This window comes from Mucilaginibacter sp. P2_A5, assembly GCF_056404995.1.
Window position 1 is genome coordinate 1 of record NZ_JBFUCY010000038.1, and the last position, 57,671, is coordinate 57,671.

49 protein-coding genes are annotated in these 57,671 nt (G+C 43.6%); 19 read left to right on the forward strand and 30 right to left on the reverse strand.

Annotation, left to right across the window (positions count from 1 at the left end; all coding sequences use genetic code 11):
• Nucleotides 1–489: 489 nt before the first annotated feature.
• From AC1DXF_RS25280 to AC1DXF_RS25380, 21 genes are all read right to left on the reverse strand, one after another.
• On the reverse strand, nt 490–1,557 hold the full coding sequence (locus AC1DXF_RS25280) for an IS110 family RNA-guided transposase (protein WP_477451483.1): 1,068 nt from the start codon (nt 1,555–1,557) through the stop codon (nt 490–492).
• A gap of 81 nt (nt 1,558–1,638) precedes the next feature.
• Nucleotides 1,639–2,424 carry an ABC transporter ATP-binding protein gene (locus AC1DXF_RS25285; protein WP_477451484.1) on the reverse strand — a complete coding sequence of 262 codons (786 nt, stop codon included), beginning with the start codon at nt 2,422–2,424 and terminating at the stop codon, nt 1,639–1,641.
• A gap of 2 nt (nt 2,425–2,426) precedes the next feature.
• The gene (locus AC1DXF_RS25290) at nt 2,427–3,902 is read right to left on the reverse strand and encodes a DUF5687 family protein (protein WP_477451485.1); all 1,476 of its coding nucleotides are present in this window, start codon (nt 3,900–3,902) and stop codon (nt 2,427–2,429) included.
• A 184-nt stretch (nt 3,903–4,086) separates the two neighbouring features.
• On the reverse strand, nt 4,087–5,367 hold the full coding sequence (locus tag AC1DXF_RS25295; RefSeq protein WP_477451486.1) for a replication-associated recombination protein A: 1,281 nt from the start codon (nt 5,365–5,367) through the stop codon (nt 4,087–4,089).
• 312 nt (nt 5,368–5,679) lie between these two features.
• Nucleotides 5,680–6,546, reverse strand: coding sequence for a twin-arginine translocase subunit TatC (tatC, locus tag AC1DXF_RS25300; RefSeq protein ID WP_477451487.1), 867 nt, complete (start codon nt 6,544–6,546; stop codon nt 5,680–5,682).
• Nucleotides 6,547–6,621: 75 nt separating this feature from the next.
• Nucleotides 6,622–7,956 (reverse strand): acetyl-CoA carboxylase biotin carboxylase subunit, encoded by a 1,335-nt coding sequence (gene accC, locus AC1DXF_RS25305; RefSeq protein WP_477451488.1) that lies wholly within the window; start codon nt 7,954–7,956, stop codon nt 6,622–6,624.
• Nucleotides 7,957–8,112: 156 nt separating this feature from the next.
• Complete coding sequence (accB, locus tag AC1DXF_RS25310) at nt 8,113–8,586, reverse strand: acetyl-CoA carboxylase biotin carboxyl carrier protein (protein ID WP_477451489.1); 474 nt, start codon at nt 8,584–8,586, stop codon at nt 8,113–8,115.
• A 290-nt stretch (nt 8,587–8,876) separates the two neighbouring features.
• Complete coding sequence (locus tag AC1DXF_RS25315; RefSeq protein WP_477451490.1) at nt 8,877–9,866, reverse strand: beta-ketoacyl-ACP synthase III; 990 nt, start codon at nt 9,864–9,866, stop codon at nt 8,877–8,879.
• A 10-nt stretch (nt 9,867–9,876) separates the two neighbouring features.
• The gene (gene plsX, locus AC1DXF_RS25320) at nt 9,877–10,815 is read right to left on the reverse strand and encodes a phosphate acyltransferase PlsX (RefSeq protein ID WP_477451491.1); all 939 of its coding nucleotides are present in this window, start codon (nt 10,813–10,815) and stop codon (nt 9,877–9,879) included.
• A 15-nt stretch (nt 10,816–10,830) separates the two neighbouring features.
• Nucleotides 10,831–11,022: a 50S ribosomal protein L32 gene (gene rpmF, locus AC1DXF_RS25325; protein ID WP_090652090.1), complete on the reverse strand. Its 192-nt coding sequence runs from the start codon at nt 11,020–11,022 to the stop codon at nt 10,831–10,833.
• Nucleotides 11,023–11,037: 15 nt separating this feature from the next.
• On the reverse strand, nt 11,038–11,562 hold the full coding sequence (locus AC1DXF_RS25330) for a YceD family protein (protein ID WP_477451492.1): 525 nt from the start codon (nt 11,560–11,562) through the stop codon (nt 11,038–11,040).
• Nucleotides 11,563–11,805: 243 nt separating this feature from the next.
• The gene (locus AC1DXF_RS25335) at nt 11,806–12,192 is read right to left on the reverse strand and encodes a VOC family protein (RefSeq protein WP_477451493.1); all 387 of its coding nucleotides are present in this window, start codon (nt 12,190–12,192) and stop codon (nt 11,806–11,808) included.
• Nucleotides 12,193–12,297: 105 nt separating this feature from the next.
• On the reverse strand, nt 12,298–12,882 hold the full coding sequence (locus tag AC1DXF_RS25340; protein ID WP_477451494.1) for a Crp/Fnr family transcriptional regulator: 585 nt from the start codon (nt 12,880–12,882) through the stop codon (nt 12,298–12,300).
• A 338-nt stretch (nt 12,883–13,220) separates the two neighbouring features.
• The gene (locus tag AC1DXF_RS25345) at nt 13,221–14,579 is read right to left on the reverse strand and encodes a glucoamylase family protein (protein WP_477451495.1); all 1,359 of its coding nucleotides are present in this window, start codon (nt 14,577–14,579) and stop codon (nt 13,221–13,223) included.
• A gap of 21 nt (nt 14,580–14,600) precedes the next feature.
• Nucleotides 14,601–16,274: a glucoamylase family protein gene (locus tag AC1DXF_RS25350; RefSeq protein ID WP_477451496.1), complete on the reverse strand. Its 1,674-nt coding sequence runs from the start codon at nt 16,272–16,274 to the stop codon at nt 14,601–14,603.
• Nucleotides 16,275–16,345: 71 nt separating this feature from the next.
• Nucleotides 16,346–17,221, reverse strand: coding sequence for a LamG-like jellyroll fold domain-containing protein (locus tag AC1DXF_RS25355; RefSeq protein ID WP_477451497.1), 876 nt, complete (start codon nt 17,219–17,221; stop codon nt 16,346–16,348).
• Nucleotides 17,222–17,239: 18 nt separating this feature from the next.
• Nucleotides 17,240–18,724 (reverse strand): RagB/SusD family nutrient uptake outer membrane protein, encoded by a 1,485-nt coding sequence (locus AC1DXF_RS25360; protein ID WP_477451498.1) that lies wholly within the window; start codon nt 18,722–18,724, stop codon nt 17,240–17,242.
• 11 nt (nt 18,725–18,735) lie between these two features.
• Entirely contained in the window at nt 18,736–21,762 is a 3,027-nt protein-coding gene (locus AC1DXF_RS25365) for a SusC/RagA family TonB-linked outer membrane protein (protein ID WP_477451499.1), read from the reverse strand.
• A gap of 259 nt (nt 21,763–22,021) precedes the next feature.
• Nucleotides 22,022–24,916 (reverse strand): ligand-binding sensor domain-containing protein, encoded by a 2,895-nt coding sequence (locus AC1DXF_RS25370; protein WP_477451500.1) that lies wholly within the window; start codon nt 24,914–24,916, stop codon nt 22,022–22,024.
• Nucleotides 24,917–25,019: 103 nt separating this feature from the next.
• A complete protein-coding gene (gene trhO, locus AC1DXF_RS25375) occupies nt 25,020–25,982 on the reverse strand; it encodes an oxygen-dependent tRNA uridine(34) hydroxylase TrhO (protein WP_477451501.1) in 963 nt (320 codons plus the stop codon).
• A 165-nt stretch (nt 25,983–26,147) separates the two neighbouring features.
• Nucleotides 26,148–28,628 (reverse strand): DUF5686 family protein, encoded by a 2,481-nt coding sequence (locus tag AC1DXF_RS25380; protein WP_477451502.1) that lies wholly within the window; start codon nt 28,626–28,628, stop codon nt 26,148–26,150.
• Between the two features lie 132 nt (nt 28,629–28,760).
• On the opposite strand from AC1DXF_RS25380, the gene kbl reads away from it, so the two are divergent.
• From kbl to AC1DXF_RS25405, 5 genes are read left to right on the forward strand one after another with little or no spacing between them, the layout of a single operon-like run.
• Nucleotides 28,761–29,951 carry a glycine C-acetyltransferase gene (kbl, locus tag AC1DXF_RS25385; protein ID WP_477451503.1) on the forward strand — a complete coding sequence of 397 codons (1,191 nt, stop codon included), beginning with the start codon at nt 28,761–28,763 and terminating at the stop codon, nt 29,949–29,951.
• Nucleotides 29,952–29,984: 33 nt separating this feature from the next.
• A complete protein-coding gene (locus AC1DXF_RS25390) occupies nt 29,985–30,149 on the forward strand; it encodes a hypothetical protein (protein ID WP_477451504.1) in 165 nt (54 codons plus the stop codon).
• Nucleotides 30,149–31,183 carry a phenylalanine--tRNA ligase subunit alpha gene (pheS, locus tag AC1DXF_RS25395; protein ID WP_477451505.1) on the forward strand — a complete coding sequence of 345 codons (1,035 nt, stop codon included), beginning with the start codon at nt 30,149–30,151 and terminating at the stop codon, nt 31,181–31,183. The genes AC1DXF_RS25390 and pheS overlap by 1 nt, the downstream gene beginning before the upstream one ends.
• Complete coding sequence (locus AC1DXF_RS25400) at nt 31,180–31,593, forward strand: Rieske (2Fe-2S) protein (protein ID WP_477451506.1); 414 nt, start codon at nt 31,180–31,182, stop codon at nt 31,591–31,593. The genes pheS and AC1DXF_RS25400 overlap by 4 nt, the downstream gene beginning before the upstream one ends.
• A gap of 3 nt (nt 31,594–31,596) precedes the next feature.
• On the forward strand, nt 31,597–32,178 hold the full coding sequence (locus tag AC1DXF_RS25405) for a TetR/AcrR family transcriptional regulator (RefSeq protein WP_090652075.1): 582 nt from the start codon (nt 31,597–31,599) through the stop codon (nt 32,176–32,178).
• Between the two features lie 6 nt (nt 32,179–32,184).
• Here AC1DXF_RS25405 and AC1DXF_RS25410 read toward each other — a convergent pair whose 3' ends face one another.
• Entirely contained in the window at nt 32,185–32,571 is a 387-nt protein-coding gene (locus tag AC1DXF_RS25410) for a hypothetical protein (RefSeq protein ID WP_477451507.1), read from the reverse strand.
• Between the two features lie 158 nt (nt 32,572–32,729).
• Between AC1DXF_RS25410 and creD the strand changes: the two genes are divergently transcribed.
• From creD to AC1DXF_RS25435, 5 genes are all read left to right on the forward strand, one after another.
• Nucleotides 32,730–34,079 carry a cell envelope integrity protein CreD gene (creD, locus tag AC1DXF_RS25415; protein ID WP_477451508.1) on the forward strand — a complete coding sequence of 450 codons (1,350 nt, stop codon included), beginning with the start codon at nt 32,730–32,732 and terminating at the stop codon, nt 34,077–34,079.
• A gap of 69 nt (nt 34,080–34,148) precedes the next feature.
• Nucleotides 34,149–34,595, forward strand: coding sequence for a hypothetical protein (locus tag AC1DXF_RS25420; protein ID WP_477451509.1), 447 nt, complete (start codon nt 34,149–34,151; stop codon nt 34,593–34,595).
• A 251-nt stretch (nt 34,596–34,846) separates the two neighbouring features.
• Entirely contained in the window at nt 34,847–36,253 is a 1,407-nt protein-coding gene (rlmD, locus tag AC1DXF_RS25425) for a 23S rRNA (uracil(1939)-C(5))-methyltransferase RlmD (protein ID WP_477451510.1), read from the forward strand.
• A 150-nt stretch (nt 36,254–36,403) separates the two neighbouring features.
• Nucleotides 36,404–36,802, forward strand: a complete 399-nt coding sequence (locus tag AC1DXF_RS25430) for a hypothetical protein (RefSeq protein ID WP_477451511.1) — start codon at nt 36,404–36,406, stop codon at nt 36,800–36,802.
• Nucleotides 36,803–37,092: 290 nt separating this feature from the next.
• On the forward strand, nt 37,093–37,602 hold the full coding sequence (locus AC1DXF_RS25435) for a phosphoribosyltransferase family protein (protein WP_477451512.1): 510 nt from the start codon (nt 37,093–37,095) through the stop codon (nt 37,600–37,602).
• Between the two features lie 42 nt (nt 37,603–37,644).
• Here the strand turns inward: AC1DXF_RS25435 and AC1DXF_RS25440 are convergent, their stop codons facing one another.
• Both AC1DXF_RS25440 and AC1DXF_RS25445 read right to left on the reverse strand, forming a co-directional pair.
• Nucleotides 37,645–38,811, reverse strand: a complete 1,167-nt coding sequence (locus AC1DXF_RS25440) for a CapA family protein (protein ID WP_477451513.1) — start codon at nt 38,809–38,811, stop codon at nt 37,645–37,647.
• Nucleotides 38,812–38,851: 40 nt separating this feature from the next.
• Nucleotides 38,852–39,442 carry a C40 family peptidase gene (locus tag AC1DXF_RS25445; RefSeq protein WP_477451514.1) on the reverse strand — a complete coding sequence of 197 codons (591 nt, stop codon included), beginning with the start codon at nt 39,440–39,442 and terminating at the stop codon, nt 38,852–38,854.
• 505 nt (nt 39,443–39,947) lie between these two features.
• Between AC1DXF_RS25445 and pdhA the strand changes: the two genes are divergently transcribed.
• On the forward strand, nt 39,948–40,943 hold the full coding sequence (gene pdhA / locus AC1DXF_RS25450; protein ID WP_477451515.1) for a pyruvate dehydrogenase (acetyl-transferring) E1 component subunit alpha: 996 nt from the start codon (nt 39,948–39,950) through the stop codon (nt 40,941–40,943).
• 183 nt (nt 40,944–41,126) lie between these two features.
• The gene (locus AC1DXF_RS25455; RefSeq protein WP_477451516.1) at nt 41,127–42,779 is read left to right on the forward strand and encodes a 2-oxo acid dehydrogenase subunit E2; all 1,653 of its coding nucleotides are present in this window, start codon (nt 41,127–41,129) and stop codon (nt 42,777–42,779) included.
• 119 nt (nt 42,780–42,898) lie between these two features.
• On the opposite strand, the gene AC1DXF_RS25460 is transcribed toward AC1DXF_RS25455, so the two are convergent.
• The 3 genes from AC1DXF_RS25460 to pepT all read right to left on the reverse strand — a co-directional run bounded on the left by AC1DXF_RS25460 (nt 42,899) and on the right by pepT (nt 45,396).
• A complete protein-coding gene (locus AC1DXF_RS25460; protein WP_477451517.1) occupies nt 42,899–43,453 on the reverse strand; it encodes a DinB family protein in 555 nt (184 codons plus the stop codon).
• Between the two features lie 127 nt (nt 43,454–43,580).
• Entirely contained in the window at nt 43,581–44,075 is a 495-nt protein-coding gene (locus AC1DXF_RS25465; RefSeq protein ID WP_477451518.1) for an N-acetyltransferase family protein, read from the reverse strand.
• Between the two features lie 70 nt (nt 44,076–44,145).
• On the reverse strand, nt 44,146–45,396 hold the full coding sequence (gene pepT / locus AC1DXF_RS25470; RefSeq protein ID WP_477451519.1) for a peptidase T: 1,251 nt from the start codon (nt 45,394–45,396) through the stop codon (nt 44,146–44,148).
• A gap of 74 nt (nt 45,397–45,470) precedes the next feature.
• Here pepT and AC1DXF_RS25475 point away from each other — a divergent pair, with 74 nt between their 5' ends.
• The 4 genes from AC1DXF_RS25475 (at nt 45,471) to AC1DXF_RS25490 (ending at nt 49,049) form a co-directional block, all read left to right on the forward strand.
• Nucleotides 45,471–46,232, forward strand: a complete 762-nt coding sequence (locus AC1DXF_RS25475) for a hypothetical protein (RefSeq protein WP_477451520.1) — start codon at nt 45,471–45,473, stop codon at nt 46,230–46,232.
• Nucleotides 46,229–46,585, forward strand: a complete 357-nt coding sequence (locus AC1DXF_RS25480; protein ID WP_477451521.1) for an MmcQ/YjbR family DNA-binding protein — start codon at nt 46,229–46,231, stop codon at nt 46,583–46,585. Before AC1DXF_RS25475 ends, AC1DXF_RS25480 begins: the two co-directional genes overlap by 4 nt.
• An 88-nt stretch (nt 46,586–46,673) precedes the next feature.
• A complete protein-coding gene (locus AC1DXF_RS25485) occupies nt 46,674–48,419 on the forward strand; it encodes a M14 family zinc carboxypeptidase (protein ID WP_477451522.1) in 1,746 nt (581 codons plus the stop codon).
• On the forward strand, nt 48,420–49,049 hold the full coding sequence (locus tag AC1DXF_RS25490) for a rhomboid family intramembrane serine protease (protein WP_477451523.1): 630 nt from the start codon (nt 48,420–48,422) through the stop codon (nt 49,047–49,049). It begins immediately after the preceding gene.
• On the opposite strand, the gene AC1DXF_RS25495 is transcribed toward AC1DXF_RS25490, so the two are convergent.
• A complete protein-coding gene (locus AC1DXF_RS25495) occupies nt 49,018–50,034 on the reverse strand; it encodes a hypothetical protein (RefSeq protein WP_477451524.1) in 1,017 nt (338 codons plus the stop codon). The two genes, AC1DXF_RS25490 and AC1DXF_RS25495, sit on opposite strands and share 32 nt — an antisense overlap.
• A 27-nt stretch (nt 50,035–50,061) precedes the next feature.
• Here AC1DXF_RS25495 and AC1DXF_RS25500 point away from each other — a divergent pair, with 27 nt between their 5' ends.
• The 3 genes from AC1DXF_RS25500 to AC1DXF_RS25510 all read left to right on the forward strand — a co-directional run bounded on the left by AC1DXF_RS25500 (nt 50,062) and on the right by AC1DXF_RS25510 (nt 54,492).
• The gene (locus AC1DXF_RS25500) at nt 50,062–51,069 is read left to right on the forward strand and encodes a dipeptide epimerase (RefSeq protein WP_477451525.1); all 1,008 of its coding nucleotides are present in this window, start codon (nt 50,062–50,064) and stop codon (nt 51,067–51,069) included.
• 189 nt (nt 51,070–51,258) lie between these two features.
• Complete coding sequence (crtD, locus tag AC1DXF_RS25505) at nt 51,259–52,743, forward strand: 1-hydroxycarotenoid 3,4-desaturase CrtD (protein WP_477451526.1); 1,485 nt, start codon at nt 51,259–51,261, stop codon at nt 52,741–52,743.
• Nucleotides 52,744–53,091: 348 nt separating this feature from the next.
• Complete coding sequence (locus AC1DXF_RS25510) at nt 53,092–54,492, forward strand: aminopeptidase P family protein (protein WP_477451527.1); 1,401 nt, start codon at nt 53,092–53,094, stop codon at nt 54,490–54,492.
• A gap of 453 nt (nt 54,493–54,945) precedes the next feature.
• Here AC1DXF_RS25510 and AC1DXF_RS25515 read toward each other — a convergent pair whose 3' ends face one another.
• Nucleotides 54,946–55,632, reverse strand: coding sequence for a LytR/AlgR family response regulator transcription factor (locus tag AC1DXF_RS25515; RefSeq protein WP_477451528.1), 687 nt, complete (start codon nt 55,630–55,632; stop codon nt 54,946–54,948).
• Between the two features lie 224 nt (nt 55,633–55,856).
• Nucleotides 55,857–57,362 (reverse strand): sensor histidine kinase, encoded by a 1,506-nt coding sequence (locus tag AC1DXF_RS25520; RefSeq protein ID WP_477451529.1) that lies wholly within the window; start codon nt 57,360–57,362, stop codon nt 55,857–55,859.
• Between the last annotated feature and the right edge of the window lie 309 nt (nt 57,363–57,671).

A 57,671-nucleotide genomic window follows, 5' to 3' on the forward strand; every position in this document is an offset into this window, starting at 1 on the left:
GAAGGATCTCCGAAGGATCTCCTATGATGAAATTTGTCAGCAAGTAAGGCAATTACTCTTGAAAAGCGATAATAGATTACATAAAGTTATATTTTTCTAATAAAAAAACCAAAGCATGGCCAAGTTTTTTTATTTTCATATGCAGATCAAAAGAGGAAACAGGCGCTGCTGAGGAGCAACCTGCCAGCAATATGATCTGCTGAACCAAGGATAAAGGGTCTCTCACAAGGAGGCCTTTTTATTTATCCTGGTCATGAATGGCTAAAAAAACCTTCACCAGCTTTTATGATGTAGATACCTTGATAAATCTTCAATCAATCTCCTATAAGCAGATACCGGTAGCCGGACTGCAAGATCGCGTTTATATTATTTGATAAAAAGGGCAACCGGAATCTATTCAATGCAGACACCTTGCGGGCTGCGGATCCTTCTGTTCGGTTTACCGTTTTATAAAAAAACAGATCGATTATTTATTTGGTATCAGTCTGTTTATTTAACTACTGCTGTAACATATTTTACCTGGTTTTTCATAACAAAGCGAATCCTGTTAAGCAACTTTYTGGCTATTTTAATAATAGCCTTATTCTTTTTCATCCTTTTACAATAATCATTAAAAGCCATCGTCATAGCCGGATCCAATCGTATAGCTACCCAACTTGCTTCAATAAGTTTTTCTCTCAGCTGATGATGGCCACGATGGGTAAGGCCCATAACGGTTTCTTTTTCCCCGCTTCCACTTACCTTGGGCACCAGGCCTACATAATCACACAAATCGTCTAATTCTTTAAAACGACTCATATCACCAATCTCAGTTGAAAATAACAAAGCTGTGATCTCGCCTACTCCRGGAATGCTTCTAAGTAAAGTTATTCCCTCTTTATGCCGGTCCTGGCGCGATAAGATCCGCACCTGTTTGGTTGCTGCCAATACCATACTTCGGCTTTGCTCATATCCAAGAAGCAATATATCTAAACCTACTTTTGCGGCTGGGGCTAAAGGCAGCGCTTTAAGCCACTTAATAAAGTTGGCCGACCAGTATTTATGATCATCTCCTGCTGGAATAGCTATCCCCTGAAAATGCAGTTGGCTTTTAATCCTGTTCTTAAACCGGGTCTGATCCTTTATCATTTGCTGATAAACACGGATAACCCCGCGATCGTCCTGCTGTTCAATGCCTGGAATAAAGATACCCTCAAGCCCGTTTTCGCTCAGTGATTTACTAAGCTTACGGCAATCTACAGTATCCGACTTCCGTTGCTTTTCTTTGTCTGTTGTAGGGACATCCGCCGGATGTACAACAATGCAGTTGATTCCCCGGTCACTAAAATCACGCTGATAGCTAAATCCGCAAAAGCCTGCTTCATAAACAACGTGATAGCTGGCCGATGGATAGTGCTCCTTTAAGTGCTTGCTTAAGTCTGCTACAGAGGGGTTTTGCGAAAATGTTTTAAGTTCCATTTGCGTTGTCCGAAGACAAACCTTCCACGATTTTTTGTGAACATCTATGCCTACAAAAATCTTTTGACCGCTAAAATCTAATTGTGTACCTTGTTTCATGAGTTCTTGTTTTAAAGTGTTTGTAACTGTTTTTCACAATTAATCTACAACCTTTTTTTCAAGAACTCTTTTTACTTACACTCAACCAATTTCATACATACAATCTATTCGCGAACTTTTCTCCTCCTCGTCAATCTTATCAATAACGGAAATTGCCGCATCTTCAGGCACTCCAACTCCAAAATAGTCTTCCAGTTCTTTTAACGTTGATGAGTTGGTGGCAATATCTTTAATAATCACCCCTTTTTCCATCAGCAGGATGCGGTCGCAAACATCGGTGATGTGGTTAAGGTCATGGCTGGATACTATATTGGTTATGCCCTGCGCTTTATTCAACTCCTTCAGCATGTTTTTTAGCCTGAACTGGGTACTGGGGTCGATGTTGGCAAAGGGTTCGTCCAGCATGAGCAATTGCGGGTTTTGCAGCACACAGGATGCAACACCTACTTTACATTGATTACCTTTGGATAAATCGCGGATGTACTTGCCTTTTTTCAGGATCTCGCCATTAAAAAAATCGGACAGCTTTACCAAGGCTTCATCAACAGTGGCTTTACTTTGCTGGTGCAGGCCGCCTATAAAATACAGGTACTCCTCGGGGGTAAGGTAATCTATCAGGAAGCCTTCATCAAGATATGACGCGGTATAATTTTTCCAGCTTTCATGGCCGGCCACAACTTCGCCGTTGGATAAAACTTCGCCGGTTTCGGGCCGGATAAGGTCAAGTATCATCCGGAACAATGTAGTTTTACCGGCGCCGTTATTACCTACCAGGCCAACACTTTCGCCCTTGTTAATTACCAGGTGCGGTATATCAACTACAGTTACACCGTTATATATCTTTTTAATGTCTTTTATTTCAATCATAACTATTTATTTCTGAAGCCTTCGGCTATGGTATACCTTTTTTGTACAAAATCCTCTTCCAGTTTTTTGATCCAGAAGTTGCGGGTTAAAATGAATATCGCGCCTATGGCGCCCAGTACAAACAGGCCCACATAGGCGTGTTTAAACAGTGCGAAGGGCAGGTAAATAATGTATGGCGTTAAAATAAGCGGGAACGAAAGCAGCAACTGAGTGGCGCCAACCCCTTCCCAGTTAAACGATGCCCCTTTCGACAGATCGATCCGTTTGGCATTACGGTTGGCAAAAAACAAAACTATGGTTGTATTAACGCCGATGTTCCACAGGTACATTACAAAATGAGCCAATAGTATCGTCCATCCAAAGTAAACATATGGCGTTGTAAGAAAAAAAGCTGCGGTTGATACCAGCGTAAAAAGTAAATACTTGGCTTTTAAAAAATCGGTAAAGTTAATTTTGCTCACCAGAATACCATCAAAATGCGATGCCTGCCAGCTAAACATAAACTGGCCATAATTAATGATAAAAATGCCCGTCATAAACATGCCAACAAACAGGTACCAGCTTTCGCTGTAATGTTTATTGGTATAAAAAATAAGTCCGTAAAACATAAAAAACAAACCCATGATCAGGGCCGACCGTGGCCGCTTGTTGCGAAGGATGAGCTTAATTTCGTTTGCGACCAGGTCACCAACGTGGCCAAAGCGCGAAAGGAACGGTATATCGGTGCTGCTTTTGTAGGATACTTTTTTGTGAGCGGTAAGCTCTTCCAGGTAAAGGTTTTGTTTAAGATAGTAGAAGTTTAAATAATACATCACCACGGCCAGTACAAACGGCAGCAAAGCAAGTATCGGCATGGTAATCAGGTGTCCGAAAAAGGCGTAAGAGATATCCCTGGTAGAGAACAGATGCCACCTGAAATCGCAGGTAATGATCAATATTAAAACGGCAGCGGCAATCAAAAACACCCAGCCGTTAAGGTTCGATTTCCGCTTAATATACAGCGCCAGGTAATTGTTGAACACTGTAAGCCCCGCAATAGCAACAACAAAGGCAAAGCTTACCATAGCGCCCGAATCGGGGCCTACTACTTTGAATACAAAGGGCAAAAACAGCACAAAAGGCCATAAATTAAAAATTGACAGAGCCGCGGTTAAGGCCAGGTAACGCACCAGCGCGTTTCTTTTTACCGGCAGGTGTAAATAGGGCTGCACCCGTAAAGTGGGCAACTCCTGCAGCTGTAGTCTCATCAGTAAGTCAAACAAGAAATAAATAAGAATGATTCCGCAGAATGCCTTAACAAGATCTTCATCCGGGAACATGCCCTCCAGCATCTTATCTAAAAATATGCCCACTACAAGCACGTTCAAAAACAGGTAAAGGATTAAAAGTGCCATCACCACGCGAATGGCAATACTTTTCCCTGTATTTTTTGATCGCCAGAAAGCTTTTAATTCATGACTGATAAAGGATGTAACCATAGAAGTAGAATCAAGAGTTAAGAATCAAGAATTAAGACAAAAATCTAAGAGTAACCGTAAAAAGAATGTAAGGCAAGATAAAATTTAAAGTACTTAAACCGGGAATTTTGTTTCAAGAAAGTTAATCGATTATTCGAAATCAAAAATCCGCCTTGACTCTTGATTCTTAACTCTTGATTCTTCTTCAGTACTTATACCTATCGCCCCAAAGCTTCTTCAACTTCTCTTTTGATTCATTTTCGCGGGCGTTGTTACCGGGTTCATAAATTTTTGTACCGCGGATGGCATCGGGTAAAAAGTCAAGGTCGGTAAAATTGCCTTCGTAGCTGTGGGCGTATTTATAATCTTTACCGTAGCCAATGTTTTTCATGAATTTGGTGGGCGCGTTACGCAGGTGCAGGGGTACGGGCAAATCGCCGGTTTGCTTTACCAACGCCATAGCCGCACCAATAGCCGTTGTGGCCGAATTGCTTTTGGGTGATGTGGCCAGGTAAATAGCTGTTTGTGATAATATCAGCTGCGATTCGGGCATGCCTATCTTGTTTACCGCCTCAAAACAGCTTTGGGCTAATAGCAGGGCATTGGGATTGGCGTTGCCGATATCTTCAGATGAGAGGATAAGCATACGCCGGGCGATAAACAAGGGATCTTCGCCGCCTGCTATCATCCGGGCCAGCCAGTACACTGCTCCGTTCGGGTCGCTGCCGCGCATGGATTTGATGAAGGCCGAAATGATGTCATAATGCTGCTCGCCGGTTTTATCATACAGGGCCATGTTTTGCTGCACATGTTCCAAAACAACTTCGTCGGTTAAAACGATATCAGGGCTGTCAAAGGCGTTCACCAACAGCTCGAAAATATTGAGCAGCTTGCGCGCATCACCGCCCGACAGGCGCATGATCGCTTCATGATCTTTTATGGTGATGTGTTTTTCCTTCAGCACCACATCTTCTTGCATAGATTTTTCAAGTAGGTTCAACAAATCATCCTCGGCAAGAGGCTGTAAAATATAAACCTGGCATCGCGACAGCAAAGCCGAGATGACTTCGAAGGATGGATTCTCAGTGGTGGCGCCTATCAGCGTAACAATACCCCGCTCAACTGCCCCCAGCAACGAGTCCTGCTGCGATTTAGAGAAGCGGTGGATCTCGTCAATAAACAATATGGGCAGCGTTTGGCCGCCTTGCTTTAGCAGGGACGCTTTTTCAATAACCTCCCGTACATCCTTCACCCCCGAGTTGATGGCGCTAAGCGCAAAAAACGGGCGATTTAGCGATTGCGAAATGATATAAGCCAATGTAGTTTTACCTACCCCTGGCGGCCCCCAAAACAGCATAGAGGGCAAGGCGCCCGATTCGATGGCTTTGCGTAAAACTGCCCCCGGCCCAACCAGGTGCTTTTGTCCCACATAATCATCAAGCGATTTTGGGCGCATGCGTTCGGCTAATGGAGGGAGGTTGGTCATTTAGATGTGCAAATTTCAGATTTCAGATGTGCAGATGATGGGCTGCAAATGTTTTGAGGATGATTATTCAAATGTGCAAAATGCTCCTGAATAAACAAAGCCCCGCCGTTTATAAACGACAAGGCTTTCATAAAGTTTTTATCCGAACCTGGATTCGTCAGATTAATGGATTGCCCCGATTAGAGAAACTTGCATGTCCGGTCTTGCAAATCAAATCCAAAAAATCTGATAAATCCGTTTAATCCGAGTTCAGACAAAAGTTCATCTGAGTCTATTTTTCATCTGCACATTTGAAATCTGGAATCTGCACATCTATGCTAATCCCTCGTCCTGAGCCCTTTTCAATTTCCGTTTTTCAACTACTGCCGCTACCAGGATGCCTACTTCGTATAGCCCGAATAACGGGATGCTTACTACGGTCATGGTCATCATATCGGGTGTTGGGGTAACTATGGCTGCAACAATCAGGATAATCACTATCGCGTAGCGCCTGGTTTCGCGCATAAATTTCGCGGTGAGAATGCCTAGGTTTGATAATATGTAAACCAAAATCGGCAGTTCAAATACGATGCCTGTTGCCAGGGTTAGGGTAGATACCGACGACAGGTAAGAATCGATATCAAACATGTTGTGTATGGTATCACTCACCGTAAAACCCGAAAGGAAATTGATCGACTCGGGGGTTATCACATAATAGCCAAATAAAACGCCTAAAATAAATAAGGCAGTGGCGTAAAATACAAACCCTGATGCCGCCTTGCGTTCCTTTTCATGCAGGGCCGGGCGTATGAAACGCCATAGCTCAAATAGCAAATAAGGGAAACCTAAGGTAAGGCCAATCAGCAACGACGAGTTAATGACCAGCGTAAACTGTCCGGCCATTTCGGTATTGATGAGCTGGATATTAATTTTATCAATACAAAAACCAGGGCGGTGTAGTAAACGGCCAAGGGCGCAAAGCATCCGGTAGGTCCAGAAATCTGGTCTGCTGGGACCCAGGATAACGTTATTAAAAATCCAGGTGTAATAATAAAACACTGCACTGGTAATTATTACAATGGCTATGGCCGATCGTATCAAATGCCATCTTAAGGCTTCGAGGTGATCGAAAAAAGACATTTCGGCCTCCATCGTTTTACCTTTATCTTTTATGGCCTTAATTAATTTATTGTCGCTCATTGTAAGTTAAATACCGCTGTATAAACATTATAGTGCTAAGTACGTTTTATTGTATGAAGATAGTTTGAATTTATATTACATTTCAAAGGTATCCATAAACTTGGTGGTAAAGTTACCTGCCCTGAAGTTTGGATCTTTTAACAATTTTAAATGGAATGGGATGGTTGTTTTTACGCCCTCAATAACAAACTCGCTTAAGGCGCGCTCCATGGTGCTCAAAGCCTCATCGCGCGTTTGGGCGCAGCAAATAACCTTAGCAATCATCGAATCGTAGTTTGGCGGTATTACATAGCCTGTGTACACATGGGTATCTATACGCACACCATGGCCACCTGGCGAGTGGAAGTTGGTTATTTTACCCGGAGACGGGCGGAAATTGTTGTAAGGGTCTTCGGCATTAATACGGCATTCAATGGCGTGCATGGTTGGCTCGTAATTTTTGCCCGATATCGGGATGCCTGCAGCAACTTTGATTTGTTCTTTAATCAAATCAAAGTTAATCACCTCTTCGGTAACCGGGTGCTCAACCTGTATGCGGGTATTCATCTCCATAAAGTAAAAGTTGCGGTCTTTATCAACCAAAAACTCTACAGTACCGGCACCTTCATATTTAACCGCTTTGGCGCCTTTTATAGCGGCATCGCCCATTTTTTTACGCAGTTTTTCGGTCATGAAAGGGGAGGGCGATTCCTCAACCAGTTTCTGGTGACGGCGCTGGATAGAGCAATCACGTTCAGACAGGTGGCAAACTTTGCCATACTGGTCGCCTACTACCTGTATTTCGATGTGGCGTGGGTCCTGAACATATTTTTCAAGGTACAAGCCATCGTTGCCAAAAGCGGCACCAGATTCGGCACGGGCCGAATCCCAGGCGTTTTCAAATTCTTCGTCCTTCCAAACAATACGCATACCACGGCCACCACCACCGGCGGTTGCTTTTAATATTACAGGGTACCCTATTTTATTAGCTATCGCGATGCCCGATTTAATATCAGTTAACAAACCATCAGAGCCAGGCACAATAGGTACGCCGGCTTTTTTCATGGTTTCTTTAGCCGAAGCTTTATCGCCCATGGAGTTGATCTGATCGGCTGTGGCGCCAATAAATTTGATGCCATATTCGGCGCAAATGGCCGAGAATTTGGCATTTTCCGACAGGAAGCCATAACCAGGATGGATAGCATCGGCATTGGTTAGTTCGGCTGCCGAAATTATGTTGGGGATATTTAAGTACGAATCGCGGCTTGGTGGTGGGCCTATGCAAACAGCTTCATCAGCAAAACGTACGTGAAGGCTATCGCGGTCGGCAGTTGAATATACAGCTATGGTTTTAATACCCATCTCTTTGCAGGTACGGATAATTCGCAGAGCGATCTCGCCCCGGTTAGCTATTAATATTTTTTTAAACATGGTTTTTGTTAGTTAGTGGTTGATTAAGTTAAGTGGTTGATTAAGTTAAAAACCACGAAAGCTTAAGCAACTTTAGATTAGTTATAAGCTGATTGGTTGATCAATTGAGCTATAACCACCCACCTAATCAACCAATCAACCTAATCAACTTAACAATTATATAGGTTCTACTAAAAATAAAGGCTGGTCGTACTCTACGGGTGATGCGTTATCAACCAGTACTTTTACAATACGGCCGGATATTTCTGATTCGATCTCATTGAAAAGCTTCATAGCTTCAATGATACAAACCACGCTGCCGGTTTTAATTTCGTCGCCAACGTTTACAAATAAAGGCTTATCAGGACTTGCCGAGCGGTAAAAAGTACCAATCATCGGCGATTTGATTGTCAGATACTTTGATGTATCCGGACCGGCAGGGGCCGAAGGGGCTACCGGCTCAATTGCGGCAACCGGTGCCGGTGGCAATGCAGCAGGCGCGGTTTGTGCCGGTATGCTGGCATGGATAACCTGCGGCTGTGTCTCGTTGGTTTTTATCGTGATCTTAAAATCCTTTTGCTCAATTGACACTTCGTTTACGCCAGATTTCGACACAAAGCGAATAAGGTCCTGAATTTGTTTAATATCCATAGTTGGGGATTAATTGGTTGGGGACAAAGTTTATATCTAAAGTTATGTTCAAATGTGCAGATTTCAGATGTGCAAATATGCAGATGTTTTTTTATGTGCAGATAAGCAATACGAAGATATGCAAAAGTGTTTTTAGTTATTATACATTAGTTATTACTGCAACGATTTACAGTATATCAAGACATCCTGTTAGATAAATAGTTAACATTGGCGACTTACAGATGTTTTTATTTTTTTCATCTGCACATCTGAAATCTGCATATCTGCACATTCCTTTTCATCTGCATATCCTAATATGCCCATTTTAAATAGATGCTACCCCAGGTAAAGCCGCCGCCAAAAGCTGCCAGTATCAGGGTATCTCCTTTTTTAAATTTACTTTCCCATTCCCATAAACACAATGGGATGGTGCCGTTTGTTGTATTGCCGTAACGTTCAATGTTAATAATCACCTTATCATCGCTTAAGCCGGTGCGCCTTGCAGTGGCATCGATAATGCGTTTGTTGGCCTGGTGTGGTACCAGCCATGCAACGTCTTCGCCGGTAAGGCCATTGCGCTCCATCACCTCATGGGCTACATCGGCCATATTGGTAACAGCAAATTTAAAAACAGCCTGGCCTTCCTGGTAAGCAAAGTGCTCACGGGCGTCAACTGTTTCGTGCGATGCCGGCTTTACTGATCCGCCTGCTTTTTGATGCAGATAGGTAACACCCGAACCATCGCTTTTTAATATAGAATCAATGATGCCATTGCCTTCATCATTTGGCTCAAGCAATACGGCACCGCAGCCATCACCAAAAATAATGCAGGTGGCGCGGTCCTGGTAATTGGTTATCGACGACATTTTATCGCCGCCTACTACCAATACTTTTTTGTGTTTACCACTCTCGATAAACTGTGAGCCCGTAGCCAGGCCAAAAATAAAGCCCGAGCATGCGGCCGAAAGATCATATCCCCAGGCATTTTTTGCGCCTATTTTATTGGCTAAAATATTGGCTGTTGCCGGGAAAACATAATCGGGTGTAGTAGTACAAAAAATGATCAGGTCGAGTTCATCGGCACCTATGCCACGTTTTTTTAGCAAGGCCTGTACCGCCGGAACGGCCAGGTCAGATGTGCCCAAACCTTCGCCTTTTAATATACGGCGCTCCTTAATGCCGGTACGGCTTACTATCCACTCGTCATTTGTATCTACCAATGTTTCCAGTTCCTGGTTGGTTAATACATAGTCGGGCACGTAACCATGTACAGCAGTAATAGCGGCATGAATTTTACTCATCTTTATATTTTTACTGAAAAGCTTGTTTAATTTTATCAACCAGACCGCTCTCCACCATGTTTTTTGATAAAAGGACCATGTTTTTTATAGCCTCGGGACTTGAAATCCCATGGCCAACAATAACAGGGGCATTTACACCCAGGATGGGGCTGCCGCCATATTGCTCATAGTTAAACCTATCAAAAAACTCGTCTTTAAACTGTTTTTTGCGGGTAATAACATAAAACGTTTCGGCGAGCTTTAATATTACATTACCTGTAAAACCATCGCACACAAAAACGTCGGCCCCTTCGCTAAACAGGTCGCGGCCTTCTACGTTACCAACAAAATTAAATAGTTTGGTTTCTTTCATTAAGGGATAGGTAGCCTGGCAAAGGATATTGCCTTTCTCTTCCTCCTCGCCTATATTCATGAGGGCTACCCTTGGGTTTTCGATAGCATATACCGATTGGGCAAATAAGCTGCCCAGTATGCCAAATTGCAGCAATACCTCGGGTTTGCAATCGGCATTGGCGCCTACATCCAACAAAATACCCAAACCTCCTTTAAGTTTGGGTACAATGGTAGTCATGGCGGGACGCACAACGCCCGGAATAGTTTTTACGCTAAACATAGAACCAACCAGCATGGCGCCGGTGTTCCCTGCCGATGAGAATGCCTGAATTTTGCCTTCCTTAAGCAACTGAAAACCAACTGAAATGCTCGAGTTTGGTTTTTGTACAATTGCCTTTGTAGGGTGTTCGCCCATGCCAATCACTTCGGTTGTATGCACAAACTCGAAATGATCGGGGCTAACATTATTTTCCTGAAGAATAGTAACCGCAGTATCTTTATCTCCTATAAGCACCAGTTTTTGGTCGGCAGATAAAGCCTTATAAGCTTCGATTGCTCCTAAAACAGTTGCTTTGGGAGCATAATCACCGCCCATAATATCTAAGCCAATCTTCATTTTCAGAAAATAAACTTAGGCTACTGCTGCTTTCTCAATAAGTACTTTACCGTTATAGTAAACGTTACCATCAACAGTATAAGCTCTGTGCGGCAAATGAATAGCGCCGGTAGTTTGGCAAGTGGTTAAAGTTGGAGCTTCAGCTTTGTAATGAGTTCTGCGCTTATCTCTTCTTGATTTGGATATTTTACGTTTTGGATGTGGCATGATCCTGCTATTTTATTATTTATTTATTTTTTTGAGTACATCCCACCGTGGGTCTGTATCCTCAGTTTGTTCTTCGTTTCCGGCCAGGCTGTTAAGCCTGTCAAGCATTTCATTATCACAATATGAAGTGTTACCCTCATCGCTGCACACCGATATAAATGGCATAGCAACGTTTATGTATTCATATATCAACCCGGCAATATTGATCTCGTGATCATTTTTGCTCAGGGTGATGATCTCGTCATCTTCATCAACCGGCTCCTCGCTAAACTTGGCAATTTGCTGTTCGGTTATATCCAGCGTTTGCGGATATTGAGCCAAACACCTGTCGCAGCTTGCATCAACGGTGCCTTTAATGTCAAAGTTCAGGATAATCATCGTCTCCTGCTTATCCAGCTCAACAACGCACTGCAAGTTAGCCTTTTTAACCAGCGAATATTCAAATTCGTCAAAAAAAGCATCATCAACAGTAAAATCAAACCGGTGTTTCCCCAGTTTTAATCCCGTAAAAGGAATCGAATATGTTCTAAGCGATTTCAATGAGCAACAATTAGCCCGCAAATGTATGGAAAAATACCATAACTGGAAAGTGTTTTTTGAAAAAGGCTAAAGGTGAATGGTGAAAGGCAAAAGGATGGCAACGCGATTCAGGGCGCCGGGTGTTAACGAGGAGCGATGCATAGAGAATGACATGGTAAAAAGAGTTAATCAAGTGGGCCCTGTCAAAATACCTTTGGCTGCTAATCCATCCTTACAATTACGATATTTCAACCCATTAAAAGGTCACTTTTTGTTATACCATTGAATATATTCAAGTACATTATGATCGGGATCTGAAAAATATACCCAGGTTTCTTCATTTTCGATAGTTAACGGGCCCCTTAAAATTTGAATGTTCATTAATTCAAGGCTTGTAAGGGCCGCTTTCATATCGTCGACCTCCATACACAGGTGGGGGCAGTATGGTTTTTGCAAAGGTCCGGGTTTATAATCGTTAGTTAAATCCTCTATCAGTTCAATCCTAACGTCGCCTGCCGAAATAAAGGCATATTCTTCCTGTTCTTCTTCGTTTATGGCTCTATGATTTAAGCTAAAACCTAATTTTTCTGTATAAAAAGCTATCGCTTTATCCATATTTTTTACCTGTAAGGCGGCATGATCAAGTTTCATGGTGTTGGTATTATGTTTAATTGATTTTACAGGTCAAATATGGAAACGGAAAAATTATCCGGTGTTCAATTATTTTAATATTTAACGTTAAAATAATTAAACGTATTAACCGTTTCTCCTGATTATGCTTAAAAATACAGGTGTAATACCCAAGTAGGATGCTATATGTTTTTGAGGCATGCGGTTTTCAATAGCAGGGTATTTTTTGCACATTGCCCGGTACCGTTGAGCACCGTCCAATGAAATGGCACTCAACAGCCGTTCGTTTTGTGCTATATTAAAGTTCTGGTTCAAAATTCTCCAGAATCTTTCAAAAACAGGAAAATCCCGATATAGCTGATCGATACTTTTTTTGTCTATCTGCAATACGATAGATAGTTCCTGCGCGATAATATTTATAGAGGAGGGGGTTTCCCGAAGAAAGCTTTTGGTATCCGAAATCCACCAATCTTCCATAGCAAAATTGAGCGTATGCTGGTTTCCCCTGTCGTCCATAAAAAAGGATCTGAGGAACCCCTTCACTACAAAAAATTCATACTTACATACATCTCCTTCCTGCAATAAATACTGCCTCGGCAAAACTTTCCGAACGGTTAAAAGTGAGCAAAAATGCTCCTGTTCAACCGCCGAAATTGGTATTCTTTTCAGGAGGTGAGCTATTATAAACGCATCAATTTCTTTCCTGTTCAAAATATCGAATATTAATATACTGGTTTGTTATTGGTAAATCTAACTGTTATGAAGGAGAAAGGATGTTTTTAAAAATATGTCAGCCCTGGAGCTAAATCAGGGGATTCTGAAAGAGGAATGATAAATCGGTGAAAGACTTACGAAGTTTTTAAAACTTCGTAAGTCTGGGATTCTACAACATGTCATAGGTAGCCTGTCGAAGCATTGCGGGCAAAGGCCTCTCCGCGCGAGTCTTCGACAGGCTCAAACTGAGAAGCTCGCCCCCTTGAAAATGTAAGAGGTTATAGGTAATTTATGAGTGTACCACGTTCGAAATCCTGTCAATCCTGCAAAATCCCTTAATCGTGTTTTGTTATTGCCGGGCTTTCAAAACCAAGTTTAGTTAAGCCGTGCTGTACATCGGGGCTGCTCATGAATAGTTTCCAAAGCAGGCCGGTGCGATAGTTTTCAATCATCACCACGATGGGGCCCTGGTCAATAGCCAGGTATGATTTGCCGTACCAGTTATGCTGTTCGCTGAAGGCATCGGTAAAGCCGTATTCGCCCCAGATCTTATCGCCCAGGTCGTAGTAAAAATGGCGTAGGGCCTTCATAGATTGCTCCGGGGTGTATGGAAACGCCGATAATGCAGCTGTTGGGGTTATCACCCCCAGGTCGTTTGTTGGCGAGTGGGCGTTATAGCCTTCAAAATTATCGCTGGCGGTAAGTCCCCAGCAGTCGGGACCGTAGCCTTTGAATTTTTTTGGGTTATCTACACAGTAGGCATAATTTATCAGCGTATGGTTTTTATTTTGCTCCCAATAATCGGCATACTGATCTTTTAAGCCTTTAGGATTTAAACCCATGAAGGAGTATTGCGAAAAGAAAAGCGGGCCGCCATAATCAAAACCCAAAGGCAACTTATAACCATAAAAAGTTTTTCCGTTTTTAAAAAAATCGCTTTGCGCCCAGCCTTGGGTGTATACGTTTGCACCAACAGGGTAGCGTTGTGCTGATGCCGCCAATACGTACGTTATAAGGCACTCATTAAAGCCATGGATGGCAAAGTTCATGGCCCAGCCATTATTGGGGCTCCAGTGCCAGTATAGGGCGTCGCGGCCATCGCGGGTATACCAGTCCCATTCCATTTCGCCCCACATCCAGCTAATCACATCGCGGATGCGCTGCTCTTTTGGGGTATTGGCCGTAAAGTATTGTTTGGCGCAGATCAGCCCCTGGAAAAGATAAGCCGATTCCACAATGTCGCCGCCATCATCCTTACGGCCAAAGGGGATCACCTTGCCGGTTTCGCCGTTCATCCAATGCGGGAACGCGCCATGAAAGGAGTTGGCCTTAAACAGGAAGTTGACGATTTTTACCATCCTATCAACAGCCTGGTCGTGGCTTATCCACTTGCGGCTGTCGGCCACAATAAGCGCCATTACGCCAAAACCCGAGCCGCCGGTGGTTACCACTTCATCGCCGTAATCAAATGATTTGTTGCTGCGCTCGCGGGCAAGGCCGCTTACCGGATGTCCAAAATCCCAAAAGTAACGGAAGGTTTGGCGCTGCACCACATCAAGCAAAGCGCTATCGCTGAGGTTTTTGATGATGCCTACAGGTTTAATGCCGTCTTCACCGGTTTTTTTTGCCTGTTTTTGGGCAGAGGAGCTCAGTGTAAACAGTAATAACAGAGGGGTTAATATAAATTTATTCATGTAAAATGGTATTAATCAGGGTTAAAGGTTAGGGCTGCTGAACCCTAAGTTTTTCATGCCCGCTTTTATTTCGGGCGCACTCATAAACAAATTCCAGAGCAGGCCGGTGCGGTAATTTTCGGTCATTACCACAATAGGCCCCTGGTCAATGGCCAGGTACGAGCTGGCAAACCATGGATTAGTTAAATTAAAGGCATCGTAAAAGCCATACTGGCCCCATAGTTTATCGCCCAGGGTATAATAAAAAAATCTTAGTGCTGCCATGGATTGCGTTGGTGTATAAGGTAGCGATGCGATGGCCGCGGTGGGCGCAATAACGCCAACATCATTTGTAGGCGAACTCGCGGTATAGCCGTTTTCAATATCGCTTGCGGTTAGTCCCCAGCAATCGGCACTGTAGCCGTTGTTGCCCAGCGGGTTTGCCACACAGTATTTGTAATTGATGGTGGCATGTGCTTCATTCTGCGTTTCGTAATTGGCATAAGCATCGCTTAAGCCTTTGGGGTTGATGCCCATGAACGAATAGTGTGCAAAAAACAGCGGGCCGCCCCTGTCGGGACCAAGCGGCAGGGTAACGCCGTAAAAGGTACTACCGTTTTTAATAGCACCGTTTTTTGCCCAGCCCTGGTCATAAACAGTTTTGGGGATAGGATGCGTTGTGGACGATGCACCTAAAACATAAACTATTAAAGCCTCGTTCCAGCCGGTAATTTTCATATTGATGGCCCAGCCCAAATCGGGGCTCCAGTGCCAGTACAACACGTTTTGCGCGCCCTGCCTGAACCAGTCCCATTCCACACCATTCCATAAAGTATTGATATCTGCGCGCAGCTGGGTTTCGTTGGTATTGGATGCATTGAAATATTGACGGGCGGTAATGAGGCCCTGCATCAGGTACGATGTCTCCACCAGGTCGGCCCCGTTATCCTGTGCGCTGAAGGGTACAACAGCGCCGGTGGCGCCATTCATCCAGTGGGGGAAAGCGCCGTGAAACTTTTGGGCTTTGATATTTAAAAAGCCCACGATTTTTTGCATCCGGGCCAATCCATCGGCATGGCTTATGAAGCCGCGGCTAACACCGGCTATAATGGCCATAATGCCAAAGCCCGAGCCGCCGGTGGTCACCACGTCGCCGGATGTATTACGCTCGCGTGCCAGCCCGCTGGTTGGGTGGCCAAAATCATAAAAATATTTTAAGGTTTGCCGCTCAACAAGGTCAAGCAGTTGATCGTCAGATATGGTGCTGAATTTTTTGGTGCTATCGATAGCCGTGATCAGTTGTACAGATAAAGGCGATTGCAAACTTCCGTTTTTAGCAGATTTTAGCCCGGTTGTAACGTTAAGGGTATATTGGGTAATGGGCAATAAGCCCGTTGGGGTAATCACTACAGTACTATCGCCATTTTGATAGGCGGTGCTGAAAGCTGCCACGGTTCCGGATTTGCTGTTCAGGCTGATGTTTGTTGCTATTGAGGTGCGGCTAAGCGGGGTTGAAAACGTAATAGTGATAACCGGTTTGCTATTTATATTGCTATAGCTAAAACCGCTGGTTTTACCATTAACCTTAAGCGCACTAAAAGTAAACGACGAAGGAGTTGGCGTAACAGGTGTAGACGTATTATTTGGACTTTTACCACAGGAAAAAAACAGTACTACAAATCCCAGCGCCAAACAATAATCTTTGATATTCCTCATGCCCGCCTTTTTAAAAAAGGTTGCCCGCCTTAAGCGGCAAGGCAACCCCCAAATCAATCAACCCCCAATTATTATCTTTTAGCTTTTTCAAGGTTATATAATGCCAGCACCTGCGTGGCTGTCAGGGCTTTACTATAAAACCTGATGTTATCCATGGTTCCTGTAACATAGCCGGCCCAATCCTGCGCGCCGGTATTGGCCGTAAGCGATGGTGTGGTTTGAAACTGCAGTGTACCAAATACCATTTTACCGGCTTTGCTCCAATCCATCGGTGCGAAACCGGCAGCTGCGTTTTTACCTACCTGTGTTCCGTTGTAGTATACGTAGATGGTTGATACTGACTCATCAAAGGTTACCGTAACGTTTATCCATGTGTTCCACGGATTGGCCACGGCATAGCCACCTTCCCAGCCATCTACCCCGGTTGACATGCCGGCCTTGTTAAACGCATGTACTTTAAGTACACCTGATGATGCAGAACCGCCATTATCAAAAAATATGGCCAGGCTGCCCCAGAAACCGGCGCCGCCTGTTTGGTTGTTCTGGATATCCATTAATCCTACCGCCGAAGTGTTTTGAGGCATTTTTACCCAAATGCTGGTAGTAAAACTGGTTAATGCCTTAATGCCGGCAGGTGTATCATATAGTACGTATGATTTATCGGCGCCCTGTAACCCTTTGCCGTTTAACCCGGTGGCAAAGCTGGTTCCTGTTGCTACCCCGGCTGCTCCTGATACACTATCGGCCAGGCCGCTGGTGAACGGAAAATAGGCAACCAGGCTGGCCGGTTCAATATCCTTGCTGCTGCTGTAGCCACCGTATGAAGGCAGGGGTTTAGCAGGGGCATAGGATTTAGGATCAAAGCCTTTATGGCAGGCTGTTATGGTTAAGCTTACAGCTACGCCCATTAGCAGCGCAACTGTAAGTGTATTTTTAAATGTTTTCATCGTTGCTGAATTGATAAATTAATAACCTGGATTTTGTGTTAAAGCACCACCGCTTATATCGATCTCGTTTTGCGGTACAGGCCACACTTCGTTTTTGCCTGCTTTCCAGCCGCGCGAACCAAATACGGTGGCACCACGCCCCTGGCGGATAACATCAAAATAACGGTCAAACTCCATCGCAAATTCAACCCTGCGTTCGTTGTAAATAGCAGTACGCAAGTCCGCCTGGATTTTAGTAGTAACTTCTGGCAAAATGGCCGCGTTGCCGCCTCTTGCACGGGCACGGACCTTCTCCAACTGAAGTAATGCAGCGTCTGCATTACCAAGTTCATTATTAGCTTCGGCATTCATCAGCAATACATCGGCATAGCGTATTACAATTTTATTTTGCTGGCAACCCTCATTAAATCCAGATACATATAGGCTGAATGGCACATATGATTTTTGATTGTACATAGGGTTATCGCCATCGGCGGGTATCACATCGCCTTCGGGCGTTGTTTCGCCCCTGAAAATAATTGTGGCATTGCGTCGTGGGTCGCCTGTTTCAAAGGCTGCCGCCAGGTTGGCAGTTGGCACATTAAAGCCCCAGCCGCCACCAGTTGAACCGCGTACGCCCTGCACCTGCGAGTACTGCGAGTTTGATGCATCGGGGTTATTCGGGATAAGGTTACACTGGATCTCGAAGATAGATTCCTGGTTGTTTTTGTGCGTAGTCCTGAACATTTGTTCATAGTCGGGATATAAGGAATAGCCCATGCCCATTACCTGTGTGGTATAGGTTACCACATCGGTCCATTTTTTAAGGTACAAGGCTACTTTAGCATGTAAAGATAATGCAGCACCTTTGGTAATACGACCAACGTCTGCCGAGCCGTAAGTTTGCGGTAAAACTGTAGCAGCATCAGTCAAATCAGTTTCGATAGCCGCCCAAACCTGTGCTTTTGGTGCACGCGGCAGGTTATACTCGGTAGCGTTTTTTGGCAGGGTTAAACGCAATGGCACATCGCCGTAAGCCCTTACCAGCCTGAAATAGCAATACGCCCTGATGAATTTTGCTTCGGCCAGGTACCTGGTTTTTAACGCATTATCCATGGTGATGGCCGGTACATTGGTTAGTATCTGGTTTGCAAGATTGATGGTTTGATATTGTCCTTTCCAAAACCCTTGCAGCTGGCCTTCGCCCGCGGTAACGGTAAAGTTATGATAGCTGTTCATGAAGGTAGCATCGGTGGCGCTACTGCCTTTTTCGGCATCGTCAGATCCCATGCTTTCGATAGCGATTGGCGGGAACGCGATGTTATTATACTCATGCATGTTTGCATACATAGCGCTTACTGCCTTTGTAGCATCGTCCTGTGTTTTAAAAAACTGTGTCGCCGCGGTATTTTGGGCCGGATCGACATTCAGGAAGCTTTTTTTACAGCCTTGGAATGCTATAGCAAGTGCAATAAAGCCTAATATAAAGGCTTTTTGCAATAAAGTTTTTTTACTGTTCTTCATCTTTATATTGATTAAAAAGTAACGTTAACACCAAAATTATAAGTTGCATATAAAGGATATACGCTGGCATCAATGCCCATGTTGCCTACGCCGCCGCCAACTTCGGGTGTAAAGCCTTTATAGCCGAAGAAGTTGAGCGCGTTTTGCGCGTTGGCATACAGACGTACTTTGGAAAGCCCCCATTTTTTTGACAATACAGAGGGTAACGTATAGCCCAGCTGCGCGTTTCTCATCCTGAAATATGCGCCGCTTTCAACATAAAAAGAGTTTGGTGCAGCGTTGGCCGTTGAGCCCACGTTTACCGATGGATAGGTATTTGAAGTACCCGGCCCATGCCAGCGATGGTCATAAAAATCTTTGGTGAAGTTTTCGTTACCAAAACGGTATGCAATGTTGGCATTGTACACACTTACATCGGCCACGCCCTGGAAATCTAAAGCCAGGTCGAAACTTTTGTAGGTGAATGAGGTGTTAATACCATAGTTGTATTTAGGCAGCGGGCTTCCTAATACTACACGGTCGCGGCTGTCAAGTATGCCGTCTTTATTAGTATCCTGGTAAATAAAGTCGCCTGGCTGCGCACTGGTTTGCTTTGATGCAGCTACTTCGGCGGCTGTCTGGAAAATGCCGGTAACCTTGTACCCGTAAAACTCGCCAATAGGCTGGCCTACCACGGTACGGGTTGCCAGGGCGCCGTTAGCTATGCCGGCACCGCCATCATAAATAGGGTTGGCACCGCTTAGTACTTTTGTTACAACATTGTTATTGATGCCAACGTTGGCACTTACACTGTATGAGAAATCTTGGGTAGCCTTGTCTTTCCAGGTCAGGATGACTTCGACACCGCGGTTGCGGATAGTTGCCTGGTTGCCAATAAGGCTGCTGTTGTTTGTTCCTAAAGAACCGGCAATTGGTATGGCAAATATGGCATCCAGGGTATTGCGGTTGTAATAGTCGGCCTCAAATGATAGTTTGTTATCCAGGAAACCACCTTCGATACCAAAATCAGTTGATTCTGATACTTCCCATCGTATAGTTGGCGGCACCAGTGTATTGATACTTGCGCCAGGATATGCCACCTGTGGATTACCAAACAAAGCGGTTAAATATGGGTCTGATGAAACAACCAGTTGAGACGGATTGCTTGGGACACCTGAGTTACCGTTACGGCCCCAGCTGCCGCGCAGTTTTAAATTACTGAACACCTTTTGGTCTTTCATGAATTCTTCGTTGGTGATAACCCAACCGGCACCTATCGAAGGATAATATCCGTAGGTATGATCGCCATAAAACTGAGAAGCGCCATCACGACGAATTGATGCGTTCAATAAGTACTTATCTTTAAACGAGTAATTGATACGCGCAAACTGCGAAAGCGTGCGGTTGTGTATCTGTGAACCTGGCGTAGGGAAATAAGTTACCGCTGCAGTATCAGGAAATGATGTATGCAGGTTACCGCTGCTTGCATATGGCACATTTTGAGCATGTGCATCCATTTGCCTTTGGCGGTTGTTTTGAGCGCTATAACCCAATAACGCGGTTAACTTATGATCTTTTATTTTAACATCATAGGTCAATGTATTTTCCCAAATCCAGTTACGGGTTTCGGTATGGTTTACATCAAGATTTGATACCGTACTTTTTTGCGCAAAAGTAGCCTGGTAAATGGGGGTGTACCCTCTCGCTTCGGCCTGCCCTATATCGCCGCCAAAACTTGTCCGGAATTTAAGGTTTTTAACGATATTTGCCTCACCAAATACGTTGTATGTAAAGCGTAGGTTTTTCGATTTTTGATTGAAGTAGTCAAGCGTAACCTGTGGGTTATAGTTGTTGCCATCACCGGTATGGTAGTCGTTAGGGTCGCCATAGTTACCATCGCTGTATCGAACAGGCAAAGTAGGCGCGGCCCCAAATAGCTGATGAAAAATACCGCCGTTAACATCTTTTGATTTGCCAACCAAACCATTTGCTGTAAACCCTATTTTCAGGGCTTTGGTAAGCTTAAAATCATTTGACAAATGCACGGTAATACGCTGATAATTGTTGGTTTTAGCAATACCATCCTGGTCAAGGTAGCCAAATGAATAGTTGTAAGTATACTTGTCTGTACCACCGCTTAAAGAAACTTCGTGGTTGGTTACAAAAGCATCGCGTAATACCTGGCCATACCAGTCTGTACCTTTTCCGTAGCTTGCCGGATTGCTGAAGATAAGCGGTGTGATATTGTTGGATGTATAAAGCTCATTAATAGCCGTGGCATATTCAGTAGCGTTGGCCATTTTTACCTGGTTGGTAACAGATTGCCAGCCTGCATAACCATTATAGTTAATAACCGGTTTGCCTTTTGCACCTCTTTTGGTACTTATCAATACTACACCGTTGGCAGCACGCACACCAAAAATTGAGGTGCTTGATGCATCCTTAAGTATGCTAAAGCTCTCAATATCCTGCGGATTTAAAAAGCTGATATCGCTGTACCAAACTCCATCTACAACAAATAACGGGCTTACATTGCCATATACAGTACCTAAACCGCGGATAGTGATGGATGGCGAAGCGCCAGGCGAGCCGCCGTTTGTAACCTGTACACCGGCGACTTTACCTTGCAGGCCGCTAAGCGCGTTGGTTGATGCCTGCTTGGCAATTTCTGATCCTTTAACTGTAGCAACAGAACCTGTTACATCCAATTTGCGCTGGGTGCCGTAACCAATTACAACCACTTGTTGTAAATCATTGGCTTTGGCCTGTAAGCGAACATCTATTGTGGTTTGTGTGCCTATGGTGACAGCTGCTGTTGCATATCCTATATAAGTGAATGTTAAAGCAGCAGTTGAGGCCGCGCTAATAGTGTAAGTGCCATTAACGTCGGTTTGGGTGCCTGTGGTTGTTCCCTTTACCTGCACCGATACACCTATCAGGCTTTCGCCGGTGGTGGCATCGGTAACTTTTCCTTTAACTGTAACGTTTTGTGCAAACGCGGCGTCTATGGAAAAAAGGAACAATAGCATCAACCCTGAAATAGTAAAAATTCTTTTCATAGTGGTTAATAAATAAAAACGGATTAGAAATAATTGGTTTATTAGTTTACAAAGCTGTGCAGATAATACAGTTTAATCAAAAAAATTAACTCTACATTAATACATCAACCTCAACATACTTTCTCAAAGTTTGTGTGGTATTATTTTATTTATTTGATATTCAGTATAATACGGGTGATGGGGGCATAGCCAACATACTACAATTGACTCGCGTGGCTAATAGGTTTTATAAGTACCTATGAGAGGTAATGATGTAGTATTATAGCTCGATGAGAAACTCCACCAGGTTTTTATCATGCTCCAGGTTGAGCTTTTTACGCAGGCGGTAGCGCCTTATTTCCACGCCGCGTAGGGAGATATTTAAAAGCGACGCCATCTCTTTACTGCTCATGTTCATGCGCAGATAAGCGCAAAGTTTAAGGTCGTTTGGAACCAGATCGGGGTGGTCTGATTTTAATTTTTTGAAAAAGTTTTCATGTGCTTCATTAAAACTTTTTTCAAATATGTTCCAGTCGCGCTCATCATTCATGCCTTCGTCTATAACTTTTTGGATACGCCGCAACTGGTCGTCGGCCAGTTTTTTGCCCGAACTATCTTTAAGGTGCAGTATTTCTTCGCTGATTTTTTGCAGCAATTCGTTTTTGTAAACCAGGTTCATGGCCGAGTTGGCCAGCTCGCGGCTTTTGCCGGCAAGGTCGGCTTGCAGTTGCTCATTTTTTATGCTGATGATATGCTGCTCGTTCGCAATGGCCTCCTGTTTTAAAAACTCTTCCTTTTCCCGCTGTAGTTTATCGTGAAGGTGTAACTGGTGGCGTTTTAGTTTCAGGCGGTAATAGTACCTCACCAGGTAATAAAACAGTACCAGCAACAGGGCATAAAACAGCATAGCCGGTTTGCCGGCATACCATGGCGGCAGAATAATGAAAGTTAATGAAGTAATTGACGATACATTTTGATCGTTTATTTTAGCGCGTACCTTAAAATGGTAGGCGCCCTGGTCGAGGTTGGTAAACTCCTTTTGGCTTTGTTGCGTCCAATCGCTCCATTGGCGCGAGTACCCTTCCAGGTAATACTGGAATTTTATTTTGGCTTGTTTATAATAAGGCAGCGAATAGGAAATACGAATGTTGTTTTGAGCATAAGGTATTTCAATATCATTAATCCCGGTGCCGTCTTCGCTTATGGCATAAACTTTATCGGTAATATTCTCAACCTGGCGAATGAGCACTTGCGGGATGCTGATCTTGTTGGGGAGTAAGGCATCCTCATCATTGAGGATCACAAAACCATCATCAATACTGATAAGGTAGGTAGAGTTGTTTATACGGTTAATAGTTTCATAATGCTGCACCATTTGCCCGTTAAGGACGCTAAACCGGTTGGTGTCGATACTGAGCTTGCCCGGCACCGAAAAATCGGCTAGTGCTACACGCCCCTGGTTTATAAACCAATATTTTTTGCCAATGGCCTTAATAATTTTGCTTGATGTGGCGAAGGTGCCCAGTTTTTTATTGAGCTGGGCATATTTAAAAAATCGGTCGGTAATATCGTCATAAACATAGAAGCCCGAATCGGAAGTAAACACCACCCGGTTATCAAGGTCAAATACGTTTACGTTATAACTTCCGGGTAAGCCATACCTGTTATCATAGTAAATTTTGGAGGTAACCTTTTTCAAATCGGGGCTGAGTGTTACCTTATAAATGCCCTTATAGGCATGGCTAATCCAGATTTGGCCCTTGCTGTCCTGCTCTACAAAGCGCGAGGGTTCGCCAAAACCTTCAACCTTATGGTCAAACATCCAATTGCCGGCAACATCTTTTTTAAAAAGTACCAGCCCCGTATAGTTCCCCTGGATAAGTTTATCCGCTCCAAATTTTTTGGTCGTCCAGCCACCGGTAATAGTGGATATTTTGGTTATGGTGCTGCCGTTTACCTGGTAAGTACCATCATTATGGCCGCAAAGCAGCCGGCCATCCTGCAGTGTAAGTTCCCAAACCTGGCCCTGCGAGCCGGGGATGAGTTTAAAATCAAACGACTGGAAAAGTTTGTTGTTGTTTTCGGGAATCCAATCGCTATAAAAAAGGCCCTGGTTGGTGCCAAGGTAAATCTTATTATCAAAAATAATACTTGAGTAAACTGTGCCAAACCTGCCCGTTTTGTCAAAGTAAAAGTATAGCGGAGAGTTTACCTCAATCCGGTCGATGCCGTTATCTAAACCTGCCCACAGGTTTTGCTCAGTATCGGTATATAAACTTAAAACGGTATTGTTTTGCAGGCCGCTTGCTTTGTTAATGTGTTGAATGAGGTTGCCGGCGGTATCAATAACCACTATGCCATTTAGTATGGTGCCATAAGCCACATATTTGCCGGCTATCAGTGCGCCGTTGTTAAGCTGGTAAGTTTTTAAAAAGTCGTTGGCCTGGTTTGCCCAGGGTTTTATGGTTTGCCCATCATAAATAAACAAACCATTTTGGGCTGTGCCAATGATGTATTTGTTGTTTTGGAAGGGCAGAATAGACAGCACGCCGCTCGGTCCTAATATATTGCTGCCGGGTACATAAGTCAGCTTTTTATTCCTAAGCTCGAACAGCCCAACAGATACCTGTTCGATAAAAAAGCGTTTACCCGCCTTAAACATAAACAGGTAAGGATTTGGCGTTTTTATTACATCAATTGTCCCTTTGGAATAAATGTATATCGACCCAAACGATTGGAAAATGACGCGCTCTCCATCTATATAGATTTTCCAGATCTCTTCATTTATGGGTTTATACTTTGCCGGAACAAGGCTTACCAGCGAATTGTATTTTAACACCCCTTTATTGTCGTCGGCCCAGTAGCCAAATTCGCCATAGGCGCCCACATAAATTTTGCCTTTACCATCGGCCGATACCGAACGAACAATCAGGCCGTTGGGCATGTGGTGCTGCTGCCAGTATTTTCCATCAAAAGCAAGCAGGCCTTCGGCATTGCCAAAGTACATAATGCCATGCTCATCGCGCGTAACGCTCCAGTTTTGGTTACCCGACTGGTACATGGCTTTGGTGTAATTTTGTACATAAGGAACACCTATGCTTTTGATATCCACCGCATGTACATGCAGAGGAGTAGTACAAAACAACAGGAAAACAATCAGTAACGATTTACGCATGGGTTATTAAAAATGGCATCGGTATGCAAAACAAACCAATTTTACGAAATTAAGGGTTGAGTTGCAGAAATAAAAAAGCCTACCGGTTGGGGTAGGCTTTTTATTATTGATCTGCCAGTTGCAGATTATTTCTTTTATTGGTATTTACCGGCTGCGGTACTTTTACATAATAGCCTGTACCGTCATAAACCCTTTTGCGTGGATGGCTTTGACAGGCTTCGCTGCAGCAGCCTTCCATTTTGGTGCCGCACTCGTCGCACTGGGTAAAATGCTCGTTGCACTCGGGGTTGGCGCAGTTAATCATTTTTGGGGTGGTTTTGCCACAGTTACGGCAGGTTGATATTACCACCGGGTTTACACTGTTTACATCAACAGAAAGGCGGTTGTCAAATACATAACATTTACCCTCAAAATCCTGGCCGCCGGCTTCTTTGCCATATTTAATAATGCCGCCGTGCAGCTGGTATACTTCAGGAAAACCTTCATGCAGTAACAGGGCCGACGCTTTTTCGCATTTGATGCCGCCGGTGCAATAAGTCAGGATCTTTTTATCTTTGTATTTGGCCAGTTCGTTAATCATGGCCGGGAAATCCCTGAAATTTTCGATATCAAGCGTCACCGCGTTTTTGAATTTGCCTAACGAATGTTCGTAATTTGACCGTACATCCAAAACAACCACGTCATCACGATCTTTCATTGCCATAAATTCTTTTGGCTCCAGGTGCTTGCCCGTTTTTTGCTGCGGGTTGATGACGTTAGGATCGCGCAGGCCCGAGTAAACAATTTCGGCTTTGTAGCGGCAATGCATTTTTACAAATGACGGCTCGGTAACTTCATCAACCTTAAAATCGATACCAGCAAAACGCTCATCGGCATGTAGAGTATCCATATAGGTTTTACAAGCTTCGGCGGTGCCCGATACGGTGCCATTAAGCCCTTCCTCGGCCACAATAATACGGCCGGTTAACCCCAGGCTTTTGCAAAATTTTAAATGATCGGCAGCAAATTGCTCCGCATCGGCTATTGTTGAATAACAATAGTACAGTAGTGTATTATATATTGCCATAATCCATTGATACTGCTGTAAACAGTGTTAAATGAGGTGCAAAGATAAGGTTTTTGGTGAATAGTTGATTGGGTGAGTGGTTGATTGAGTTGGAATAGGCTGATTGGTGAGTTATAAATAATTTTTAACCACTCTCTTAATCAACTCAATCAACCACTCACCAACTTATCTTATCCCATAAAAGATCCTGAAACCCTGGATGTATTTTTTGTTGCCCATGTAGGATATACCATAATCAACCCTGAAAATGAGCCGCTGTACGCCAAAATAAAATTCAGTGTAATCGCGATTGGCTTTGGTAGTAAGGTAGTTGGCGCCGATGATCTCTTCCAGCTTGGCTTTCCTGAGCAAGGGGATCTTATCGAAAATTGAACCGGCAAAATTGTGCTGGAAGTGGGCTTCAAGGAAAGCGCCGTTGGTACTGTAGGTATAAAAAGGCAAAAAGTGAAAGCTACCTACATAAGTAGGATCGAAGGTAGTTCCCTGGTTACCTAAAAAGTGGTTGTAATCCATGTAATACAGGGTTTTATCATTAAAGAAACCACCTGCAGTTAATTTAAAAGATGAAAAGCCTGTGAGCCCTACGCGTATCTTATACTGCGATACATCAACAGATGTAAAATCATAATTAACATTGGAGCCTAATAAATTATTTATACCCTTGCGGTAGTTTAACGTTAAAGTAGGATATTTTGATGGCAGGTTAAACTTACCGGTTGGCCTGGTTACATACTCCTGATCAAACGTGAAAGTGGCCGAAGTCGCAAAGGTTAAAGCCTGGTTTTCTGGAAATAAAAAGGAATGATCATCTGCGGGCGTACCCGGTGGGGCCAAAGGATTATTTGATGTAAAATCCCTGTTTTTAACATCTTTTATATGTGAGTACGATGTATTGTAAAGCTGGCTGCGGCTGGCGTATGATAAACTGCCCGATAGTAATACGCCATTGGTCACTTCTCGTTGGTAGCCAAACAAACCGTAATGGGTGCGGTAATATTTTACATAGTTATTCTCGCTCAGCAAGGTGCTTAAGGTATTGAAGTAGAGCGACCGTGTCCCTACGTTATTCAGGTCAAGCACATCGCTGCCAAAGCTGGTAAAGAATTTAGCGTTATGGAACGGGTCATTTTTATAGTCGGCATAAATGTTGGCGCTAAAAACTTTGTTTGAAAAGCCATAGCGCAGGGCGGGCGTTATACTAAATGAATGGAAATCGTCGAATTTTTTGGTATACCTAACCTTGGCGTTTATGCCAAAGCCTTCAACGGTATTGTAATAAAATGTTTGTATAAACGGGTATACCCACAGCGAGTCTTTATTATTGCGGCTGCTTGCGTAGTATCCAAATATCAAATAACCAGGGTAGTTAATATGGTTTTTGGTGTGTTGCAATGTATCCAGGTATTGTTTGGTTTGCTTATAACCGGCTATGCTATCTTTTTTCTGGTAATCCCGCGCTTCCCTTGGTGTTAACGGAACAGGCCGTACTGTTGCCCAGTATTCGGCATTTTTAGCATTTGCAACGGTATCCACCTTTAGCACTTCGCCGGTAAAGAAGTGATCCGGAAAAGAGGGGTTAATTTTATAGTTGTTGTATATCGCCTCATAATAGCCGCCAAACTTAAAACCAAACACCTGCCCTTTAAAATTATATTGTACAGCCGATGGCATCCAAACACTATCGGTTATAGCTACATATTGCTGGGTAATTTTTAAGGTATCTACCAGGTTAAGACTATTTACGTCTTTAGTCAGGTACAAATCGGCACTGTACAATCGCCAGTCGCCATCTACGATATAAATATCGCCCTGGAAATACTGGCCGTGGGCACGACGCGGAATAACCTGGATTTTATTTATCACCCGGCCATTTTCGTTAGATACACCAAGTAACTTATACCTGTAAAAGGTTAAAGCGTTGGATGCCAGTGGCGATACAAAGCCACGGGTGCTTAAGCCATTGATGCTGAATACGTTTTTATAAAAGTTTACTTGTAAATCAGATGCTTTATTGTAGCTGAAAGCGGTGTTTATACCTGATATTCTGTTGGCAATGGTAACTTCCCTGATTTTATCGGGCGATTGAAAGTTATAGTTGGATAGTGATTCCTGCTGATAAAGAATACCGCGGCCCATCGAATCAAGATCGAGCGTGCGGATAACCTCTTTTGATAATAATGATTTTGGCGCGCTCAATAGTTTTTGAACCCCTTTAATGTAAACCGCGCAGGAATATGAAGTAGCTTCATCCAGGTAATACTTTCGTTTTTTGATAACCTGTTTCATGATGGTATCGGCAGCATCGTGATTTTTGCGGTATATGGCAGCTACCCGTTCGGTACCAAAAACCTCATCGTCTAATTGTACATTTAGGGTTTCGCCGTGATCGGCTATGGTAACGCTAATCGTCTTTTCGTTAAACCCAACGAAACGGTAAGTTAAATTATAATTGCCGGGAGCAAGCTTAAACTCATATAATCCGTTTTCGTTGGCTGTGGTGCCATAGGTAGAGTTGCGGATATACACCGATGTAAAAGGAATTACTTCGCTTTTAGAATTGGTGATTTTGCCCGACAAAACATATTGCTGCGCCGAAGCGGCAACGGCACATAAAACGGTAAAAATCAATAGTAAGGTTCTTTTCATGGTCTATCAGTAATTAAATACTATCAACCGCCTAAATGTTTGATTTGACACTTAATAAATAATTAATAAGCGCAGTTGTCCTGCCAAATGCCTGTTATTGCTTAATTTTGCAGCCTTTAACCATCAACTACTATGTACAATACATTACAACCGGTTTTACAGCAGGAATTGGAAGCTATTGAAAATGCAGGCTTATATAAAAAGGAACGGATTATTACATCGCCGCAGGGGGCGGATATTACTGTACAGGGTGGGCAGGAAGTAATAAACTTTTGTGCCAACAATTATCTTGGTTTATCCGGTAACGCTAAAGTTATCCAGGCGGCTAAGGATGCAATGGATACACATGGTTATGGGTTATCATCTGTGCGGTTTATTTGCGGCACACAGGATATTCATAAAGAACTTGAAAAAAAGATAGCCGAATTTTTAGGCACCGAAGATACCATCTTGTATGCCGCGGCGTTTGACGCCAACGGCGGTGTTTTTGAGCCATTGTTTAATGAGCAGGATGCTATAATATCCGATGAATTGAACCATGCTTCTATTATCGATGGCGTTCGCCTTTGCAAGGCCCAGCGTCAGCGTTATAAACATGATGACATGGCCGACCTGGAAGAAAAGCTGAAAGCCACCGAAAGCTGCCGTCATCGCATTATTGTAACTGATGGCGCATTCAGCATGGATGGTACCATTGCGCAGCTTGATAAAATTTGTGCCTTAGCCGAACAATATAACGCTTTGGTAATGATTGATGAGAGCCATTGCAGCGGTTTTATGGGCAAAACCGGCCGTGGTACCCATGAGCACCACAATGTAATGGGTAAGATTGATATAATTACCGGCACATTAGGCAAAGCTTTGGGTGGTGCATCCGGCGGTTTTACATCTGGCCGTAAAGAGATTATTGATATGTTGCGTCAACGCTCGCGCCCATACCTGTTTTCAAACACATTGGCACCTGCAATAACTGGTGCTTCTATAGCAGTTTTGAATATGTTGAGCGAAACTACCCAACTGCGTGATAAGCTGGAAACCAACACGCAATACTTCCGCCAAAAAATGACCGAAGCAGGGTTTGATATTAAACCAGGCGTTCACCCCATAGTTCCTGTTATGCTTTACGAAGCTAAACTGGCCCAGGAATTTGCCGCCAGAATGCTGGAAGAGGGCATTTATGTGATAGGCTTTTATTACCCGGTAGTTCCGCAAGGCAAGGCACGTATCCGGGTGCAAATCTCGGCCGCGCATGATATGCACCATTTGGATAAGGCTATTGCGGCGTTTACCAAAGTGGGTAAGGAATTGGGAGTGATTAAATAATTTCGGTAATTTGTATTCTTCTAAAAATCGGCGATGACAGAAAAAATAATGATTACTATTAGTAAAGAAACTCATGCCAAACTTAAAGCAGAGGCCAAGAGAAGAAATATAACTCTAAAGAAATTAGGCGAAGAGTATTTTAATTTACTGATAGCTAAAATACAAGCTGAAGAAGAAAGTTTAATAAATACACTATAATGCAAAATAAAATAGACCAATACGCCGCCGAAATCAAAGCCTTTGCTTCTGCCAAGGCCGATGAACTGGAGGCGTTCCGCATAAAATTTTTAGGTACCAAGGGAATTATCAAAGATCTTTTTGAGGAATTTAAAACCGTTGGCCCCGAAGAAAAACGCACTTTTGGTAAAGTACTAAACGAGTTCAAAAAAATGGCTGAAGCCAGATACAATGAGCTAAAGGAAAGTCAAGACTCACGACTCACAACTCACAACTCGCAACTTGATCTTACTTTGCCTGGCGATGGCTTTACAGTTGGGTCACGTCATCCATTGTCGTTAGTACGTAATGAGATCATTGACATTTTTAAACGCCTTGGTTTCGTAGTTGCCGAAGGCCCGGAGATTGAAGACGACTGGCATAACTTTTCGGCGTTAAACTTTCCCGAAGAACACCCAGCGCGCGATATGCAGGACACCTTCTTTATTAAAAAGAACAATGGTAAAGATGATATTGCTTTACGCACGCATACCTCATCGGTACAGGTGAGGATGATGGAGCATGGCAAGCCGCCTTTCCGTGCGATTATGCCGGGCCGTGTTTACCGTAATGAGGCAATATCTGCCCGTGCCCATTGCTTTTTTCACCAGGTAGAGGGTTTATATGTTGATGAAAACGTATCCTTTGCCGATTTAAAGCAAACGCTGTATCACTTTGTCCAGGAGCTTTATGGCGAGGGTACCCAGGTAAGGTTCCGGCCATCGTACTTCCCGTTTACCGAGCCGTCTGCCGAGATGGATATATCTTGTACCATATGTAAAGGATCAGGCTGTAATATGTGTAAATACAGTGGCTGGGTCGAGATTTTAGGCTGCGGTATGGTCGACCCTAACGTTTTGGAAAACTGCGGTATTGATAGCAAGAAATTTACCGGTTTTGCGTTTGGTATGGGTATGGAACGAATTGCCAACCTCAAATATGTTATCCGCGACCTGCGGTTATTTTCAGAAAACGATGTGCGCTTTCTGAAACAGTTCACTACAGAGATGCTATGAGAAAACTGCTGGCGATAGCGCTCATCGGCTTGTGCTGTTTTTCATGTGGCAAAGCAACAGACAATATACCCAGTGTACCGGTAAACTTTTCGGCACCCATAAATGATCCGCGCCTGGCTCCGCTTACCAGTGGTGGCGGTGTGGTTTTTATAAGTGGTTATGGTGTTGCGGGGTTAATTATTTACCGCACCGGATCTGGCCAATACGTAGCTTATGACCGTTGCAGCAGCTATCAGCCCGAAAAAAAATGCGCGGTTACGCTTGATGCTTCCGGCTTCTCGGTAACCGACCCCTGCAGTGGCTCAAAGTTTTCATTGACCGATGGTACGCCGGTAAAAGCGCCGGCTACCAAATCATTAAGGGTATATAGTGTGAGTGTCTATAATTTTCAGATATTTGTATCCAATTGATACATGGAAGCCGATAAAATTAAAGACAGCATAAAGCGGGCCGCGCAGGACTTATTCCGCAAATTCGGTTACCATAAAACCAGTGTTAACGAAATAGCCAAAAAAGCGAGGATAGCAAAAGCCACTATCTACAAATACTTTGATAGTAAAGAGGCCGTATTGCATATTTTGCTGATGGATTATATTAAAGCCAGTGTTGATGACCTGGTGCAGAGTAACACCCCCGATATGGACGAAGAGGCCCACCTCAATAACCTTATCATGAAAACCTGCCGCCTGTCATATACTGTTTGCAACGAATTTATTGGCTGGGATTTTATCCGCGAATCAACCAACTCCCAGGATTTTTTAAAAAACCTGAGTAACGAGCTAGAAGAAATGCTGATGGCATCATTTATCCAGCTGCCCGGTATCCGCAAGCATGAAACTTATCATCAACGCTTACGCTTCCTGATCAAATGCAGCAAAAGCATTGTATTCAGCTTTGCGTTTACCTCGGTAAGCGATTCGGATGTGCGTAAAAACTTTGTTTCGTTTCAAAAAGAGATATTACCTTATTTGGTAAAGGCGGCTATTACTGTGTAGGTTGGCCTATTTCAAATTTATCGTCATCGATCCGCTTTCTTCAACATCCCAGATGGTTGATTCATCAACATTGATTGCATTTAAATTTAAAAAACTATCCGCTTGCTGTAAATAATGATCGTTGGTGTCGCCAAGTCGGGGTATTGCTATTATCTGGGGATCAATGTTGATCCTGCGGATCCTGTCTGTAAGTAACAGCAACGTGGTTTTTGAATAGGTGGACGATACGTCTTGGGCTATTTCTCCATTTTGATCAAACAAAAAGTAGTCTGTCATTAAAATCGAAAAGAATTGCTTGTCGCGTTTATCATAATAAAATACTTCAGTGAATTTTACCGGGGATTGCTGGAGGCCGGTTATTAGCCAATTATATATTTGTTCCTGGGTGGTCATCCTTTAAAGGTACTTAAATAATAATAAAAGTATTTTTTATAATATACTTTGAAATGCAAAGTTCTTTTCTTTAATTTGTTTTCAGAAACAAAGGCCAAGTGAAAGGTCTCTCTTTTTACACTTTAACTTTTAAATACAAAGTACTTTAGCAAAACGAAATGATGGAAGAACCTAAACAACGCGGAATAATGGACTGGCTCAAGGAGTCGGTTACAGCTAAATTACTTTTTATTGGGGTGCTGATTATTGTATTGCTCATCCCTTCGTCGCTGATTAATAACCTGATAAGTGAGCGGGCGCAGCGGCAGGACGAGATGATAAGCGATGTATCAGACAAATGGTCGGGCGAGCAGTTGGTAACCGGGCCGGTATTGGTTATTCCTTACAGAAAGCATATCCAAAAAATGGATACATCCAATAAGGTAACCACGCAAGATGTTATGGAAAACCTTTATATCCTGCCCGATAATTTAAATATTAAAGCAGGTCTTAATACACAGATATTGCATAGGGGCATTTTTGATGTAGCAGTTTATAACTCGCTTGTTAAAGTATCCGGAAACTTTTCAAAGGCCAGCCTGGCCGGTCTTTCTTTAACCGCAGATCAGCTTATGCTGAATAAGGCACACCTTATTTTTAGCATTACCGATTTAAAAGGTCTAAAAAATAATCCGGTGATTAAAGCAGCCGGCCAAACCTTAACAGTCGAGCCTGTATTTAATAGCACTTTGTTACCGGGCGATGGTCTGCAAACAGCCATCGATTTATCGGGAACAAAAGATGGTGAATTCACCTTTGATTATGAGTTGGATATGAAGGGGAGCCAGGAACTGAGCTTTTTGCACCTGGGAAAAACTACCGATGTGGAAGCCAAGGGCAGCTGGGCCAGCCCAAGCTTTGACGGCCGTTATTTGCCCGACGAACGCACGGTAGATAGCGGCGGTTTTAAATCGCACTGGAAAATGTTGTATTATAACCGGCCGTTCCCACAGCAGTGGGTTGACGACACCGGGCTGCTAAACAACGAGAAAAAGCAAGCCGATGCTACTTTCGGAATTAAACTTCGCTTACCGGTTGATCAGTATCAAAAAACCACCCGCACCAGCAAGTATGCCATTTTAATTGTGCTGCTTACTTTTATCTCCCTGTTTTTAACCGAGGTTATCCGCAAGCAAAGCATTCACATTTTTAACTATGTTTTGATAGCTGCGGCCATGATCATTTACTACCTGCTGTTGCTGTCTTTCTCAGAGCAAATTGGTTTTAACTTTGCTTACCTTGTGGCATCTGTTGCAACCATCGGCCTTGTTGCAACATTCATAGCCTCTATATTAAAAAACAGGATGGCGGCGGTATTATTTGCTTTTATCCTATCGGTATTTTACACGTTTATTTTCGTGATCATCCAGTTGGAAGACCTGGCGCTGATGGTAGGGAGTATAGCTCTGTTCCTGATAGTTGGCATCCTTATGTATTTTTCAAGGAAAATCAACTGGGATAAACATTAAACAAACCTAAACTCTATGTATACCTAAACCTTATCACATTTAGAATCAAAAGGTACCTATATCAATACCATGAAATCAAATGCTCTTTCTTACAGCTTTAAAATATGGGTAACCGCTCTGTTGATTGCGCCTGCCATAAACCAGATTATGGTCGACTTAAAAAAATGGCGTTATCATGGAGGTATTAGCGGATATATTTCTATTTCAGATCAATTAGCCGCCTATTTTTTCTGTGTTTTTATAGCAGGCATCTTTTCTGTGGTTACATGGCTCTTGTTGCTCGCGGTTATTTATATAGCCATCGGGCTTTTCCCGCTAAAAGTTTACCCTAAATATATCGCTATGGGAACGGGAATATTACTAACTATCGGAACGTTTCAATTTGTGTTCGGGTGGCTTTTCCATGCAAAAAATGATTTTGATTACTTCATGATGTTTACATGCCTTTGCATCGCTTCAGGAGCCTATTTCTATGAGTTAAAAATGGGAGATGATACGGGAAGTATCACCATTTGATAATATTATACCATATACTACTTTGGTATATGGTATAATATTTACTATGTTTGCATAGTAAATTTAAAATTATGAGCCGCGAACTAACAGATTTTTCAAAACAGGTAGACGAGCAGTTCGATATTGAGTTTAATCCGTTAACAGATATTGTAAGCTATTTAATGGGTTTATTTCTTTAATGTTGCTGTTGCTTTTTTCGTCTTGATTCTTGATTCTAACTTCTTGATTCTGATTGTTACCTTTGCAGCCTGATGAATAAAGTTGCAAAACAGAAGTTTTTTGAAGACGTTCGGATAATTGATATTGCCGAAGAAGGAAAAGGCGTGGGCAAAACCGACGACTTTGTGCTTTTTGTTGATAAAGCCATCCCCGGCGATATTGTAGATGTACAGGTTTACAAAAGCAAAAAGAATTTTGGCGAAGGCAAAATTTTTAACCTGAAACAGGCATCAGAATACCGTACCACGCCATTCTGCGAGCACTTTGGTACCTGCGGCGGCTGCAAATGGCAGCACATGACCTATGGGGCCCAACTTAAATTCAAACAAAAATCTGTTGCTGATGCCCTTGGCCGGATAGCCAAAATTGACGTAGATGGCATCATGGATATCATCCCATCGCCCGCCGACCGTTACTACCGTAACAAGCTGGAATATACCTTTAGCGATAAACGCTGGTTGTACGATGGCGAAAACAAAGAAGATGAAGAGCTGAACATGAACGCCCTTGGCTTTCATATCCCCGGCCGGTTTGATAAAATTTTGGATGTAAAGCACTGCTACCTGCAGGCCGAACCATCGAATGACTTGCGCAACAGCATCCGCGATTTTGTGATTGAGCAGGGGTATTCATTTTATAACCTGCGTAATCATGTAGGCACGTTGCGTAACCTTATTGTGCGCACATCGTCAACCGGGGAGATCATGGTTATAGTAGTGTTTGCCTACGTTGAGCCGGAAGAAGTTGATAAGCTGATGAACTTTATTGATGCCGGTTTCCCTGAAATCACATCTTTATTATATATCGTTAACCAAAAAAAGAACGATACTATTTTCGACCAGGATGTGATAGCCTTTAAAGGCCCCGAATACATTCATGAAGAAATGAACGGGATTAAATTTCGTATCGGCCCTAAGTCGTTCTACCAAACCAATAGCATCCAGGCCCTGCGCCTTTACGAAATAACCCGCGATTTTGCAGGCTTTACCGGTAACGAGCTGGTTTATGACCTGTACACCGGAGCAGGCACCATAGCCAATTTTATAGCAGGCAGTGTAAAGGAAGTTGTTGGGGTAGAGTATGTACCAACAGCCATTGAAGATGCAAAAATAAACTCGGCTATTAACAACATCACCAATACCAAATTTTACGCGGGGGATATGAAGGATGTTTTGGTAGCCGGTTTTGTAGCTGAGCATGGCAAGCCCGATGTGATCATCACCGACCCGCCGCGTGCCGGTATGCACCCGGATGTGGTTGCCCGCCTGATGGAAATTGAAGCGCCTAAAATTGTTTATGTAAGCTGTAATGCCGCTACCCAAGCCCGCGATTTGCTTGTACTTAAAGAAAAATACGACACTGTGAAAATACAACCGGTAGATATGTTTCCGCATACACAGCATGTGGAAAATGTGGTGTTGCTGGTGTTGAGGGGGTAAGTATGGAGATCAGAAAGAGGAATGGTGGATTTTCCAGCTCTGTCTCTTTTCTTTCTTAGAATGTCCCGATTATGGTTTAGAATTTATTTTTTTAGAGTTTAGAATTTTCCCATTAGAGTTTAGAATTTATTTTTTAGAGTTTTTCAACGTATGCAACCCGAAGATCTGTTAAATCAGGATAACGATAATCAGCCGCAACCGGCCAAAAACAGTCCGTTGTTGAGCCTGGAGCGCGATCTTAAATTTTTTAAGGATTCTATCCATGAGGTAGCCATCGAGATCATGATGGAAGGGCTATCATCATACCCTATTTTTATTGCCCACCAGCATGAGCTTAAATTGGGCGAATTGATACTGGACAGGCACGATTTGAATTCGGACTGGAGCATTCATGCCTCGACACTTGAAGAGTTTACCGAACGTGGCGTAATTAAACCGGAATTGAAAGAACGGTTCATCAGCAGTTATAAAAATCCCGACGAATATATGTGCGTGTTTGTGGTAGTGCCCGAGGGAGCAAACTTTGTTTATGTGCCCTATAAAAAATAGATTGTTGGAGTGTTTGAGGTTATAAAGTTGAAAAGTTACTTTGCTAAACATTTAAGTGTCTGGAAGAAATACAAAAGCGCGAGGAATGCGCGATTCCTTCCTTGGGGAAGGGGGAGGTAGGGGTTAATCAGGCGTTCAAGCGGTGCAGTCCCATCGCTCACATAAACCCCTCCCCGCCTTTGCGCTCCACGCCAGCCGCACCCCTCCCGTTGGGAGGGGACTAAAATCTTCCGAACATCTTTGCTAAACGTTGAAACGTACTTGTATATTTACAGCATTACAACAAAACAATGTCTGAAAAGAAACTCCTGATATTAAACCGGCAGCAGATACAGCAAAAGCTTGACCGTATGGCCTACCAGATACTGGAAGATAATTTTGATGAGGAAGAAATTCTGATAGCCGGTATTTTGCCCCGCGGCAACCACATAGCCCAGCGTTTGAAAACCATTTTGGATAACATAGCGCCATTTACCAGCAAGCTATTGTCTATCGAGCTGGATAAACAAAGCAGCAGCCTGCAGGCCAATATCGATTTTGAAGTAAATGACTGCAGTAACAAGGTAGTTATACTGGTTGATGATGTGTTAAACAGCGGCAAAACCCTGGCCTATGGCTTCGGTGTATTCCTGGATGTACCGCTTAAAAAACTTCGTACCGCTGTTTTGATTGACCGTAACCATAAAAGCTTCCCCGTAACTACCGATTTTGCAGGTATGGCCTTATCAACAGTAATCAAAGAACACGTAGATGTTGTGATGAATGAAGAGGGTGAAGAAGACGCGGTTTATTTAAGATAGGCCGGCAAAATTTAATGTGCTTACACAAAGCGTTTTCGTTTGTTAGTTGCTGCTCAATTCTTCCTGGGGTACTACAATTTCACCGCTATCTGAAATATTGAGCCCTCCCCCGGCGAAATCTTTCTCGCTTAACGCCCTGATCCTGGTAGCCGCACTATTTAAGGTATCGCGCATAAGACCGCCATCATGCGTTTGTCTGAACGAAATGATATTACCTTTTAAAAACTCGCCCCTTTTGTTAACGTATACTTTCAATAAAGGTGCAAAGCCGCAAACGCCGGCAACACTCACGCTGCGGTAAGTGCAAAAATTGCCCAGGCTGTAGGCGATAAGCCTGTTTTTATACACCTCCATGGCGCGGTTAACATGCGGGCCGTTGCCAAAAATGAGATCGGCGCCGGCATCAATAGCGTTGTGGGCAAAGGCGTATACATCGCCACGCTTTTCATTAATATAACTTTCCATTTTACGGGGCACGTGCTCATAATTAACACCCTCGCCGCCGCCATGAAAAGATACGATGACCACGTCACATCGTTGCTTTAACTCGCTAATGATGCCGGCTGCGCCCTTTAAATCAAGTATAGGAACCGTGTTGGCATTGGGTGCAAATGAGCAAAAGCCGTATTTTATGCCATTTACCTCAAAAACTGTTGATGGCTTTATCAGCAGCCCCGCATAATTAATACCAAGGCTATCCAATGTTTTGGTGGTGCTGTTGCGGCCCTTAATATCAAAATCGCTGATATGGTTGTTGGCCAGGCTAAGTACGTTAAATCCGGCACTCTTTAAAACCGAAGCATATTTTGTAGGCATCCTGAACAGGAAGGCTTTGCTTTTTTGATGCAGTTTGTAATGCGCCGGATCGCCCGAATCTAACAGCGATCCTTCAAGGTTACCAAATATCACATCGGCACCTTGCAGGTCGGGTTTTACGGCGTTGAAGCTATTTATGGCGCTATCTGGTGGCAGGGTGGTGTTATTGGGGTATGAAGTGCCAAGCATAATATCGCCAACGGCAGCAATACAAAGCGAGTCGGGAGTAATGATGGGGACGGGCTTTGGCGGCTCGGCCTTTTGGGTAGCTGCTTTTTTTTGCTTTACTATAAAATGTTTTTGCAACGGTGTTTGGCAAGCCGGTAAAAGAATAACCAGGCACGTTATAACAGGCAGCAGGTAAGGTTTGGTATAAAAAAAAAGTCCCTTCATGTTTATGACGGGACTAAATTAAGTATTTTATTGAATTTCTTTAGTTGGTATTATCGTCGTCGGAATTTGTTGCAACATTGCTATTGGTTAGCTGATCTTTAAATGATGCCAGCAAGCGGCCGCCTTTATAAAAGTAGCGGCTGTAATAATTATCATCAAGGCTGCTGATAGCTACTCCTCTTGATGAGGCATGGGCAAACTTTCCATCGCCCAGGTAGATGCCTACATGCGAAATACGGCGGCTGTGAATTTTAAAGAAAACGAGGTCGCCCTCTTTTAACTCATCCTTACCAACAGGGTTAACCATGCTGAAAATATCGCGTGAACTTCTTTTAATATCCAGGTTGAAAACTTCGCTGTATAACTCTTTGGTGAATGCCGAGCAATCGATGCCTTTTCTTGATTCTCCGCCAAAATGGTAAGGGGTACCAATCCAGTCATAAACAAAATGAAAAAGTTTCATGTTTGAGGTTGCAGATAACGCTACACCCATAATTTGGGATAAGTAAGTTTTCGCTAAACCTTCCTGTTCGTCGGTTTTATCCTCGGTAACAGTTGGAGTGGTTTTTGTTTGTGCTTGCGAAGCTAAAACAATGAACATTAGGGCAATAGCCAGGGCAAATTTCTTCATTTAATCCGTTAAAATTGTTGTTAGGGCCAACAAGTTGTTTATTAAATCAGACACTTTGTCTATCGTTGAATACAAAACTATCCATATTTTTTAAATTTGCAAATAAAACGCACTTTTTTTTCAAAAAATATAAATATAGCTTCTATACTAAAAATCTTTTTAACATAAAGCTATTCCTATTACGAAGGATCAATATATATGGTTACCATTTTTGTGCATCAATAACTTTTTATCCAAAAATTTAGGGTAAAAAAAATCCCAAAAACAAGACAATCGCGGTTTTTGAACGGCTCAAACACAGAAAGTTAGCAAAAACACTTTGGCGAAAATTAAAAACGGCCTTATAAAGTTTGGCAAATGGAACAAAATGCTGCCGATATTGCTTACCAAATGCACGCTATGAGAAATAAAAAATAAAACTGCATAACATTTGGCTCCGGTTTCGATAATTTAAAGGATATAATTAGATTTGCGCTTTACTCCAAGAAATTGACTGTTTAAATACATGAGTTCAATCGAAATAACTAAGGACACTTACCTGATGTGGTACGAACAAATGCTGTTGATGCGTAAGTTCGAAGAAAAGACAGGACAACTATACGGGCAACAAAAAATCAGGGGCTTTTGCCACCTGTACATTGGGCAGGAGGCCGTACTGGCCGGTGCCATGTCTGTAATGAAACAGGAAGACAGCATGATAACCGCATACCGCGATCACGCCCATGCTTTGGCCAAGGGTGTAACTCCCAAAGCTATCATGGCCGAAATGTATGGTAAAGCTACCGGATGCTCAAAAGGTAAAGGCGGCTCAATGCACATGTTTGATAAAAGCAAACACTTTTACGGCGGCCATGGTATAGTAGGCGGCCAGGTGCCATTGGGTGCAGGTGTTGCGTTTGCCGAAAAATATAAAGGTACCGAGTTTGTAAACATCACTTACATGGGCGATGGTGCTGTACGCCAGGGAGCGCTTACCGAAACTTTTAATATGGCCGCGCTTTGGAAATTACCTGTAATTTTTATTTGCGAAAATAATGGTTACGCCATGGGTACCTCTGTTGAGCGTACTACCATCCAAACTGATATTTATAAATTAGGCTTGCCTTACGGTATTCCTTCATCGGCTGTTGATGGCATGGATCCAGCTGCTGTACACGTTGCTATGGACGAAGCTATTTCACGTGCCCGCGCAGGTGAAGGCCCAACCTTTTTAGAGATGCGTACTTACCGCTTTAAAGGTCACTCCATGTCCGATCCGCAGAAATATCGTACTAAAGAGGAATTGGAAAGCTACAAGGCAAAAGATCCGATTGAAATGACTAAACAAACGATTGTTGAAAAGCAGTATGCCGACGATAAATGGTTTGAAGAGATTGATGCCAAAATTAAAGCTATTGTTGACGAAGCGGTTCAGTTTGCCGAAGAGTCGCCATGGCCTGAAGCATCTGAACTATATACCGACGTATACGTTCAGGAAGATTATCCATACATTAGAGATTAAATAAGTCGCAAGTCTTAAGTTCTAAGTATAAAGTTTTTTGACTTAGAACTAATGGCTTAAAAGGTTTTGAATAAATAGCAAGTCTTTAGCCATAAGTCTTAAGTTTTTTTGACTTAGAACTTAAGACTCCAGACTTAGGACTTAAAAAGTTATTACTAAAATTATAACACATATAAAAAGTATATGGCCGAAGTAGTTAAGATGCCTAAAATGAGCGATACCATGACCGAAGGGGTATTGGCTAAATGGCATAAAAAAGTTGGCGATAAAGTAAAATCAGGCGATGTATTGGCCGAGGTTGAAACTGATAAAGCTACCATGGATTTTGAATCGTACCAGGATGGCACCTTGTTGTTTATAGGTGTTGAAGAAGGTGCAGCCGTTCCGGTTGATGCGGTTATTGCCGTAATTGGTAAGGAAGGCGAAGATTACAAAACCGCGCTGGCAGATGGTGGTAGCAAACCTGCTGAAAAGAAAGAAGAGAAGGCGGCTGAACCGGCGCCTGTTGCCGATAAAAAACCTGCAGCCACAGCTGCGCCAAAGGTTGATCTATCAAGCATACCGGCTGCGGTTATACGTATGCCGCTTTTAAGTGATACGATGACAGAGGGTACCATTGAAAAATGGAACTTTAAAGTAGGGGATAAGGTAAAGGCTGATGATTCATTGGCTGATGTGGCAACCGATAAGGCTACCATGGAAGTTGTGGGTTACGAAGCCGGTACTTTATTATACATTGGTGTAAAAGAAGGCGAAGCAGTTGCTGTTAATGGCATTATTGCCATTGTTGGTAAAGAGGGAACTGATATTACGCCTTTATTACAGGCTGGCAATGATGCACCTGCACCTGCTGCGGAAGCTGCTCCTGAAGCCAAAACCGAAACTGCTGATGCCGCGCCTGCCTCTTCATCAACATCTGCTGATGACAGCCGCGTTAAGGCATCGCCACTTGCACGCAAAATAGCAAAAGATAAAGGTATCAACCTTAATGATGTAAAAGGCAGCGCAGAAGGCGGCCGTATTATTAAAAAAGATGTTGAAGAATATACACCAGCTGCCAAACCGGTTGCTGAGCCAACACTGGCTGCTGCTCCGGCATCGGCATCTGCTGCTCCGGCAAAAGCGCCTATAGTATTACCAACCTATACCGGCGAAGAGAAATTTACCGAAAGGGCAGTTACGCAAATGCGCAAGGCCATTAGCCGCCGCTTAAGCGAAAGCTTGTTTACCGCTCCGCATTTCTATGTAACCATGAGCATTGATATGGATCAGGCCATCGCAGCCCGTACCCGTATTAATGATGTTGCCCCGGTTAAAATATCGTTTAATGATTTTGTATTAAAAGCCTGTGCTGTTGCCTTAAAACAACACCCTGCGATTAATTCATCATTCCTGGGCGATAAAATCCGCACAAACGAGCATATTCATATTGGTGTTGCCGTTGCTGTTGATGAGGGCTTGTTGGTACCTGTTATCAAATTTGCCGATGGTAAATCATTAAGCCATATCTCGGTTGAGGTAAAAGACTTTGCAGGCAAAGCAAAATCTAAAAAATTACAACCTGCCGAAATGGAAGGCTCAACCTTCACCATATCAAATCTTGGTATGTTTGGTGTTGATGAGTTTACCGCTATTATTAACACACCAAACGCTTGTATTCTTGCTGTCAGCGGCATCCAGGCAGTTCCGGTTGTTAAAAACGGGGCTGTGGTACCAGGTAACGTAATGAAGGTTACCCTGAGTGCAGATCACCGTGTGGTTGATGGCGCTACGGCTGCAGCCTTCCTGCAAACGTTAAAATCGTTATTGGAAGAACCGGTTAGATTGCTGATATAATTTTGATTTCGGATTTCGGAATTTCGATTTCGGATTTAAATATAAGAGCGATGAGGGTTATACTTCATCGCTCTTTTTATATAGCTGCCGCGGGCTTCCAGCCCGTGCTAATCGTAGTGTCAGCTTCCAGCTGACGAAGCGAAGCCCTGTGCAATTGCTTTCAACTGTTGCACATGCCTGTAGGTATGGTAATTGGCTACTGCCGCCCATTCCAGCCGTGTCAGCAAACCTATTCCCGGAAATTCGGGTTCAAGGCAGGTACCCGTCAGGTCTTGATTTCGAATGATCTCTTTTAACGTATCAAAAATTGATACCAGTTCATTTGTCAGCAAGGTTTTATCATAGTCCTTGTCATCGGGTATTAACGAGGTTGCTGCGGCATATTTGGCTTCAAAATCTAAAAAAATCCCTTTTATGACGTCGACAAATTGATCGGGGCTGCGTGTCGTAACTTTTGCCGGGCCATTTAACGTTGCAACCGCGCCCTGTACCGAAAGTCGTAAATGCTCCAATTGTTGCGCCGGCGTCCATGACCCGGCCTGTGGCGCACGATTAAAATCTCCTGCTTTTACTAATGCTATAGCCTGCATCAATTCATCAACTGTCGATTCAAGCAAAATAGTTAAAGGTTTCGGTAAATTATTCTCTGTTGTTGTGATTGTTTGAGTATCCATAATACTGTATTAATTGATAATCAAATATCGGCAGGCACAATATTATCCGGCCGGGGCAATATGGACAATTTAAGGGCGATTTGCGACAGGTTGTTTTTTCGCTAAAGGCGACTGGCACTATCGCCCCTCACAGTTCCTTTCGCATCACGTAATCATTCATCCAGTAAGGGCCAATGGCGATGTCTTCTTCGTAGGCAACTGCAAAGCCCATTTTTTCATAAAATGATTTGGCCTGGTTATACCGGTTTACGTTGAGCTCGAGAATTTCTTTGCCCGCTTCCCTTGTCTTGTTGGCTACTTCGTTTATCAATATTTTGCCGTAACCTTTACCCTGCGTTTGGGGCAGGCAGTATAATTTATGCAACTTATAGATGTCAGGATTTTCATCGCGGGGCGAGTAACCTGCAAAGGCCACGGGCGTGCCCTCTTCTTCCAGTAACAGGTAGGTTTGCAAGGCCCCGGCTATTTGTTTCTCTATTTTTTCTGCCGAATAAATCTCGGCCAGCATAAATTCAATTTGCTCGCGCTCCAATATGGCCCCGTAGGTTGCCCACCAGGTGGTATCGGCTATGTACAGTATGGTATCAATATCGTTAACTGTTGCTTTCCTTATAGTATACATTTTTTATATTTCTGTTATTCTCAAATAAGTTGACTGGCTTTGAGCTTTCTGCTTTACGCATTAAGCTTTACTATGCTTTTTCTTCCCATATCATACAAAGATGCAAAATGGTTTCAACCGCCTTTTGCATATCCTGCACCGATACCCATTCCTGCTTGCTGTGAAACGCGTGCTCGCCGGCAAAAATATTGGGACAGGGCAGGCCCATGAATGATAATCTCGAGCCATCGGTACCGCCCCTTATGCTGCATAATTTGGCTGTTAAGCCCGTACGGTTTATCGCTTCCATGGCGTTGGCAACAATTTCGGGATGCTGCTCCAGCGCATTTTTCATATTGCGGTACTGCTGGCTGACGGTTAAGGTATAGGCAGAATTCGGGTACCGCTTTAAAACCTCGTTGGCTGTTTTACGGATCACATCTGCATGGCTTTTCAGGTTATCCTCGTCAAAGTCGCGGATAATAAAATCAATGCCGGCTGTTTCTACATGCCCTTCTATACTCACCGGGTGTACAAAGCCCTGCAGTGCTTCCGTGTGCTCTGGCGATAGTTCATTTGGCAAAGCCGCTATAATTTCACCGGCTATTTTTATGGCGCTTTCCATTTTGCCCTTCGCAAAGCCGGGGTGGGCGCTTACGCCCTGTATAATCAGCCGGGCACCATCTGCGCTAAAGGTTTCATTTTCCATGTTACCCGCGCTTTCGCCATCAATGGTATAGGCGGCATAAGCGCCAAGTTTGGCAATGTCAACATGTTCTACCCCATGTCCAACTTCTTCGTCGGGGGTAAACAATATACGGATATTACCGTGCTTTATTTCGGGATGATTTAAAAGCTGGTAACAGGCATCCATAATTTCGGCAACACCGGCTTTGTTATCGGCACCCAGCAGGGTTGTTCCGCTGGCCGTTATAACATCATGTCCCAATTGATTTTTAAGGTCGGGATGATCGGCTAGTTTAATAACCTGCGTGTTATCGTCGGGAAGTATAATATCCTGTCCCTGGTAGTTTTTATGTACAATGGGTTTTACATTGGCGCCGCTGCAATCGGGCGCTGTATCCACGTGCGAGCAAAAGCAAATTACGGGCACCTGTTTACTGGTATTTGATGGAATAGTTGCGTATACATAGCCAAATTCATCCAGGTGGGCGTCATGTACACCCATAGCCAGCAACTCATCAACCAATAGGCGGCTTAAGTTTTTTTGCTTTTCTGTTGATGGAAACGTAACCGAAGTGGGGTCTGATTGCGTATCAATGGCAACGTACCGTAAAAAGCGGTCGGTCACTGTAAAACTTAGCGGGGAATTAAAACTCATAAGCTATATTAGTGAAATTTTCGGGCCGTTTGTAAACCGGCATGTGCTTTTGTAAATATTGATAAAAATTAACATTGAAAAAATATATTCTTTTTTTTGTTTTGACTCTCGCTACGGTTGCCGCAAAAGCGCAAACCTATTACAATTATAACCAGGTTGGCTTTTCTATTAGTGGGAGTTATGGAAAGGCCGAAGCTGATTTAAACAAACAAGATTTCCACCCGGCGTTTAGTGCTGCATTTGTGTATAACTTTAGCCCATATTTACCAATTGCTCTTGAACTACAAAAAGGTACGTTTTCAGGAGGCAGCCGTAATCCGGCTGTTGATAAGTCGGGCCGGATTTTCAATAACAATTATCTTTCATTAAATATTCACGGAGATTTACAGGCAGGTGAGATTATCGACTACGCAGACAGCTGGTTTTTAGACCGTATCAAAGGTTTTTACATCGGTACCGGATTGGGCTTTGTGTTTAATAAAATGACAGATATTCAACGTACCAATCAGATTTTGGCTAATGCCGCGATTGGTGATACTGAAGGTTTTCAGGGTAAAAACTCAAGCGTCAATCTAATGGTGCCGATAAGATTAGGGTACGAATTTAAGATTTACGGGGGCGATGAATCAATACCCTTGTGGGGAATTGACATAGGAATACAACATTATTATGCTTATGGCGAAGGTATTGACGGATACAATGATCCGGTAAATAAATATAAAAATAACGCAACAGATCAGTATACCTATGTTACAATAGGTGTCAAATACAATTTTGAATTTTCATTCTTGCCAAGAACATCTTATAACAAACCGATAAGGAGGTTTGGCTATTGAACGTAGAAGAATTACGTGATTATTGCCTGCAAAAACCAGGTACAACCGAAGGCTTCCCTTTTGGCGAGGAGACCCTTGTGTTTAAAGTTGCCGAAAAAATATACCTGCTTATAGGGTTAACCAATGGCAACCGCTTCAACGTAAAATGCGATCCCGAACTTGCCATTGAATTGCGCGAGCGTTATCCGGAGGTAATTCCCGGCTATCATATGAATAAAAAACTATGGAACACAGTTTATATGGATGGCTCATTAACCCGCAAACAGCTTTGCGAAATGATTGATCATTCCTATGAACAGGTGGTAAAAAGCCTGCCTAAAAAAGTTCAGGCAGAACTCTCGGATTTAACATAACAGCAAGTGTTTTGCAGCTGTCTTGATTCTTGACTCTTGACTCTTGATTCTTAACTCTTCCCACCTATCTTTGGAAAAAAGCAATTTCATGAAATCATTTTTATCAGCCATACTTCTTTTTTTTATTGGGATAAGCGCAAAAGCACAGTTGACCCCTTTTGAATTAAGCAAGGATAAAAATTACACGGCTACTTATGCCGAAGTTATTAGCTACTATCAAAAGGTAAATAAACTGTATCCCAGGCAAATGAAAATGATCAATTATGGCACTACCGATGTGGGCAAGCCATTAACATTGATCGTGCTTTCAAAAAACGGTGTTTTCGATCCCGCGCAAATAAAAAAACAGGATAAACGCGTTTTGCTAATCAACAACGGTATTCACCCCGGCGAGCCGGAGGGTATTGATGCCAGCATGATGCTGGTGCGCGATCTGCTTAAAAAGAACCAGTTGCCAAAGGATGTAGTGATTTGCCTGGTAGCATTATACAATATTGATGGCAACCTTAACCGCGGCCAAAGCCGTGTAAGCCAAAACGGGCCGGTTGCATATGGTTTCAGGGGTAATTACCGCAACCTGGATTTGAACCGCGATTTTATAAAAGCGGATAGCCGCAATGCGCTTGCTTTTACACAGATATTAACCACCTGGAAACCCGAAGTGTTTTTAGACAACCACACCAGCGATGGCGCCGACTATCAGTATGTGATGACACTGATAGAAACCCAGAAAGACAAGCAAAACCCTATACTGGCCGATTATACTGCCAAAACAATGACGCCATACCTGTATAGCCACATGAAAAAAAGCGGTTATGAGATGATTCCTTATGGCGCGGGTGAAGAAGGCCTGCCAGACTCGGGTATCGTGAGTTTTTTAGAAACGCCCCGTTTTGCAACCGGCTTTACTGCCCAGCATAACATCATCAGCTATATTACCGAAACACATATGCTTAAACCATTTGATAAACGGGTATATGCCACTTATGATTTTATGCAGCATTTGATTGATATAAACCAGCGTGATGCCAAACTGATAGGCGATTTGAAGAAAAAAGCCGATGCGGCAGTTATCAGCCAAAAAACATTCCCGTTAAAATGGGAGGTGGATATGAAAGCCGTGGATACCATTACCTTTAAAGGATACGAGGCAGGCTACAAAACCAGCGATGTAAGCGGGCTGAAACGCTTGTATTATGACAGGAATAAGCCTTATACCAAAGTCATCAAATTTTACAACACCTACAAAGCAACAGTAACCGCCGATAAGCCGCTTGCTTATGTAATACCACAGGCATGGGGCAAAGTAATTGATTTGTTTAAGCAGAATGGTGTAAAAATGCAGCAACTGGCGCATGATACCACATTAAACCTGCAGATGTATTATTTGGGCGATATTAAAACACCAACACGCCCGTTTGAAGGCCATTACCTCCATAGCAGCGTACAATTAAACCCGGTTGATATGGCAGTAAAATTTTATGCCGGCGATTACGTTGTATATACCAACCAGGCTATTAACCGGTATATTGTGGAAACTTTGGAGCCCCAGGGCGTTGATTCATTTTTTGCCTGGAACTTTTTTGATTCGATGCTGGGCGAGAAGGAATACTTTTCTGACTATGTTTTTGAAGATAAAGCCGCCGGTTTGCTAAAACAAGACCCTGCCCTGAAACGGAAACTGGATGATGCCAAAGTAAAAGACCCGCAATTAGCAAGCAGTGCCCAGGCGCAGCTGTTTTTTGTATATAAAAACTCGCCCTGGTTCGAAAAAACGTACATGCGTTACCCCGTGGGCCGCATTTTAAACGATACTAAACTCGACCTTAAATAAATGGATTACCTTATCGCAACACCTGTAGCATCTTTGATATTTGCTATAACCCTGATTGTTTCTATAATGGCGTTTTACAATCAGAATTTGTATGGAAAATTAATGCTGCACCCCTATAATGTTTCGCGCGGGCATTATGTTTACACTATTATAACCAGTGGCTTTATCCATAAGGATGTGATGCACCTGGTGTTTAATATGCTATCGTTTTATTTTTTTGCTTTCACGCTGGAGCAAACCATTGGGCATTGGCAATTTGGTATGTTATATATGGTAAGCCTTATTTTAAGCGATATGCCATCGGTAATAAAACATAAAGAAAACTATAGCTATTATAGTCTTGGCGCTTCGGGGGCCATAAGCGCAGTGATATTTGGTTTTATATTATATTATCCGTTAGCCCAAATGGGGCTGCTTATTTTACCTTTCAGGGTGCCGGCATTTGTATTTGGCATTTTATACCTGGTGTATTGCAGCTATGCATCCAAATATAGCCGTGATAACATTAACCACGATGCCCACTTATTCGGTGCATTGGCAGGCTTACTCATCACGTTTTTATTAAACCCGCCGGTATTATCAGAATTTCTCCACCAGGTTACCGGGAAAGTTCAATCGTTGCTGCACTAACAAAATCGCCATTGGTATTAAACAGGAAGCTCATAGGGGCATTGGGGTTTTTGATGATCTCTAACAGTAAAAAGCCCCAGTTTTTCCAAAAGTTTTCCAGCACCTGGCCGTAGGTTTTGTTCATCCAGTCGTCAAACAAGGGTTTGCTGCTGGTGCCGCGTAAGGGGGCGGCTTCTATGTAAATGGTATCGCCAACGGGCATTACCTCGTACTCGGGCAGGCGGTTAAACAGGTATGCCGAATAAAAAAAACGGGCATTCACTTCTTCAAACTGGATTGGGTGCAGGGGTTGCTCTGCTATTTTATCCAGCATTTCCTGGTGATAGCGGCCATTTGAGCCATTATCCTGCAGGCATATTACCAATCCAAAGTCTTTTATCCGCAGCGAGAATGTTAGCGTGTTGATTTCATCGCGATAGCCAAACACATTGTCGGCATTGTCAACCTTAAACAAAGCGATGCTGTAGGGTTTAAAGCCGTCTAGTTCAATAGGCAGGTTAAGCGTTTGCAGCATTAGGTGCAGGTTGCTGAACCGGTGAATAATGGCCTGCGAAATATTAAACTCTTCGCCCTGCGCATGCTGCTGGCGAATACCGGCCTGTATTTCGTTAAAAATTATCCCGTACAGCAATTTGCCTGCCCATTGAAAAAGCTTGAATTCGTCAAGCTTTTTTACGGCTTCATAGCCCGTTTCAAACGCGGCGGCTATTTCGGCCTCCAGCGGTTCCAAATATTGTTCGTTTATGGCGGCACTGCAAGGGAGTTTTAGGTCCTTGTAGGTGGCCATGCTTTCGTCGAGCAGCTTAAAAGGCTGGTCTTCCAGGTTATAACGGCTCATGAGCCATTGCGGAAAAACCTGTATCTTTTCTTCTTCAGAATTTAAAGCCTCGCCCGTAAGGAAACATTTGCTGTTACTGAAATTAAAACGCTGAAACGGTGAATAAATTTGTGCCGGCATGGCCGCAAAGATAAGCACGAAATTCATTCTAAACTTTTAGCTTTGGTTTTTAACATGGAACTGACATATCAACCCTTCGAGTTACAACTTAGACACGCTTTTACCATAGCCAAGTTTTCGCGCACTACAACCCCGGTTATGCTGGTGCAGCTAAAACATGAAGGCTTTACCGGTTACGGCGAAGCATCAATGGTGCCCTACATGGGCGAAAGTTATCAGAGCGCTACGGAGTTTTTAAGTAAAGTGGATATTGGCCGGTTTAGTTATCCATTTGATTTTGGGTCGATAATCAGTTATTTAGATAGCATAGCTCCCGGTAATCCTGCTATAAAAGCAGCCATTGACATTGCCCTGCATGACCTGGATGGCAAAATTAAAGGCCAGCCTTGCTGGCAGCTTTTGGGTAGTAACCCTGCCCTGATGCCTGTAACCAGCTTTACCATCGGCATTGATACGCCCGAAATGATCATCAAAAAAGTAAAAGAGGCCGAAGGTTTTAAAGTGATAAAGGTAAAGCTTGGGCGCGATACAGATAAAGAACTGATAGGTACCATTCGCTCGGTTACGGGTGTGCCATTATATGTTGATGCCAACCAGGGCTGGACAGATTTACAGCAAAGCCTTGACATGACCTACTGGCTGCAGGAACAAGGCGTGCAGCTGATAGAGCAACCCATGCTAAAAACCGACCCCGACAGCAATGCCTGGCTCACAGAGCGCAGCCCCATCCCCATTATTGGTGATGAGGCCGTACAGCGCTTTGAGGATGTGGAGAAAGCCAAAGGCGTGTACACCGGCATCAACATCAAACTCATGAAATCGGCAGGGATGCACGAAGCCAAACGAATGATAACCAAAGCACGTGAACTGGGCCTGCAAATCATGATAGGTTGTATGACCGAAACCAGTTGCGCGGCACTGGCCGGTTTAGCCCTTGCCCCCCAATGCGATTGGGTTGACCTGGACGGGCCCTTCCTGGTAAGCAACAACCCATACCAGATGCCCGGTTTTGCCGATGGTAAGTATATATTAAATAACGACCCCGGATTGGGATTACGATAAATACGAATTTCACAGATTTAATGGAATTTCACCAATCTGCTTTATAAATTTGATAATCAATTAATTTGCACATATAAAGGGTTCGCGCTTATTCGCCCCATTCGTGAAGTTAGTGTCTATTTAAGATTCGTGAAATTCGATTCAATTGGTGAGATTCGTGTCAAAATAAATTAGTGACATTCGTGTGAAATGAAAGTTTTAATCATCGGCTCCGGCATAGCAGGCATCGCGACAGCGATAAGGCTTGCGGTGCAGGGACACGAGGTTGAAGTTTTTGAAGCAAACAGCTATCCCGGCGGTAAACTATCTGAATTTGAACAGGACGGCTTTCGCTTTGATGCCGGGCCGAGCCTGTTTACCATGCCGCAGTATGTGGATGAGTTATTTACCCTCGCCGGTAAAAAACCTGAAGATTTTTTTAGCTACCAAAAGCTGGATAACGTTTGCCGGTACTTTTATGAGGATGGAACCCAACTAGACGCTTGCGCTGATACTGAGCAATTTACCGCCGGGATAAATAGTATTACCGGCGAGCCTGTTGCATCGGTTGAAAAATACCTGGCCAATAGCGCGGCTATTTATGACATTACCAGCCACGTTTTCCTGGAACGGTCGCTGCACCGGCTTAAAACGTTTTTGCGCCGCGATACCGTAAAATCCACTTTAGACTTTGCCAAAATCGACGCCTTCCGTACCATGCACAAGGCCAATGAAGGTTTTTTTAAGGACGACCGGCTGGTGCAGTTTTACGACAGGTATGCCACCTATAACGGATCAAACCCTTATGCTGCCCCGGCAACACTGAACGTAATACCGCATTTAGAGCATCACTTTGGCGCCTATTTTCCTAAGGGGGGTATGTACAACATCACCGGCAGTTTGGTTGAGCTGGCTGAATCATTGGGCGTTAAGTTCCACTACCAATCGGCTGTGGATGAGGTGGTTTTGCAGGGCGGCAAGGCAATAGGTATTAAGGTTAAAGAAGGGGCAATCAGCGGGGACATCATCATATCCAACATGGATGTATGGTTCACCTACCACAGGCTACTAAAGGCCCATCCCAAACTATTCCCCCGGAAAATCCTAAGCCAGGAGCGCAGTAGCTCGGCGCTGATATTTTACTGGGGCATCAGCAGGCGGTTCCCCGAGCTTGACCTGCACAACATCTTTTTCAGTACCGATTACAAGGCCGAGTTTGACCATATCTGGCAGGATAAAGACATCTTCCACGATCCTACTATCTACCTCAATATCAGCTCGAAATACAAGCCTGATGATGCCCCCGCCGGCTGCGAAAACTGGTTTACTATGATTAACGTGCCGGCCAATGTGGGGCAGGAATGGGATATCCTGGTTGCCACCGCCCGCGAAAACATCCTCAAGAAACTCACCCGCATTTTAGGCGACGATATCGAAAGCCTCATTGTTTCCGAAACCATGCTCGATCCGCGGCGGATTGAGAGCAAAACCTCATCCTACCAGGGCTCGTTGTATGGCACCAGCAGCAACAGCCGGTTCGCGGCATTTTTGCGGCATGCCAATAAATCGGGCAAAATCAAAAACCTGTATTTTTGCGGGGGGAGTGTCCATCCGGGCGGCGGGATACCGCTTTGTTTACTGTCTGCAAAAATCGTAAGCAGCTGGATTGCCGATGATTTCCCTCAAACTTCTTAAAGTGCGTTTTTTACACAAAAAAAGCACATTTTTATAGCTAAAAATAGCAAAAAACACGTACAAACCTGCTATTATTTCGATAAAAATATTACAAAAATTAACACTTTTTATCACTTTAAAAAGTACCCCACTTTTGTTAAAAAATTTCCAATAAAAACTCCGCTTTCAAACATCGGCGGCTTTCATAAGTCGTAAAATCCGAACTTATTTTCAATATCGAGCACCGAACTCCCAATGTCGAATAATGAAGGGGAAACTTCTGCGTTGGAAATTCGAAATTCATTATTCGATATTATTTTTACTTTTCTTTAATTAACTACATAGGGTTAGGGGGCTTATATTTGCGGCATGGATCTTCAACTATTCGATAAGCAGGTTTATGCCGATAGGCGGCAGGTGTTAACCCAAAGCATGGCCAACGATGGCCTTATTGTGCTGCTGGGCAACGAGGAAAGCAGCATGAACTATAAGGATAACCATTTTAGCTACCGCCAGGATAGCAGTTTTCTGTATTACTTCGGGCTGGATGTTGCCGGGCTGGCCGCCGTTATTGACACAGACACCGGCGAGGCTGTGATCTTCGGCAACGAGCTGAGCATCGACGACATTATCTGGACAGGCGTACTGCCTACCGTGAGCGAAATGGCTGCCATGGTTGGCGTTACCCAAACCCGCCCGTACAACGATATTAGCCACTACATCCACAAAGCGCAAACTACCGGGCGCAAGGTGCATATACTGCCGCCTTACCGCCCCGAAAATAAAATTAAACTGGCCGCCTGGCTCAATGTGAGCCTGCAGGATGTGGCCGATCATGTTTCGGTAAAACTCATCAAAGCCGTAATTGCCCAGCGGGTGATTAAAACCCCATTGGAAATCGCAGAAATGGAAAAAGCGGTATCCATTAGTGTAGATATGCAGCTGGCCGTTATCAAAAACACCCGCCCCGGCATTAAGGGCTACGAGCTGGTAGCCAAAGCCAACGAGGTAGCCATTGCGGCCGACTCGCGCCTGGGTTACCCGGCCATTATTACGCCCCGCGGCGAAACCCTGCACACCCATTACTACGGCCACACCCTGCAGGACGGCCAGATGCTGCTGTGCGACATCGGCGCCGAAAACGCCATGCACTACGGCGGCGACCTTACCCGCACCGTTCCCGTGGGCCAACAGTTTACCACCCGCCAGGCCGAACTATACGAAGTGGTGCTTAACTCCATGGACCATGCCATCAGCATGCTGAAACCAGGTGTACGTTATAAAGACATTCACCTGGCCGCCTGCCAGAAACTGGTGGAAGGCCTAAGCCAGGCCGGCATCATGAAGGGCGATGCCGCCGAAGCCGTTGCCGCCGGCGCGCATACCATGTTTTTTCAGTGCGGACTGGGCCACATGCTGGGCATGGATACCCACGATATGGAAGACCTTGGCGAACCCTACGTAGGCTATACCGATACGCTTAAAAAAGAAACCACCGTTTTCGGCCTCAAATCCCTGCGCCTGGGCCGCGAACTGGAAGCCGGCTACGTACTCACCATTGAGCCCGGCATCTACATCATCCCCGAACTCATCGACCGCTGGCAGGCCGAAAACAAATACACCGACTTCATCAACTATGATGTACTGAACACCTACCGCGATTTCGGCGGCATCCGTATCGAGGATAACTTTTTGATAACCGATACCGGCAGCCACTTGCTGGGTAAATATTTGCCAAAGACGTTAAAGGAGATAGAGGGGTTGAAGTAAGATGTGCAGATTCCAGATTTCAGATGTGCAGATGATGTTTTGATTTTAGGGGCCTAATAGCCAGGTTATTGCGGGTATCCATCAGGGAACCTAAAAAAATGGGGATGGGGTGTTGGTTTTAGAACATCACAATAACTTTGTCATTGCGAGGAACCGCCAGCCTACCTGCAAAAAATAGTAATGAGATTCCTGCGAGTCATTGTAGATACGCATAATTGCGTCTCCCGCAGGACATTCTGGATCTGCAAGGCCGAATTGCAAGATCAATTTGCATGCGTGATTTGCACGCGGGAGACGCAATTATGCGTCTCTACGTTGAAAAACCTAAAAAAGATACCGGATAATCAGTAGCTTATAATCTGTCATTATAGCCGCAGCGCGGCAATTGCGAACTGTGCAGGTCCACCCTGTATAGTTCGCGATTGCTTCGTTCCCCGCAGAAAGTTTTGCAACTCAGGACGACAAAGAACGGAATACGTCATAAGTAGCCCCAATGGGTATGCTATGCTCGTTGATATTAATCTGGCCCCTGTCAAACCTGCTGATTTTATCGCGGGCTACTATAAAGGCCCGGTGCGTACGGATAAACTTTTTGGCAGGCAGCATTAACAGCATATCTGTAATAGTTATCCGGGTGCTTAATGAGCTGCCGCCCAGCAGGTATATTTTGGTATAGTTGCCGGCGGCCTCAATAAACAGGATCTCATCCAGCTTAACTTTAATTTGCTCATAACCGTCTTTTATAAATACAGAGGCCGTCTCGTCGGCGTTGCCGAGTTTGCTGCGTAATGCATACAGCTCATGGGCTTTATTGCAGGCTTTTAAAAAGCGCGGCAGCGAAAACGGTTTCAGCAGGTAATCAATGGCATCCAGCTCAAAACTTTTTACAGCATGTTCAGAGTATGCGGTGGTAAAAATAACCATCGGCGGGTTGGTGATGCTGCCTAAAAAATCAATTCCGCTGATGTCGGGCATTTTAATATCAAGGAATAGTAAATCTGTTTTATTTTTTTGCAGGTAGGTAAGTGCGTCAAATGCGTTGGTAAATGTTTCCTTCAGTTCGATAAAGGGCACTTTGGCCGCGTGCGATTTCACCACGTCAAGCGCTATGGGTTCATCATCAATGGCAATAGCTATCATTCTTTAAATTTAATTATATAGAAGCTAAAAGCAGAATGCACAAGGCTTAAAGCTAAGTCATTGATTCTATTGATAAAAGAATATATGTGAAATTAATTAATAGATCCTATATAGTGTCGTGTCAACGATAAATTGACGGATATTCTTTAGCCCAAAGTCTTAAGTTCTAAGTCAAAAGAAAAAAAAACTTTAGACTTAGAACTTAAGGCTTAGAACTCTTGACTTCACACCAGTTGCACCGTCAAATGGATAAAAAACTCTTTGGCATTTTCACGGATAACCAAATCGTGCCGGTTGGGATAAAGCAGTGTGAGCCTTTGTTTCACGTTATCGAGCCCGATGCCGCTTTGCCCTTTTTCGGGGTCGTTATCGTGGCGAATGTGGATGCTGTTGTGCACATCAAAGTAAAGCGTGTTACCATCGGTTTGCAGGGTAACCTTTATGTGCGATGGGTTTTGCAGGCTTATGCCATGTTTAAATGCATTCTCCACAAAAGGGATCAGCAGCATAGGGGCTATTGTTAGCGTGCCCTGGTAGTCTTCAATCTGGGTTTCAATGATGATAGATGATGAAGCAGAGGTACGCAGTTTTTGCAGCAGGATGTAGTTTTTAAGATAGTCGATATCCCGCGATAGCAGGATTTTGTCGCGTACGTTTTCTTCCAGCATAAAACGCATCATATCGCCCAGTTTTTGAATGCCTTCGCTGGTACGCCCGGCATTTTCCTGCAGGGCGGTGCCATACAGCGTATTTAGGGCGTTGAATAAAAAGTGCGGGTTAATTTGTGATTTTAAAAAGTTAAGGTTGGCGTCGGATTGGCCCAATTCGGTTTTAAGGGCTTTGATTTCTTCGTCTTTTTTAGCGTTGCGCCTTTTGTAGGTATTCCAGGCATATGGTAAAACAACTATCAATTGGATAAAAAAGTTACTTACGATTATGATTGGCACCGATTGGTCATCCATCCCATGAATAGCCGAAATGTTTTTTAGCTGGTTTATCATTTCGTCAGGTATTCCGCTTGTCGTCTGCCTGTTACTAACAAGCGCTGCGCACATTGCTGATAAAACAATTGTCGACAGGAGGTTTAGCAGCAGCATACGGCCCATGTACGATAAAAACCGGTGCCTTTTTAACGATAGTTTGGGTATTACCCGATGTACCGCGTATAAATAGGTTATCATTAATGAAGGCACATCGTACAAAATAAAAAACTTCATCCAGGTAGGTGTGGATATATAAAACATCCCGACCATCATCAATATCCACAAGGCGGTGAGCAGGGCTGTTTCATAATATAAAGCATTTGCTGCATTTTGCTTATTGCGGTTAAAAAAAATGATCAATATTTTTAAAGCAAGCAGGGTAGCAAAATACAGATCGATAATGCCGATTGTGAAGCAAATAGCAATAAAAACAAATACAAATAAGGAGTTGGAGGCCGAATTGTCCTGATGTTCAAAGGCGGGCGCAACATAAAAGCAAAGCAGCAGGTAGCTTATAAAAATGATGACGTAATTAAATAAAACAGCTACTACGGGATTGCTTTGAAAAGCACCGGAGTCGACGGTAAACCCATTTACAGTAGTATTAAATGAAACACTGGTTGCTAGGTTGGCCTTGTGAACATCAATTACGCCCAGTACCAGCGCCGCCACAATAATTGCAGTAACTATCCAAAATTCTAACCGGGCTACATCTGTTTTTAATCTTGTGTTTATAATGTTGTTCATTGTTTTTGTGATTTAAGGTATGTGTTTACTGCTGCAATGGTACAAAAGCTATTTTGTCCAATTATTAAAATGTGATAAACCATCCAAAAAATGTGACGAACCCGTTGCTGTGGCTGGCTTTGGAGTTGCCGCTTCTTTGTTTTTATGGCATCCACCACCATCTTCCCGGCTTAATTTAGTGTAACATTTACACCCGTTAAAAATCTTTTAAAGCATTGTTAATCATTAGTTAATCCCGGCCACTTGCAAAATGCTTGTATTTTTTGCATTTCTCTAAAAATTAGCTATAAATTCATTTATTTTGCTTGC

Excerpts from the sequence above, each read along its gene's own strand:
- AC1DXF_RS25285 (WP_477451484.1), bottom strand. The coding sequence starts at position 2,424 with ATGATTGAAATAAAAGACATTAAAAAGATATATAACGGTGTAACTGTA.
- AC1DXF_RS25290 (WP_477451485.1), bottom strand. The coding sequence starts at position 3,902 with ATGGTTACATCCTTTATCAGTCATGAATTAAAAGCTTTCTGGCGATCA.
- AC1DXF_RS25295 (WP_477451486.1), bottom strand. The coding sequence starts at position 5,367 with ATGACCAACCTCCCTCCATTAGCCGAACGCATGCGCCCAAAATCGCTT.
- tatC (WP_477451487.1), bottom strand. The coding sequence starts at position 6,546 with ATGAGCGACAATAAATTAATTAAGGCCATAAAAGATAAAGGTAAAACG.
- accC (WP_477451488.1), bottom strand. The coding sequence starts at position 7,956 with ATGTTTAAAAAAATATTAATAGCTAACCGGGGCGAGATCGCTCTGCGA.
- accB (WP_477451489.1), bottom strand. The coding sequence starts at position 8,586 with ATGGATATTAAACAAATTCAGGACCTTATTCGCTTTGTGTCGAAATCT.
- AC1DXF_RS25315 (WP_477451490.1), bottom strand. The coding sequence starts at position 9,866 with ATGAGTAAAATTCATGCCGCTATTACTGCTGTACATGGTTACGTGCCC.
- plsX (WP_477451491.1), bottom strand. The coding sequence starts at position 10,815 with ATGAAGATTGGCTTAGATATTATGGGCGGTGATTATGCTCCCAAAGCA.
- rpmF (WP_090652090.1), bottom strand. The coding sequence starts at position 11,022 with ATGCCACATCCAAAACGTAAAATATCCAAATCAAGAAGAGATAAGCGC.
- AC1DXF_RS25335 (WP_477451493.1), bottom strand. The coding sequence starts at position 12,192 with ATGAAACTTGATCATGCCGCCTTACAGGTAAAAAATATGGATAAAGCG.
- AC1DXF_RS25345 (WP_477451495.1), bottom strand. The coding sequence starts at position 14,579 with ATGAATAAATTTATATTAACCCCTCTGTTATTACTGTTTACACTGAGC.
- AC1DXF_RS25350 (WP_477451496.1), bottom strand. The coding sequence starts at position 16,274 with ATGAGGAATATCAAAGATTATTGTTTGGCGCTGGGATTTGTAGTACTG.
- AC1DXF_RS25355 (WP_477451497.1), bottom strand. The coding sequence starts at position 17,221 with ATGAAAACATTTAAAAATACACTTACAGTTGCGCTGCTAATGGGCGTA.
- AC1DXF_RS25360 (WP_477451498.1), bottom strand. The coding sequence starts at position 18,724 with ATGAAGAACAGTAAAAAAACTTTATTGCAAAAAGCCTTTATATTAGGC.
- AC1DXF_RS25365 (WP_477451499.1), bottom strand. The coding sequence starts at position 21,762 with ATGAAAAGAATTTTTACTATTTCAGGGTTGATGCTATTGTTCCTTTTT.
- AC1DXF_RS25370 (WP_477451500.1), bottom strand. The coding sequence starts at position 24,916 with ATGCGTAAATCGTTACTGATTGTTTTCCTGTTGTTTTGTACTACTCCT.
- trhO (WP_477451501.1), bottom strand. The coding sequence starts at position 25,982 with ATGGCAATATATAATACACTACTGTACTATTGTTATTCAACAATAGCC.
- AC1DXF_RS25380 (WP_477451502.1), bottom strand. The coding sequence starts at position 28,628 with ATGAAAAGAACCTTACTATTGATTTTTACCGTTTTATGTGCCGTTGCC.
- kbl (WP_477451503.1), top strand. The coding sequence starts at position 28,761 with ATGTACAATACATTACAACCGGTTTTACAGCAGGAATTGGAAGCTATT.
- AC1DXF_RS25390 (WP_477451504.1), top strand. The coding sequence starts at position 29,985 with ATGACAGAAAAAATAATGATTACTATTAGTAAAGAAACTCATGCCAAA.
- pheS (WP_477451505.1), top strand. The coding sequence starts at position 30,149 with ATGCAAAATAAAATAGACCAATACGCCGCCGAAATCAAAGCCTTTGCT.
- AC1DXF_RS25400 (WP_477451506.1), top strand. The coding sequence starts at position 31,180 with ATGAGAAAACTGCTGGCGATAGCGCTCATCGGCTTGTGCTGTTTTTCA.
- AC1DXF_RS25405 (WP_090652075.1), top strand. The coding sequence starts at position 31,597 with ATGGAAGCCGATAAAATTAAAGACAGCATAAAGCGGGCCGCGCAGGAC.
- AC1DXF_RS25410 (WP_477451507.1), bottom strand. The coding sequence starts at position 32,571 with ATGACCACCCAGGAACAAATATATAATTGGCTAATAACCGGCCTCCAG.
- creD (WP_477451508.1), top strand. The coding sequence starts at position 32,730 with ATGATGGAAGAACCTAAACAACGCGGAATAATGGACTGGCTCAAGGAG.
- AC1DXF_RS25420 (WP_477451509.1), top strand. The coding sequence starts at position 34,149 with ATGAAATCAAATGCTCTTTCTTACAGCTTTAAAATATGGGTAACCGCT.
- rlmD (WP_477451510.1), top strand. The coding sequence starts at position 34,847 with ATGAATAAAGTTGCAAAACAGAAGTTTTTTGAAGACGTTCGGATAATT.
- AC1DXF_RS25430 (WP_477451511.1), top strand. The coding sequence starts at position 36,404 with ATGCAACCCGAAGATCTGTTAAATCAGGATAACGATAATCAGCCGCAA.
- AC1DXF_RS25435 (WP_477451512.1), top strand. The coding sequence starts at position 37,093 with ATGTCTGAAAAGAAACTCCTGATATTAAACCGGCAGCAGATACAGCAA.
- AC1DXF_RS25440 (WP_477451513.1), bottom strand. The coding sequence starts at position 38,811 with ATGAAGGGACTTTTTTTTTATACCAAACCTTACCTGCTGCCTGTTATA.
- AC1DXF_RS25445 (WP_477451514.1), bottom strand. The coding sequence starts at position 39,442 with ATGAAGAAATTTGCCCTGGCTATTGCCCTAATGTTCATTGTTTTAGCT.
- pdhA (WP_477451515.1), top strand. The coding sequence starts at position 39,948 with ATGAGTTCAATCGAAATAACTAAGGACACTTACCTGATGTGGTACGAA.
- AC1DXF_RS25455 (WP_477451516.1), top strand. The coding sequence starts at position 41,127 with ATGGCCGAAGTAGTTAAGATGCCTAAAATGAGCGATACCATGACCGAA.
- AC1DXF_RS25460 (WP_477451517.1), bottom strand. The coding sequence starts at position 43,453 with ATGGATACTCAAACAATCACAACAACAGAGAATAATTTACCGAAACCT.
- AC1DXF_RS25465 (WP_477451518.1), bottom strand. The coding sequence starts at position 44,075 with ATGTATACTATAAGGAAAGCAACAGTTAACGATATTGATACCATACTG.
- pepT (WP_477451519.1), bottom strand. The coding sequence starts at position 45,396 with ATGAGTTTTAATTCCCCGCTAAGTTTTACAGTGACCGACCGCTTTTTA.
- AC1DXF_RS25485 (WP_477451522.1), top strand. The coding sequence starts at position 46,674 with ATGAAATCATTTTTATCAGCCATACTTCTTTTTTTTATTGGGATAAGC.
- AC1DXF_RS25490 (WP_477451523.1), top strand. The coding sequence starts at position 48,420 with ATGGATTACCTTATCGCAACACCTGTAGCATCTTTGATATTTGCTATA.
- AC1DXF_RS25495 (WP_477451524.1), bottom strand. The coding sequence starts at position 50,034 with ATGAATTTCGTGCTTATCTTTGCGGCCATGCCGGCACAAATTTATTCA.
- AC1DXF_RS25500 (WP_477451525.1), top strand. The coding sequence starts at position 50,062 with ATGGAACTGACATATCAACCCTTCGAGTTACAACTTAGACACGCTTTT.
- crtD (WP_477451526.1), top strand. The coding sequence starts at position 51,259 with ATGAAAGTTTTAATCATCGGCTCCGGCATAGCAGGCATCGCGACAGCG.
- AC1DXF_RS25510 (WP_477451527.1), top strand. The coding sequence starts at position 53,092 with ATGGATCTTCAACTATTCGATAAGCAGGTTTATGCCGATAGGCGGCAG.
- AC1DXF_RS25515 (WP_477451528.1), bottom strand. The coding sequence starts at position 55,632 with ATGATAGCTATTGCCATTGATGATGAACCCATAGCGCTTGACGTGGTG.
- AC1DXF_RS25520 (WP_477451529.1), bottom strand. The coding sequence starts at position 57,362 with ATGAACAACATTATAAACACAAGATTAAAAACAGATGTAGCCCGGTTA.